Below are 47,996 nucleotides of genomic sequence, written 5' to 3' on the forward strand. Positions count from 1 at the left end.
CCCACAGCCCGATCCGCCCGCCGAAGCGTCTGCCCCGCGAGCCCCCGCGTGTTTAACTAATTATTGCTTTGGCAAAGGAGGAAATTCATTGGCACAGGATCAGACGAACACTTCAGCACGTAAATCATCTCGCGCAGCGAAGGGTCACACCTACTGGGTGATTCCCGATGGTTACATTCCACCGGATAGCTCGGGCTCACTGCAGAGTCATGAGAGCATCTGTGTATTAAATACAGGCACAGTGGATGCACAGCTGCAAATAGCGATCTACTTCGAAGACAGGGAACCGCTCGAAGACATCATGGCTGAGGTGCCTGCGCGGAGAACAAAGCATATCCGGACAGCGTCGCTGAAATCGGGTGAGCAACTTATCCCCCCGGGAGTACCCTATGCGATTACCGTCTCCAGCAATGTTCCAGTTATCATCCAGTACAGTCGCCTGGATACAACTCAGCCTGAACTGGCACTCATGAGTGTTATGGCGTTTCCACTGAGATAACTTATGAATTATAAAAAGCAAAGACGACCAGGAACCCGATGATGAACTACAGGCTGCTGATCGTCTTTTTGTGCTACTCATTGTATTTATACGTACTGGCATTAAGGATTTTCACATGAACTTCCACCTTTCCGAGTTTAAACCGTTCAAGTGGATTATCCCGTTTATATACCTCTTGTCTCCATAAGGGGAGTTCATGGCGATAGAGGTGTTCCACAAAACCGTAGGAATCAATCTTGCGTGATTTGTTTTTTTCAAACGTATCGCGGATTTCGGACTCAATCTGTTTCTCCGCCTCCTTTTCCATGGTATGGGGAGACTGGTGAGAGTCATGATCCTCGATGATGGCGCTTTTAACCGAGGTAACCAGATCAAAGATGACACCATTTCCTTCTTTCCTCGCCTTAATCTTGGTCTTTGGGTTATTAAGCCTAAGCGTCAGAGCCGGAGTTTTTTTCCCACTCCTGTATACGTATAACTGATATTGATAGACGTGGTCATAATTTACGAAACGTGTACCATCCGTGTCCTTGCCCGTCACCTTGCCTTGATTTTTACCGTTTGAAATGACATAAAACCCATCCATTCTAATCAGCGGGGGAGTTTTATCTCCGTTAAACCAGGTCCGATTCTGATTAGTAATGGAAGGCAGAAGAATAACTGAAGCAGGTTCCCGAAATCCGTCAATGAGTTGATGAAGCCGGATGGGTTCATAACTGGAATGCTGCTTATACAGCTTCATCGGTTCAAACAGCTCAATGGTCTGGGCGGATTGGTTCAGCAAGGCAGAGGGAGTAAGTACATCTGTAATTTTATGATCTGTACCGTAGAGCCATGGGGTATATCTCAGTTGGCCTGAATGCAACAGGGTATTGAAGACATCCTCCAGCCTTCCATTCAACACATTTTCGGATAAGACAATCGCTTTTACATGGGTCCACAGCGTTTGTTGCTGAGAAGTTTGATACAGGTCATCAATAGCCATACTCAGCGTTGTACCCTCACCCCGTCCGATCCAGATATCGCTTGCTTCCCTTGAAGTTGGTCCATCCTGCTTGGCAATACTGGAGAAGTCAATCAGTTGCGCGTAAGCAATGTAGTGGTTGTCCACATAGTCTATCCCTACAGCCGTGATAAAGTTAATGCTCTGAACCTCTTTCGAATCCCAGCACCCGGTCAGCAGGATGAAGCAGCTTATAACCAAGCTAACCTTAGCCGTCCATCTTGTCACGGGCGTTTCCTCCGGCGAGTGGAATCCTGTGTATGGAGTACGGCCGGACGATTGGTCCGTTTCATGGAAGGAGGCATGGATACGGCTTGGGTGAAGTCACCGGGAATATAAGGTGAGACGGGTGAGAGATACGAGACGCCATAACACTCCAAGGATACCAGGTGCACCAGCAGACCGAATAGTCCAAGCATGAAACCGAATAATCCAAGGGTTGAAGAAATGATAAGCATCCCAATTCGGACTTGAGCAGTAGCCCCGCTGAGCACGGTATTCACCAAAATATAGCTGGAGATAACCGAGATAGCTACCGTGACAATGATCGTGGGGGAAGTAATTCCTGCTCGAATAGCTGCATCTCCGATAATAAGCCCGCCCACCACGCTGACGGTCTGTCCCAAGGCACGTGGAAGTCGGCGGCCAGCTTCATTAAATAGCTCGAACATAAATATCATTAAAAATGCTTCCAGCGTTACTGGCATGGGTAGACCCATCCGGGTACCTGAAATGGTTGCGAGCAGAGGCAGGGGGATCTGTTCCACATTGAAACTGGTCAGGCCGATATAAAAGCCAGGAAAGAAGCAGGCAATCAGTAATCCAGAAATGCGCAAAATTCGCTCAAAAGTAACAATGAAAAAAGGAGTACTCTCGTCTTCCGGCGATTTCAACTGATTGAATAGAGTGGTTGGAGCGATAATAGCTACTGGTGAACCTTCAATTAGAACAGCAAAGCGCCCATTTAATAGGGAGTCCACGACATAATCGGGTCGCTCCGTGTTATCCGTGAGCGGGAAGATGCTGCGAATTCCCCCCATAATCGCACGTTCCATAATGGAGGTACCGAGAAGGCCATCAATTTCAATTTTGTCGAGATTTTGGCGTGCTTCTTTCAGAATATCCGGGTTAATAATGTCTTTGACATACAACAGACCAATAGTGGTCTGGGTACGACCGCCTTTAACGTATTTCTCATAACACATGGAAGAGGTTTTCATTCGTTTGCGAACGAGGCCGATATTCACGGACAGCTCCTCAGTGAACCCATCCCGGGGCCCTTTAATCGATGACTCGATCGACGATTCCTCAGGGTTTCTCCCAGGGATATTCGCAATATCCAGACTGCAGGACTGATCCCCATTTCCGAAAACAAGCAGTAATTGTCCGCTAAAAATCAACAGGTTTAAGTTTTCTACATCTGTGAGATCATCTACCGGATTCAATGTTAATCCCAACTCTTTGGGGTGTGCTTCTTCTATGAACAGAGAATGCCGTTCCAGCCGCGGGATAATAAACTGATTGATTTGTTTGCCGTCGACCAGACCGTCGCAATAGAGCATGATCACCGACATATCGGTTGTGTCTTTGGCGGGAAAGGTCTGAATAACAACATCTGCACAGGGACTGAACTGCTCTTCGAAAGAGGCGAGCAGTGTTTCATGGGACGTGGTATCAATCGTTTGGTGCTCCATGATGTTTCCTCCTCTGATGGCGTGAACTGATGTATGCAACTGCTGTTGCAACCACCGCTAGTCCGCTCAGATACATGAGATTGAACGGGAATATGTATTGGACAAGCAGCCTTTCGAATGTCATATCATCCAGAGGATACAGCATGGAAAGAATAAATAAGATGCCAAGAATGGCACAACATAGGATCCTTCTGGAGGCGCTCTTAATATTCCAAATTTCTATTACAATATACATGGCCAGACTAATACGGGTAAAAGAACCGGCAAGCCACTGGTAAATGGAAAAGAAATCAGTCTGGGCAATATATTTGCCCAAGGAGGCGATGCGCCATTCTTCAAAGGCGGGATATCGCATTTTGGCAGCTTCAAAAGGGTCGAATTCCACGATAGCTCCAATGAGTGGGCCAAGTGTCAGCCCAAGAATAATTAGCGCAAGCATGAGGTACTGCCATACACGTATCTGCTTGGAGAGGTGGGGCTGTATGTACCAGATGAACAGCAGCTCAAACATGCCTGAAAGGCTGTAGACTGTGCCGTGGAGCACGGGGCGCCAGCCTTGTTCAAGCACTGGCAGCAGACGGCTGTAATCCTTGTATTGTGTATTAACGATAGCGACATAGAAGCCAAGCAGCACAACCAAGGGCAGGACTAATCCTGCTGTAAATGCCAGAGAACGTAATCCTTTATACGCCGCATAGGCACAGAGAGACATAAGGGCAATGCTTGTAACCAATATTGGCGTCTCTGTCAGGTAATTGGTTTTGGCCCAAGTGGTGGTATCATGCAGAGTGAGGTAGATTACGGACAGAAAAAAGAGGCTGTTTACCACCCGAAACAGCAGCCCAAGAGGCTTGCCAAGATGGGAAGTCAGCCATTCATGCAGGGTTTGGTGCTGGAGAAAACGCGAGACATAGGCAAGCATTAAAGTAAATAAAAGATAAGGGCCTGCAGACAACAGAACGGATATCCATGCATCTCTTTTGGCCGTAGACAAAAGGGCAGGGATGATCAGGACGTGGCTGATCAGGCCGACAGATAACATTATTAACATCATGGCTTGTAAAAAAGAAGGCTGTGTTGGTTTCATGCTGAGGGGACCTCTTTTCCCAATGGACTGTTCTCAGCAGTGTTAACGTGATCAAGCCTTCTCATACCGTCAGTCGAAATAACGTATCCCCATCGCTTCACGAACCTCAAGCATCGTCTCACGGGCAGCCCGGCGGGCTTGACGTGTGCCTTCCACGAGGATCTCTTTCACTTCATGCCCGTATAAGTACATAAATAAAAAAGCTTCGTCCTTCATCCTGTTTCCCTGACGGGAACAGAATAGAAGGACGAAGCTCATGCTTCGCGGTGCCACCTTAATTGGCGGCTGGTTACGGCTCTCTGAAGCATCCTGTCCTGTGTACTTCTCTTCATCATTGTTGATAATGTCCGTTTACAATTTTTCACATTGTATCACGCTTGATCTGGTTTGACCAGCCCACGTTTTCTTCCGCTCATATTGGTTCCAAGTACACCGGCAATGATCAGCAGGGCTCCGATGAAGTGGTATCCATGAACTGGTTCATGCAATATCCAGGCTCCGCCAGCAATCGAAATGAGTGTGGACAAATTACTGAATACACTCATTTTGGAAGCTTCCAGATGAGTCAGGGCATAGCTCGCCAGAAGTGTGGAGAACATGGTGGAGAGGATGGCCAGATAAGCCAGTGCCCCCAAGTAAGAAGCATCTCCGAGTGGCTTCACATAATCCATCATGGTTCCCCCCCGACGCATGACGAATCAGGGAAGCCGTGTTAAAGACTACAAATCCAACCATAAGAGTGACCCAGGTTAATTCCATGGGTTTATATTTTTGGGCCAAGGGTCTTGCCACTACTCCATATCCTGCAAAACATACCGTGGAGAGCAGCAATAAAGCTATACCTTTGAAATTTCCTGCCGACATCCCGCTTCCTTTCATCAAAAATATAAAGACTACACCAGCCACGGACAGCAGCAGGTACAGTTTTTGCATGATTGTTGTACGTTCCTTCAGAAAGATAGAGGCCAGCACAAGTGTAAATACGGGGGCCATGGCCTGAATAATGCCTGCTTCCGATGAGTTGGACGAGACGAGCCCGAATGCCTGAAAGGCAAAGAACAAAACAGGAGAGAGCAGTCCTAACGGAATGATACGCCACAGATCACGAAGAGTTAGCTTGATCTTGATCCATCCGAAAATGACAGGGATGCTGACTACGAGTAAAGACAAAGCAAAACGATGTGCAAGTACATCGATCGGATGTGCAACACTCACCGTCATTTTGACAAACAAAAAGGATAAACCAATAATGGCTGCATATAAAACAGCTGCTACATATGCGTATGGTCTAGACTGGGTATTATTGTTCATGGGGTTTCCTCCAATAAAATACGAATTTCTTTCTTTTACAGCGGCGCATATGTTGCTGTGAACGCTGTCTGGCCTTATTCAATATACTGCCAGACCAAGAGTGGTACAATAGACAAAAACGTTTACTGTACCGGTACAATTAAGGTGAGACTGAAGTCGAAGGAGAGGCGGAATCCAATGAGGAAATACGAAATGATCGCCGAATCGCTAAAGAATTGGATACAGGATCAATTGCGGCAGCAAAATAGTGGACAATGGCAGGACAAAGGAATCAAGCTCCCAGCTGTACGTGTTCTGGCTGAGCAATATCAATGCAGTGTGAGTACAGCCATACGCGCATATGAGTGGCTGGAAGAGCGACATCTGGTCTACGCGGTGCCTCAGTCCGGGTATTATGCGGTACAGAATGGAGCCGAAGTGGAGGATGGGGAGTGGCAGGGACCGCTGGATTTTGCTTCCGCAGCTCCTGACCCGCGGGTATTTCCTTATTCCGATTTTCGCCATTGTGTGGACCAGGCGATGGAGAAGAAGCAGGCAGACTTGTTTTTGTACGGAACCGAAAGAGGTTTACCTACCTTGATTGAATTGTTGCAGAAGCAATTCGCCGATTACCAGGTATTTGCCCGGAAAGAGCAGTTCTTTATTATGTCAGGCGTGCAGCAGGCCCTCGCTGTGCTGGCGCTAATGCCTTTTCCGAATGGGAAAAAGAAGGTAATGCTGGAACTGCCGGGCTATCATAATATGCCTTCGCTTCTGAATGGGCTGAATGTGCCGATTGCAGGTGTCAGACGCTCTCTGGATGGCCTGGATTGGGAAGCGCTCGAACGACAGTTCCGTGAAGAAGATATCAAATTTTTTTATGTCATGCCGCGTTTTCACAACCCGATTGGCACTTCTTTGACGGCAGCAGAGAAGAAGAGATTGATCCGGCTGGCGCAGCGTTACGATGTCTATCTGGTAGAGGATGATTTTTTGGCTGATCTGGAAGAGAACACGAAGCAGGATCCGTTAATGTCGTACGATACGGAAGGGCGGGTCATTTATCTGAAAAGCTACTCCAAAATCCTGTTTCCCGGCCTGCGGATTGGCGTGGCTATTCTGCCTGCAAGTCTTACTGCATCGTTTAGTACATACAAAAAAATGCTCGACATTGACACTGCGGTACTGTCCCAGGCTGCACTTGAGGTCTACATCCGTAACGGGATGTTTGCTCACCATGGTAAAGTCATCCGCAGCCGCTATGCTGCCCGGATGAACAAATTGTATCAACAGCTTAATGTTTTCCCGGACTTTGCTCCATTTGCACAGGCGCCGCGTACAGGCGGGGAGCATACGGTTCTTCCACTGCCTAAGGATATGCCTCTCAGGGTCTTGCTGTCCCGTTTGGATCAACGGGGAGTTATTGCCGATACAACAGAACGATATTATCCGGAAGGTGCACAGGAGGTACTTCAGGATAAAATGCTGCGGTTAAACATATCCAATGTACCCAAGCAGCGGATCAAGGAAGGGATGCGGATTATCCGTGAGGAGATAGCAAAACTGCAAAAGGCGTCCACACAAGCGGAATAATCGCTTGTGGGACGCCTTATTTCATGTGATACATTTCTATGATGCTTGCAAAAGTGCTTGCTCTGGTACGATGTGAGAATGGTTAGATGACTGATTACTCCTGAGCCATAGCTTTGAAGGAAGCTTCAGCAGCTTCCAATGTTTCTTGAACATCCTTGTCCGTATGTGCAGTGGTCAGGAACCAGGCTTCATATTTCGAAGGAGCCAGATTAATGCCACGATTCAGCATATGACGGAAGAAAGAAGCGAACAGTTCACCATCGGTATCCTGGGCTTGATCGTAGTTCGTAACCGGATGGTCACAGAAGTGGGTGGAGAAGGCACCACGAATTCGGTTGATGGTTAAAGCAATGCCATACCGATCTGCAGAAGCCTGAAGGCCTGCTGTCAGGTCGATAGCTAGACGCTCCATCTCAGCATATACACCTTCGCCTTGCAGAACTTCAAGACAAGCGATACCGGCAGAGATAGACGCAGGGTTACCAGCCATCGTTCCGGCTTGATAGGCTGGGCCGAGTGGAGCAACCTGCTCCATAACCTGTTTGCGACCACCGTAAGCACCGATCGGCAGACCGCCGCCAATGATTTTGCCAAGTGCCGTCAGATCCGGTTCAATCTCGGCATGGTTGTCTAGTCCCGCGTACGTCTGTGTAGAGCCGTAGTGGAAACGGAAGGCTGTAATTACCTCGTCATAAATGACCAGAGAGCCGTTATCCCGAGTCATGGCACAGAGTCCTTCGAGGAAGCCTGGCTCCGGCATAACCATCCCGAAATTGCCCACAATCGGTTCAACCATGACCGCAGCGACATCATCGCCCCAGCGCTCGAGAGCCGCTTTTAGGCTATCCAGATCGTTGAAGGGTACCGTGATAACTTCTTGCGCGATGCTCGTGGGAATGCCGGCACTATCCGGAATACCCAGTGTGGAAGGCCCCGAACCTGCTGCCACAAGGACCAAGTCGGAGTGACCGTGGTAACATCCGGCAAATTTCACGATCTTGTTACGTTTGGTATAGGCACGTGCAACCCGGATCGTGGTCATGACCGCTTCTGTACCGGAGTTTACAAAACGAACCTTGTCCATGGAAGGAATAGCCTCTTTCAGCATTTTGGCAAGCTGGATCTCCAGCTCCGTTGGTGTACCGTACAGGACACCATTCGCTGCTGCTTCAGTAATGGCCTTGGTTATATGGGGGTGAGCATGTCCTGTAACAATCGGGCCGTATGCCGCGAGGTAATCGATATATCGGTTGTCATCGACATCCCAGAAGTGCGCGCCTTGCGCTTTTTTCATAAATACAGGTGCACCACCGCCTACAGCTTTGAACGAGCGGGAGGGACTGTTTACACCTCCTACAATATGTTGAAGTGCTTCTTCGTATAAAATTTCGGAACGGGTACGTGATGGATTCATTAGATAACTTCCTTTCGTATTAGATAAACAAAACACAGCGAGAGGGCAGCATATGGGCTGCCCTCTGCGTGTTACACTTCTTTACTGTGCGGGTTGCTTGGTATCTAGCTCGTCACCACTTGCCGTTTTGTCTTCGGCTCCGGTAGTGCTGCCTTCTTCTTGAGCAGGAGGATGAATGATATCTTGAATGTATTGCTTAAGTTTTTCTTCATTGGTTACCGACAGCACCTCAGCTCCGCCTGGTGTACGCTCTTCCTTGAGCATTTTCATTGGCGGAATTTGCTCGCTGCCGTTCATGCTGCTCTGATATCCGAGTCCGCCCAGCTTCCACATGTCGGAGAGGGTCAGATTGGTATCTACATAAGGATTGACTTCTTCCAGAATGGAAGGCAGCTTGGCAATTGTTGTCGTTGACTGCATTTTCGCTGCTACAGCTTTGAGGAATTCACGCTGCCGCTCGGAGCGGGCATAATCCGACATGGCATCATGACGGAAACGAACGTACATGAGAGCTGTATCGCCATCCAAATGCTGATAGCCTTTTTTTAGATCAATATCGTATTCATTATTGTCCGCTTTACTTGTATAATGCATGTCCTTCTCTACGTCAAAATCCACACCGCCAACAGCGTCCACCAATTTGATGAATCCCTGGAAATCGGTGTACACATAATACTGGATAGGGATACCCAGCAGGTCTCCTGCAGCTTTCATTGCCACGTTGGGGCCATGGGTGATGGCAGTATTGATTCGTTCCTTGCCGTACCCGTCAATATTGACGTATGTGTCGCGCAGAATGGAGAATAAATTGATTTTTTTGGTGAGTGGGTCAAGGGAAACGACCATCATGCTGTCAGAACGGGGAACTTCCCCCTTCTCCAGCCCGCGGGCATCGACACCCATAACGAGAATATTGACCGTTTCGGTGCCTTCCCATTTTGGAGGATCCGGTGTACTTACTTTTTCAACATTTTCGATACCGGCAAACGGCGATTTGTCGCCTTCCTTTTGCAAGCCATTCAACTGATTGAGAATAGAACCGAAATAAAATGCCGCAGCGCCCCCAACAATCAGCACGAAGGCGGCAAGAGAAATCCAAATGGTTCTCTTCGTCTTTCTGGTCATGCTAGCTCTCCTTTGTATTCAAAATAAATGAAGATGAGTCCGATTTGATCTAGCCCGGGCTTTCCGTACACGACATTTCTGTGAGATGCAACAGAGGACGCGGCCTCAGACTATTTTTTTAAAGCTTGCTGAATTTTGACTGATACTATTATAATTTCTTTTTGGGCTACAAGCAATTTCAACAAAATCCAAGTGAGGTATAATCATGCTGGCGATTGATGTCAAAGATTTGCGCAAGTCGTTTAGCGTCCAGAAAAGCCGAGGAGGGCTCAAGGGCGCATTCCAAGACCTGTTTGCACGTCAATACCAGGAGGTATTGGCTGTAAATGATATTTCATTTCAGATTCCGCAGGGCGAAATATGCGGATATATTGGGGAGAACGGTGCCGGTAAATCAACAACGATCAAGATGTTGACCGGCATTTTGGTGCCTACTTCAGGGCAGATATCGGTTGGTGGATATGTTCCGTATCAGGAACGTGAGAAGTTTGTACAGAATATTGGTGTCGTATTTGGTCAACGCAGCCAACTATGGTGGGATATCGGTGTCATTGAGTCCTTCCATCTGCTGCGCAAGGTGTATCGTGTAGGTGAGGTCGATTTTCGCAAACGTCTGGATGAACTGGTTGAGCGGTTACAGCTTCAGGATCTGCTGAATCGTCCGGTTCGCAAGCTCAGTCTTGGACAGCGTATGCGCTGTGAACTGGTCGCTGCACTGCTGCACAATCCGGATATTGTTTTCCTGGATGAGCCAACCATTGGTCTGGATATTGTCGTGAAATCGGAAATTCGTGAATTCCTGAAAGACATGAACAAGGAACACGGAACAACCATTTTGCTGACTACCCATGATCTGCAGGACATCGAAGCGTTATGCTCAAGAGTTATTATGCTCGATGCAGGCAATATCATTTATGATGGCGGTTTGGATCATCTGAAGTCCCAGTGGGGCAAGGAACGGGAAATCCGATTCAAGTTCGGCACGGGTCACACCATGGAGCAAATGCTGGAATGGACTGCTGCACTGCCTGTTCGCTGGACGGTGGAGAATGAACTGTCCGCATCGGTCTGGATTCCACTTGAACTCAATGTGTCGGATGTGCTTGGGCGTGTTGTTGGACAGGCAGATATTACCGATATTCAGATTATTGAGATTAACACGGATGAGATCGTGCGCAGTATTTACCAATCCGGTTCCGCTGAGCGTCCCGAGATTGTGGGAGCCGGGAACGGAACGGTGGGTGTATCCTAAGATGAATAGTGCATTTTTTGATTTTATGCGCATCCGGTTCCTGACGATGCTTGCATACCGGGTGAATTATTATTCCGGCATTTTGATATATACGCTGAATATCGGCGTGTATTACTTTACCTGGCAAGCCATTTACGGCAGTAGTGGTGAACTGGGCGGTTTTACGGCAGCTCAGATGACGACTTATGTGGCGGTATCGTGGATGGCGCGTGCGTTTTATTTTAACAACCTAGACCGGGAAATAGCCACAGACATTCGGGATGGCTCCATTGCCATTCAATTTATAAGACCGATCAATTATGTCATGGTCAAAATGATGCAGGGTCTGGGTGAAGGGATTTTCCGTTTCCTGCTGCTCATGATTCCGGGAATGCTCATTGCCATTCTGTTGTTCCCGGTTGAACTGCCCACGGCGCCGTCCGCGTGGATTGGTTTTCTGGTCATGCTGTTCTTCAGTTTCCTTATTAACTCCCAGATTAATGTCATTACGGGACTGGCCGCATTCTTTGTGGAAAACAATGAGGGCATGATGCGCATGAAACGCGTCGTGGTTGATCTGTTCTCCGGTCTGATTATCCCAATCAGCCTCTATCCGGGCTGGATGTCCGCAGTGATGAAAGTATTGCCTTTTCAGGCCATTACCTATCTGCCCGGCTCCGTCTTCACCGGAAGAGTGGAAGGCACTGGCATCTGGAGTGTACTCGGCATTCAGGTGTTCTGGTTTGTCATACTGCTCATTCCGATGATGCTGATCTGGCGTCAGGCGCGCAAGCGTCTGTTCGTGCAAGGAGGGTAACCAAGTGTACTATTTGGGTCTGATCTGGGAATATTTAAAAAATTACATGAAAACACGTCTCACGTACCGCGCCGACTTTTGGGTCGAGATCCTTTCGGATTTGCTGTTTCAGGCAACCAATCTGATCTTCATCTTTGTAGTTTTCCGACATACGGATAATTTGGGCGGCTGGAGTGAGAGTGAAGTCCTTTTTGTCTATGGATATTTTATGGTGCCTTACGGCATCTTCAGTTGCTTTATCAATCTGTGGGGGTTCAGTGAACGGTATATTGTCAAAGGTGAGATGGATCGCATATTGACTCGGCCTGCCCATAACCTGTTCCAGATTTTACTTGAAAATGTGGACCCGCCCGCTCTCGTTGGTTCGTTTATTGGCCTAATTATTATGGGCATTAGTGGTGCGGAGATGGGGCTTGCACTGGAGTGGTGGCATATTCCGGCCCTCATTATTCTTGCTCTGAGTTCCGTGTTAATCTATGCAGGAATCTATATCACCTTAACGTCGTTGTCTTTCTATTCGGACGCGCCTACAGGCATCCTGCCATTAATGTACAACATTCAGGGATATGGACGTTATCCGGTAACCATCTATAACCGTGCAATTCAGGTCCTGTTAACATGGGTCATTCCGTTTGCTTTTGTGGGCATTTATCCCGCAGCTCTGTTCCTGGAACGAACGGAAATGCATCGTATGGCGATGCTGACACCTGTGATGGGGTTAGTGTTTGGCTCTATGGGCCTTCTGCTCTGGAACTATGGCGTGAAGAAGTATCGCGGAGCAGGATCATAACTGAAGCCCTTTACGGAAGCATAGACGAAATAAAGGAGGAAATGAGATGACATTAACCGAAGGAAAGTTGGCACCAGACTTCGAACTTCCGTCCAGTACGGGAGAGACGGTAAAGCTCTCGGATTATCGCGGGCAGCGGGTGTTGATATATTTTTACCCAAAGGATATGACTTCGTCCTGCACCCAGCAGGCATGTGATTTCCGTGATCGTCATGAGGAATTCAAGGGGTTAAATACAGTTATTCTGGGGATTAGTGTTGATCCGATGAAGCAGCACGACAAATTCATTGCCAAATACGGCTTGCCATTCATCTTGTTGTCAGACGAAGAACATCAGGTTGCCGAGCAATACGGCGTATGGCAGCTCAAGAAGTTGTATGGCAAGGAATATATGGGGATGGTACGCTCCACGTTCCTTATTGATGAAGAGGGTGTCCTTCTGAAGTCGTGGTCGAAAGTGAGAGTCAAAGGACATATTGAAGCTGCGCTGGAAGCGGTAAGGGAGTTATAAAAAAATATTAAAGGCTGTGCTCGCGGATTCTGACGTGAACACAGCCTTTTTTATGTAGAAACACGATCAGAATTTGTCTGGTTGTTCTTGCCAGAACGGATCTTATGAACCAGTAGAAGGAGGAGCGGAATGATAAAACATACGGTTATATCCCAATCCACCCAGGCAGGCATAATGGTTTCAATATAAAAAATGACATTGGGAGAAATCAGGATGGACAATGAAAACATGAGCAGGGATGAAGGGAGAATGAGTGGTTTGTATGTTTTTAACCGAAACAGCTGAGCTAGTCCGATCACAAAAGCAAACATGTACAGCAGGCTTTTAAAATAGGTTGCAATTAACCAGGCAGTAGCCATGAAGGCTTCAATACGCTCAAAAAAGTTGCCGAGATTAATTTTTTGAGACAGGGTGTAGGAAATGAAAATGTTATGCTGGGTCAGAAAAGGTCCTACAACCATAAGGGAAAACAATAACAGCACACATAGTAGCAGACCTCCACAGAAAGTGGCAAGCAACAGATCTCGTTTAACGTGTGACCCTGACGTCACATAAGGAAGAATCATCGTAATTACGATCAGTTCCCCGAAGGAGGTAAATGCTCCGCGAATTACGGTTTCAACCAAATGGACCCAGCTGCTGCTCAGGAATGGTCGCAGATGTGAAGCGTCTATTTTGGGAAGCAGCCCCACGAACAGGAGAGCCATAAAGACAACAACAATAGGAGTCAATAGTTCACTCGTTGCCCCCATGGTTTGCAACCCTTTCATTAGGCCCCAGATTAGCGCACACAAGAGCATAATTAAAATAACACGGATGGGGGTTTCGAGGTAGATTTGAGTCGTCATGAAGTCTCCAACCTCACGGATACAGATGGCAGCGCCAATGGCGAAATAGAACAGGTAACCAGCAGACAAGATCGATCCAATCCATGGACCAAGCAATTTCTGGCAAATCTCAATTAAAGATTGTTCAGGGTAGGTTTGATGTAGTTTGTAAAAGATCCAAATGATAAATAGACCGATAGGCTGGCTGAGGAAAGAACATATCCATGCATCCTGTTTGCCCAAGGTTGTGACCAATGAAGGATAGATCAGAATCATATCCCCAACCATGACAAGAAAGGTAAGCAGGGCAAATTGCCGAATGGTTATTTTATCTTTAATAATCATGGTCTCTATCCTCCTTTCTAATCGACAGCTAACAGAGGCATCGATATTATGCTATCCGGAAGACTTTGTTTTCCATCCTTTTTTGAACGTATGCACCAACAATAATAATCCAGGAAAAATAATACATAATGTGGTGTCCCAATCTACCCAGTATGGAACGACGGTAATGACAATGAAAGTCAAATTGGGCGAGACCAAATTGGCAAGGGCAAATACTAACAAGGATGTTGGCAAGATAAGCATGCGATACTGCTTGAGCCTGAATAATTCGGCACACCCAACAATAAATGCATACAAATACACTATTGCTTTGACATACGTGGAGATTAGCCAGGAAGAAGCCATAATGGCTTCGATCCGTTCAAAGAAGCCACCTATATTAATCTTCTGAGATAAAACAAAGGAAGCATAAATATTATGCTGTGTAAGGAAAGCGCCTAGAACGAGCAAGGAGATGGTAACCAGGATCGCAAGCAATAGGTTTCCAGCTCCTGCTGACAAAAGTACGTCCCGGGTCTGGTGCGCCTGTTTTATTGTGTAAGGAAGAACCATCATAATGGGAATCAGTTCACCTACCGGATATATGATACTCACGAGAGTTCCCTGAAGGATGGGAACGACGCTAGTGTCCTTCAAAGGTTTCAAATTGCTGGGATCAATCTGGGGCAGCAGAGAGAGTGCAAGTACAAAAATAAATACGATTAGGATAGGCATCAGTAATTCACTGCTGCGTCCTATTGTCTCTAAGCCATGATACAGGCCCCAGCCCAAGGTGATGACAAACATCAGAATGATAACTCGAATTGGAGTATATTGAAAAATTTGAGACGTGATGAAGTCTCCGACTTCTCTGGTATGGGCTGAAGCCCCTATGGCAAAAAAGAAAAGGTAAAATACGGAAATTAAAGAACCTGGCCAAAATCCCAGGATACTGCGCAGAATCTGTATCAGATTTTTCTCTGGATACAAGCTGCATAACTTTAAGTACATTAGCATGAGCAGCATTCCGAGTGGAACGCCGATAAGAGCACATATCCAGGAATCCTGTTTGGCATAGGAAGTGATAACCGAAGGATAGATCAGCATCATATCCCCGACCACCATCATGAATATAAGGGTGGACAATTGTCTTATTCCGATGCGGCCCTGTTCAAGCATAATGTCCACCTCCTTTTTTTCCTAAGTTCCAGTCAAGTGTGCTAAAAATTGATTTACCGGTTCATAGATCCAGATGATGAGATAAAGCGGACTGGGGAATTCCCACAAATTGACCGCAAATACACTGAGGAAGGTAGCCAAGAGCAGCAAGGCACTGTACACAATAGTTTCTTTCCATTCCTTACGACGGATGAGTCCAGGCAGATCGAACCACCCAATGAGCCCTGCAGTCACAATGACACTAAGTGTAAGTAGCACCCTGTCTCACTCCCTAATTTGATCTTTGAACGAATCATCCAGTGTGCCTACACGTTTGATTTGCACATTGATATCGTAATGAACATCCAGATTTTCGAGATATTCGTCCCAATCCTTTTCCACCTTTTTAAAAAACTTGGGATCCGAGTGATAGACCTCTTGCCCAAACCCGAATATATCGACATGAAATTTGCGCTGTACCGATTTAATGGATTCTTGCATCAGATCTTTAAGTCGTTCCTCACTGTCTCGTTCCAGTTCCTTGAGGACTTTCATTGAACCAATTTTAATTCCGCATTCCACGGCACCAATAGATGATACATTTTTTATCTTAATGTCGATTACAGGGTGTCCCGCAACGACTTTTGCTTTGCGTTTGGTTGTTGTTCGAAGTGTTTTAAAGGTCACATAACCATCCTTTCGACAAGGAAGATGACCGATCGTGGATACCACATTGTTTCGAATATAGTTATATCCCTTGGATTCATCCTCTGTTAGCCAACCAACCAATTTGTCTCCCTTGAATACGGACAATCCGGTTGAATTTAAGCTTGCGGGAGACTTGATTGTCGCAATATTAGCTTGACTGCCACTTTTGTCCGCTTCACCAACAACCTCAACCCCTGTGATTACCGGCTGTATTCCGGGAGAAAGGATATATTCCATTAATTGATCCCCGGTTACGGTTGTAGTGGGTGACCAGGTCTTGGTGGATACATCCAGTGAATTAAACATCTTTTCTGCAGGTAAGTTCTCAAGTGGTGTTAGCACGTCAAGTACTTTGGAGGCTGTTGTGTTACGTGCAACCATGACGTAATAATCAGGACGGACGGTAGGTTCACGCATTAATGCTTCAGTAATGTCGTAAATCCCGACTTTCCGTGCATACTCTTCACCAATGACCATCACACGGATATGCGCCATGAAAATGCGGCGTGGGCTTGATTGTGTTAACTTTTGAATGGCTTCAAACAGTGTAGGGGCAGAAGCCTGATACTGAGTCACTGGCGTTCCTTTACCACCCCCTGACTTGGAGGATACTTCATTTGGAACAACAACCTGGGCACTCACCTTGATCATGTCTCCATCCTTGTCCACACCAAGACCCAGCATGATGCCAAGTTCATTGAGTTCCTGTCGATCCCAGCATCCGGTAAGGAGAGGGAGCAGAACGGCAAAAGATAGAATCAATTGTAGACATTTGTTCATACACGTTCTCCTTACCGATTATCGCTTCGTTTTTTTGTTTGCCTGTCTGGTTACGTTCGGAGTTCCGGTAGAGATCGGACGGGTTTTCATCCGGGACCAAGGCACGCGGAAAATGGTATCTTTGAGGTCTTTCCCGATATAAGGTGCAAACGGGGACATATAAGACACACCAAAGGATCTTAAACTGCATAGATGGGTTACCGTAATCAGCAGAACCATCAGAATCCCGTAGAAACCAAAGGCCGCAGCTAGAATCATCAGGACAAAACGCAGAATCCGTACAGAGATGGAAAGTCCATTTTCCGGAATAACATAACTGGATATCGCTGTAATGGATACGATAATAACCATGGCAGCCGATACAACGCCTGCATCTACTGCGGCCTGACCAATAACAAGGGTACCCACAATGGAAACGGCCTGACCGACAGTCTTCGGAATCCGGATGCCGGCTTCACGCAAAATTTCATAGGTTAGCTCCATTAAGATGGCTTCAATGAATGCCGGGAATGGAACACCTTCACGCTGAGCTGCCAGACTAATAAGCAGGTTGGTAGGCAGCATTTCCTGGTGAAAGGTAGTAATAGCAATATAAAAGGATGGAGCGAGCAGTGCGATAAAGAAAGCCAGATAACGGATTAGTCGAATTAATGAACTGATGTCGGCACGTTGGTAGTAATCTTCGGGAGACTGAAAGAAATGAACAAACAGGGCAGGGACAAGCAGTACGAAAGGAGTTCCGTCTATAATGATCGCTACCCGACCTTCAAGCAGTGCAGCACATACGCTGTCTGGTCGCTCACTGTTATAAACCGTAGGGAAGATCGTACCTGTTTTGTCCTGTATGAGTTCCTCGATATATCCGCTTTCCAGAATAGCGTCAATATCAATCTCATCCAGTCTGCGCCGCAGTTCTTTTACAACCTCTTGATCAACGATATCCTCCAGATATACCACTGCTACCCTGGTGTTCGTGACTCGACCAAGCTCCCTTTCCTCAATCCAGAGATGGGGGTCTCGAATTCGTTTGCGAATTAAGCCTGTATTTGTACGTAAGTTTTCATTGAAGCCTTCCATAGGCCCTCGAACAACGGTCTGGGAGATCGGTTCACCGACGGGACGGTCTTCCCAGCCTGCTGCTGCAATTTTCAGGCCCTGAGTGGAACCTTCTAGGAGCACAACGGCAAAGCCCGCCAGAAGGGCATCAAGAATGTCTTTCATCTCATCAATTAATAACACGTTACTGGCCGCTAGCACGTCATTCTGGAGATAGACCAGATGCTCATTATCCTCCGAAAACTCAGGTATCTCCCGGGTCTGTAACAAGGATTCCAGGATGGAACGATTGATAATCTGCACATCCACCATTCCATCGATGTACAACATGACAGAAGGCCATTTTTGCAAACATTGCAGTGGGCGAACCATCAAGTCTTTGCTATTCCCCATCACTTGGTTGCAGTAATCTATATTATCCGTAAGATTCGGAGATATCGTCTGATCCTGACTGCTCTGCGATGCTGTACTCATTCCTTCACCCCTTATACACCCTATATTTGCAAATTAGTATGACCTGGATGAATCAGGATTATCACAAATGTGTTATTGATTATCCCGCAGAAAAAAAAGAACATTGTCAATCCTTTCTTATTAGCATAATATCTAATTAGATTTATATCTAATTTTGAGAAGAGGGTTTTTCATGTTGTTCAGATCTTCCATATTACTTCTGCTACAAAAAGAATCGGAGTACCGCAAGTTCTTTGTCGCGGGATTAGTGAACGGCATAGGTGACCGTTTCTGTCAGGTCGCCATGCTTTCGCTAATTCTCAGTACAACAGGATCTGGACTTGCCATAGGACTAGCCCTTGGTCTGCGTGTGCTTCCATTTCTGCTGCTCGCCCCGGCAGGAGGCATGTTAACCATACGCTTCTCACGGCGAAAGATTATGCTGCTTACTAATCTGATAAGGGTGCCTCTTGCTCTGAGTTATTTGCTTGTGAACAGTGCAGATGATATGTGGATTCTATACACAGCGAGTACTTTACTAGCGTGTGGTGAGGCTATCTATGCGCCTGTCCGAAAATCAGGAATACCATTGCTTGTTCAACCGGAGAATTTGCTCAAAATTAACGGACTTGAACAGGTAATGAACGGTACCGTGCTGATAGTAGGTGCCTTTCTTGGGGGAATCACATCTTCCGTGATTGGTCCACAGGCTGCATTTATTACGAATGCCTTATGCTTTCTAATAGCAGCAGGTTTAATACGCAACGTATCTTTTCCGCCTATGGTTGAGACTGAACCAAGTGAGAGTACTTTTGGAAGGGGAGATGGTTCTGGAGGTGCTGTTTCTGCAAATTCTGTGATCGCTCGTAACTCCGTTGCAGCGCCTATTTTCTTGGTTATATGGCGGTTGGTTCGGTCCTCTGTAGCATTACAGATCATCATCCTGTTCGAGTTGTGGGTACCGGTCATAAATGGGATCGACAATGTATTGATTAGCGTATATGCCATTGAAGTGTTTGGCCTTGGGGATTGGGGTGTAGGTCTGTTCTATGCGGCGCTAGGTATAGGGCTGGTATTAAGCAACTGGTGCGCTCGTTATTTTCAGCAATGGTTACTCCCGGGAGTAGTCATGTGTCTACTCGTAGAAGGGGGATTACTTATGCTGCTTAGTATGGCGACTCTGCCTGTGATCGCAGTTCTGATCTATATTCTGCTAGCCCTTATGTCGGGGGTAGGCAATGCTTGTCTGGATACATTGTTGATGGGAGAAACACCTGAGAAATACCGAGGACTCATCTATGGTTTGGTGACGGCGTGCAGTAGTAGCATGCTGGGGTTATCCATGTTTGGTGCGGGTTTATTATTGGAAGTGGTTGAGCCCCGTAAGCTTGGTTTCGCAGGAGGTTTGGGTTTCGCAGCAATTGCTTTTTTGCTTACCGCTTATGGATGGCTAAGGGCACGTAAAGCTTTTAAGATTAGACGCACAACCAAAAGAACATGAAAAATAGGAGCCGCGCATGCAGCTCCTTGCTAATAACAGAGAGTTAACCCGGAGGTTTGGCACCCTCACCGTTTACTTTTGTCTTTGCCGAACAGCAGCAGGCTTGCGCAGCGATCGGCTTGCCCACGCTTTTCGATAACGGTACAGTACGGCTGCAATTAACAGCAGTCCAATACCTGCGACAATGTAAGCTGTATATTGATGGGCAAGGTGGAACACCGCGTTCCATTGGGGACCGAATAATTTACCTATTCCCAGAAACAGCAACACCCAGAACAATGCGCCTGAATAGGCGTAGAGAGCGAATTTGCGAAAGGGAACAGCGGCTATACCCGCGAAATATCCGGTGAAATGTCGCACTCCCGGAATGAAATAACCGATGAAGATCAGGGCATTGCCGTACTTGGCAAACCACTTTTGCGTTTTATCCAGCTTGTCCGGTTTCATTAGAAACCATTTTCCATAACGCGTAATGAACGGCAGACCTGCTTTGGCACCAATAAAATAAGTGATCGTCATGCCAATCGTCGTTCCCAGGAAAGCGAGAATTGCAAGTATTCCAAAGTCCAGATGACCCTTGTAGGACAGAAACCCTGCATAAGCCATGGTCGTTTCTCCCGGGAAGGGAAGGGCAATGAATTCAAGCAATAAGCCAAAAAATAAAACGCTGTATCCGTAGGATCCAAACAGATGCTGGACCTTCTCAAGTATTTCCAATAGACTTCACTCTCCTGCAGACAGGGTGGGAGGAGATACTTACTCTCCAAGGAGTTTTGTTCATGATCCTACCTGTCCATTATGCTACCTAATCCGAAGCGAAGAATCAATCACGAGCCATCCCGAATTGTGAAAAATTATAAAACAAAATCGCGTCTTTTTTCAGGGCGTCCTCCATATAATTCTAACAAATCTGCTGAAGTCTATCAGCAAATTCACTAGAGACGTTGGAGGTTGATTCGTTCATGGTAACACCAATACATACATTTTTATCTGGAAAATGGTCTGTGCTTGTTCTTCGCATTGTGGTACTGCTAAGTGTATTTGCTGCATATGCAGGCACAACTTACGCATCTTCTGCTTCGGGCTCTGCTGCGCCCGCCTCCAAAGAAGAGCATTCCCAAGACAAAGTAGTCTATTTGAGTTTTGACGATGGACCGGGTAACCATACCCGTGAAGTATTGGATATTTTACGCAAGGAGCAGGTTCTGGCTACATTCTTTGTGCTTGGTGAGCAGGCAGAACGTTATCCTGAGATGATCCGTGCGGTTGTGGAAGATGGACATGCGTTGGGCAATCATACGTTTAATCATAATTATGAACAGCTGTACAGTGATTTCAAAGTGTTCTGGAAGCAGATCAAACAAACAGAGGAAGTCGTAAATCGAATTACCGGATTTCGTCCGAATCTGGTACGTGCACCAGGCGGTACCTATGGACATTTTGACCAGAGTTATTTTGATCTGATGAAATTGGGCGGGTACACCGTTATGGACTGGAACGTTGACAGTGGTGATTCCAAACGCAAGGGTGTTCCCGCTAAAGAAATTTTGCGCAATGCTACCAAGTTGCCTGCCGGGGCACGTTCGGTCATTGTGTTGATGCATGATGGAGGCGCTCATGCTGAGACGGTAAAAGCACTTCCTGGCATTATCAAGTACTACCGCGATCAAGGTTTTCGTTTTGACACGATGAAAGCCTCGGATCAGCCTGTTCAATTCCGCATCAATTCCAATGGGAAATACAAGTCACGCAAGGCTCCGGGTACGGAGTGGATTGCAGAACATGTACAGGAGAACAGCAATCTGTGGTTGGCAGGCAAGGAACTGAAGGTAGAGATTGGTTTCACAGCGGCCACATTGAAGCAAGGAGAGTTTCGTGTGGAAAATCAGCGGATCATGGTGCCTTTGCGGACCTTTATGAAAAAGTTCGGCGGCAGCGCTCGCTGGAATGCAGACACCCGGACAGCTACAGCCATATGGAAAGACCGAATCATCCATGCAGACAGCATCAGCGGAGAACTGACAACGAAAAGCGCAAAATTGATCCATGATAGGACAACAGAGGCAGTTGTGCAGAGCCAGGGAGGAACAACCTGGGTTCCGCTACGGGATTTAATGGAGCATATGGGAACAGATATTGATTCACTGAAGGCCAATGAAAAGGAATGGATTGTTAAAGCCAGCGTGCCTCTGGCATCGGCCACCAGCATGTATATGGATAAATTGATCTGAATAAAGTCGCTCGTGCAGGACTATTCTCTCTACTTCCGGGCAACACTGAATCATAGATTAGTATGTTTCAGGAATGCCGATGGATGGAAGGAGATCAGGAGAAATGTCTTATATCCGAATGGAACATGAGCATGCCGTTGAATTGCTGAACAGAGTTATGAAGCGAGTGGAAAGTGTGATAATTGGCAAGAAACAAGAAATTCGATATGTGCTGACTGCAATGCTTAGTGGAGGGCATGTACTTCTGGAAGATGTACCGGGTACAGGCAAAACGATGCTGGTTCGCGCTGTCGCTTCTGCACTGGATTGCTCTATGGGACGAATTCAGTTCACGTCGGACGTGATGCCGGCGGATGTGACAGGTACGTCGATGTATCATCCACATACGGGAGAATTCAAATTTCGCCCAGGACCCGTCATGTCCAATATTGTTCTGGCGGATGAAATCAATCGGGCTTCCCCCCGCACCCAGTCTGCACTACTGGAAGCGATGGAGGAACGACGCATTACGGTGGATGGCACAACCTATGCTTTGCCACGCCCGTTCTTTTTGCTGGCGACACAGAATCCGTTGCAGTTTGAGGGCACCTATCGTCTGCCTGAAGCGCAGCTGGATCGATTTATCATGAAGATTGGACTGGGATACCCTGAGCCCGAGCAGGAAGTCGAACTGTTAACTAGGATGCAAAGCAGAGAACTGCTTGATGAACTTCGTCCTGTCATGCTTGCTGAAGAAGTCGTAGCCATGCAGCGTGAAGTGAAGCATGTACATGTTGACCCTGTGGTCAAACAGTATCTGGTTGCTGTCGCCGTAGCCTCCAGAAGTCATCCGGCGGTAAGACTGGGCATTAGCCCGCGCGGAACATTGGCCTGGATGGCTGCTGCACAATCGTTTGCTTATCTCCAAGGTCGCAGCTATGTCATTCCCGATGATGTGAAAGAGATGGCTGTCCCGGTCCTTTCCCACCGTGTTCAGTTAAAGGCCCAGAACAGAGCGGAAGTCTGGGGGCAGGCGCAGGTGATTCAGGAAGTCCTTGCAGCGGTCCCTGTACCTGTACAGATGGCGGCACAGGGAAGGGGACGGCGTCAATGAGTGCGCTGGGTCAACGAATGTTGGGTGCTGTCTTGGTGGTGGCTTTTGCCTCTTTCTATGTATGGCATGGCGGCAAAGCCGCGCTTTTTCTGTCCATGATCGCGACCTTGATGCTAGTAAGCGCACTGAGTATCCATTTTTTCGGTCCGCGCAATATTAACATTCGGCGGCAAATGCATGCGAATCGGGTTGTGGCAGGTGAAAGAACGACGGTAGCGGTGGAACTAAAATTCGACTGTCCGATTCCACTGTTATGGATCATTCTGTGTGAGAATACACCTGCTGGCGTACACCGTAAATTACTATTCCCGGGAACCCGTCGCCAGTTTACGTATCATTATGAATTATCGGGTTTGCGCAGAGGTGTGTACAGATGGGAATCAGGGAAATTGTATTGGGGTGATATTTTCGGATGGAACACGGCCTCTGCAGAGACGGTGAATCATACCCCGCTAATTGTTGTACCTCAAGCAATGGAATGGGGCGAGAGTGCTCCCGGAGAATGCTCAGCCATAGGTGAAGATGCGCTGTCTGAACGAAGAAGCAGTCAGGGAAATCGAAGTCCTGAGTTCCGGGAATACCAGCAAGGAGATCCTCTGGGGCGTGTTCATTGGAAAAGCACAGCCAAAACGGGTCGGCTTCAGACTTTTTTGCCTGAATCCTCAGATTCTGCCTCGCTGGGTATCCTTGTGTATGAAGGTGCATCAGGTTATGAAGTAAAGCAGTCAGAAAAGAAAGATACGCCTGCTTTTGAACATGCGGTCCGTGCAGCTGCTCGTTGGATTTATACCGCTGAACGGGATAACATACCTTATCAGCTGTGGACAGAAGGCGGTGGGTCAGGATCTGCCCACCAGGAGAAATGGCAACAAGAACTCTTGTATTCACCTGAAAGCCATGAACTGGACAAACTGGCACAGGCACGAATTTCAACGACTCTATCTATAACTCCGTCGCTTCGTACAGAGGTGTTGGATACAATGGCGATCGGGTCACGAATTGTGGTTCTCACCGGAAGAATGGATGACGCTCTGGTGGACTGGGTAATGTGTGCAACCGGGTTGGGGTACAGGGTAGATGTTCAACTGACCGATCAAACCAATCGTGACGTGGGCAATGAAAGTCTGGAACAGCTTCGTCAAAGAGGAGTACAGATCCATTGGATCACAGACGGCTCATTACCTTCAATGAGAAAGGCGGAGGTAACGGATGTGGGAGCATAATGGAAACCTTCAAGCGAGTTCCACTGTAGCTGAAAAGGGGCATACCGCCAGTTTGGGATTAGAGTCTGTGCAATCCATATATAAAGCTGAAACGAGGACATCTGGAGTAGATCTGAGGAGTAATGGTCAAAGCTCGGAGCCTCTCCTTTACAGAATTGGTATTTCTGCCATTTTGCTTATATTGTCCCTGGAGTGGATCTATCCTATAACGTCAACGGGTCAGCAGGGCAGTGAACGATTCTTGTCCGTAATGGCAGGATTAACAGGGGTCTTGCTGCTCGTGGGGTTGCTTCGTACGGGCTGGATCACGGGAATACTAATCAGGCTCTGCATTGCGCTAGTCGCATTATGCTGCATGTATGGAGGTAATGACCCTGCCGGATGGGCAACGACATACCCGGCCACTTTTTCGGCAGATATGGGCAGTTTCTTGAGTACTTGGCGTTTTCACTCGATTAGTGTGGAAACAAGAGGTCTGCTCATGATGTGCGGCTGGAGCATGCTAATGGCATCTGTGCAGTCGCTTGTACTGCTGCGACGAAGTGTGATGCTGTTCGGCAGTGCAACATTGGTCTATTTGCTGCTGCTTGAATCCTTTGCCGGGCTGGATGTATATGCTTCGGTAGTACGTTCTGTGCTGTGGATTCTACTCATTCAGGCCATGCTGCAGCTGCTTCGTCTTAATGGCGGGGTCACTACCCCGATCTTTAGGAACAGTCCTTACGGCCGTTGGTGTACAGTAACACTTACGGTGTCGGCAGGTATGGTACTTTGCTCAGCGATTCCTGGTCAGCTTGCTTCCATTCCTCCGCCGGAACGGATATCCCTTGAGCAGATGGGTGAGCGGCTGGCCCGCTGGGCAGGATATACACAGCACGGAAGTATTCCTGCCGCAACCGCCGTCACAGGATACAGTACAGCGGATGCACCAATGGGGGCACCTTTGGTACAGGGAGACACGATTTTTTTTACGGCGAAAAGCCCGGAAGCTACGTATTGGCGGGGCGAGACCCGTTCATATTATAACGGAAGCACCTGGAGCGATCCGGTGCAAAGCTTTGCGACGGCAAGTCCATCCGGATTGGTGCGTACCGATGGTTGGGAGTATCCAGCCTATTGGCAGCGTATTCGTCAAACGGTGACGATGAAGCGAGAATGGCGAGGACCAAATCCCCTTTTTACAGGCGGAACGCCGCTCAATCTTTCGTTCCAGGATAAGAACAGTGATCTTCAGAAGAACAAACGTTTACTTCTGTCGAATGAGGATTCTGCAACGTTATGGCTCGCGGGTACCTATGACGATCAGCCGGTCAAAAGTTATACAGCAGATGTGATGATTTCTGTGGCAACACCTGAACAACTACGCCTTCTGGAGAAGATGACCACAATGAAGGATCCAGCTGCTGTTCGCAGAACGTATCTGCAACTGCCGACTTCGCTTCCCGGGCGTGTACAGGCTCTTGCCAAGGAAATCATTCGGGGCAGCGAAACCCGTTATGATGCTGTACAATCCGTGAAGAATTACTTAGCCGAACACGCCGAATATACGCTGGATACCCGTATGCCACCGCGAGGTACTGATTTTGTGGACGATTTTCTGTTCGTCACACGGCAGGGATATTGCAATCATTTCTCAACAGCCATGATTGTACTGCTGCGTGCAGAGGGCATCCCGGCACGCTGGGTTAAGGGTTTTGGACCGGGAGAAGCAGACCCGGACGACTCCGGGCAATACATCGTTACCCAGGGAGATGCACACTCCTGGGTTGAAGTGTATTTCCCCGGCGCGGGCTGGATGCCCTTCGAGGCTACGCCTGGCTTCACCATGACTCAGGGTGAAGGCCAAGACGCTGCTGCGCTTAGCGGGCAGCAGCCCGCTGCCGTAACCCCGCCGCAGACAGACGGCGGGGTGGCTCACGCGGGCGCATGGCTGCTCGCCCGCGCACGGACCATTGCCGCGCACCCATGGCCCGCGGCAGCCCTTGCGGCAGCGGCGTTGCTGTGCGCCGCCGGGGCCGTGCGCGTGCGGCGGCTTCGCCCCGCGCTGCGCCTAAGGCTGCTGCTGGCGTGGTCGCGCAGTAGCTTTCCAGACAATGAGCGGCTGCTCAGCGCCGCCGCTCCGGTCTGGGCCGCGCTCGCGCGCCGCTACGGCCCGCGGCCGCCGGGAATGACGCTGCGTGAATATGCAGCGTCACCCCCTGTGGCCGCAGGCACGGATGGCGCGGACATCGCGCGGTTTGCAGCCGACTGGGAACGGCTGCTGTACGGGCCGGACCGTCCGCTTCGCGCGGACAGTCTGGATTTCCTGCGCCGGGCGCTTCATCTGGCCCGGCGTATGCAGGCGCTGTAACATGAAGTACAGCGCTATACATAGACGCCTTTCTCGCCCAATAAGCGAACGAGGCGTCTTTCCGCGAGCAAACACCGCGAGCTTCATGCGGAAGATCTCTTTTTATGATGGTAAAAGTGCATAAAGCCTTTTCATATATCTCCCATCGGGAATGAATGGAATCAAAGCAAAAATATTCGACCCAATACCGTAATTTCAGACGTTGGATTTACCATGTTTTGAGATGTCGAAAAAAGGAGTTTCGCCTTTCCTTGACGGTATGTTTTGTCGTTGCGTATAATTAGTTTCATTAATTGAGGGAGGCACGGTAATGAATAAGCAAAATGAAATAGTGGTTGTCCTTGACTTTGGGGGACAATACAACCAGTTAATCGCCAGAAGAATCCGGGATCTCGGCGTATACAGCGAGCTTTTGCCGTATAACACACCAGCGGAGAAAATCGCAGAATTATCACCAAAGGGTATCGTGTTCTCGGGTGGACCATCTAGCGTTTACGCAGAAAATGCTCCACACGTAGATCCGGCCATTTATGATTTGGGCTTGCCAATCTTCGGAATTTGTTACGGTATGCAGCTCATGGCACAACAGCTTGACGGTAAAGTGGAGCGTTCTGAGAAGCGCGAGTACGGTAAAGCGGATATCGAGTTTGCGCCAGGTGCTGCTCTTGCACAAGGTATCGAAGGTGAACATACGGTATGGATGAGTCATGGTGACCACGTGGTTGCTCTTCCTGCTGGATTCAAACTGGATGCAGGCACGGAAAGTGCGCCAATCGCTGCGATGAGCAATGACGAGCGCAAATTGTATGCTGTTCAGTTCCATCCAGAAGTGCGCCACTCTGTTCGCGGTAATGAAATGATCAAAAACTTCCTGTACGAAATCTGTGGTTGCGAAGGCAACTGGAGCATGGAGACGTTCATCGAAGATACGATCAAGGATATCCGTGAAAAAGTGGGCGACGGTAAAGTATTGTGCGCACTTAGCGGCGGTGTGGATTCCTCCGTTGTGGCTGCATTGCTTCACAAAGCCATCGGTGACCAACTGACATGTATGTTTATCGACCATGGTCTGCTGCGCAAAGGCGAAGCGGAGAGCGTAATGGAGACGTTCGTCGGCAAATTCGACATGAAAGTTGTCAAAATTGATGCACAAGAGCGTTTCCTGTCCAAACTGGCAGGCGTGGATGATCCGGAACAAAAACGTAAAATCATCGGTAACGAGTTTATTTACGTATTTGACGAAGAGTCCAAGCAATTTGATGATTTTGCATTCCTGGCGCAAGGTACACTGTACACGGATATCGTGGAAAGTGGCACAGCGACAGCTCAAACGATCAAATCCCACCACAATGTGGGCGGATTGCCTGAGGACATGAACTTCAAGCTGATCGAACCACTGAGCGCTTTGTTCAAAGACGAAGTGCGTAAAGTCGGCGAAGAATGCGGTTTGCCAGAAGCGATCGTATGGCGTCAGCCGTTCCCAGGTCCGGGTCTGGCTATCCGTGTACTGGGCGAAGTGACTGAGGACAAGCTCAAAATCGTTCGTGATTCGGACTACATCCTGCGTGAAGAAATTATCAAAGCCGGACTTGACCGCGAAATCTGGCAATACTTCACAGCCCTGCCTAACATGAAGAGTGTTGGGGTAATGGGTGACGCGCGTACGTATTCCTACACCGTAGGTATCCGTGCTGTAACGTCCATCGATGGTATGACTGCCGACTGGGCACGTATCCCATGGGACGTACTGGAGAAAATTTCCGTGCGGATCGTTAACGAAGTGGACAACGTAAACCGTATCGTGTATGACGTAACTTCTAAACCGCCAGCAACGATTGAGTGGGAGTAATTTGGGTATTTTTCAATTGATTAACGACTGAGAAGCCTTGCTGTATAGGGGTTCTTGGACAACGATTGAAAATCTTATTTCATTCACCTGCAACTATTGGTCTTCAAAAATTACTCTCTTTTATTTGTGTTATTCAAACAAATAGAGGGGAGTTTTTTTGTGTCAAAAATCAATGAATTAATTGATGACTTTAAACTGAATCAAGAAATCCAAGGAAGAAAAAAGGAATATATTACGGGTTGTATGTATCGCTTGCATCGTTGGATGGAGTTCTCTAAGGAACAACTAGAAATTGAGGAAGCGGAAGACGTAACTTCATTGCATATTAAGAAATACATTCAGCATTGTCAGAATAGAGGTAAAGAAGCCAATATTACAATCAATGGTCATATCGCTACAATTAAAGTTTTCTTCCAGACTCTTGTTGATGAGGAATATATAGATGAGAAGGATAATCCTATGCGAAGAATTAAGAACTTAAAGGAAGATAAGAGGGTAATCATCACATTCAATGATGAAGAAGTAAAGCGTATCATCAATGATGTCGATGAAGTAACCTACTCTAATCTAAGGGATAAGCTAATTCTTATTATGCTATTTGATACTGGGATACGTGTTTCAGAACTGTGTAACATCAAGGATGATGATGTATCAAGAGCGCACATTCTAATCCATGGTAAAGGCTCTAAGGAGCGTCTAATCTACATTAGCAAGATAATGAGAAAGTATATGCGGAAGTATGAGGAAGCGAAGCAGGAACGCTTTAAGCACAGACTAGCTGACGAGATAGAGGATTATTATTTCCTAGACCAATCTGCTGAGCGTTTATCACGTTCGCGTATTAATAAGATACTGAAAGAGCATTGTAAAAAAGCAGGAGTAAGAAAGGAGGTACGGTGTTCACCACATGATTGTCGTCATTATTTTGCTCAGAAGCAATTGAAGAATGGAATAGATGTATATAGTCTGAGTAGACTAATGGGACATTTTGATACTCAGATCACTTCCAAGTATCTAAGAGGACTAGAGCAACATGATATATTGGAAATAGGGAAAATGTATAGTCCATTGAATAAGGTGAGGATATAAGCAATAAAACTTATGAAAAGCTCAGAACTGAAAATTGTGTATAATTGAATGCGCTCTACTTGGAATTAACAATAATGTGAGTCGCTTAACTGGTTTAATAAAACTGAGGTAGCGCTAAATTGGCTATATAGAGTATTGGCACGATGAAAGAAGCTATTAACATTGGCGAGGCTTAAAATGCTGTGTGGTAAGGAGCACTGTCGAGATATATGGAAAAAGCTATATGTAGCTGACTTTGATATAAAGCAGCTCATTTTAATTACAAAAATAGAAGGAATACTAAAAAGGACATTAATCGCTATTGTTAACGATTGATGTCCTTTTATTTATCCGTTTCTGCTCAAACACGATCCGTCTTCCAATACCAAAACTTTGATCCTTGAGAAAGGATAAACCGCTCTAGCCATGTCTCGAAGTTACTGTAAAAACATCCTGTATGTTCTGTTGAATAGAGGCTCTCACAAAGCAACATATATTGTTCATCCTGAGAACGCCAACGTTCTAAATCGATGAGGATTCGATCATCAAGGATATTGGCTATCACAATTTTACTGTCTGATGCTTCATTGTAATGTATGAGATCTTGGACTGAGTATAAGAAATTTACACCGCCATATTCAGGGTCTTCAAACAAGGACGCCCCATTGCATAATCGTAAAAAGCTTATGTAGTCTGGAGGTAGCGGAGTAGAAAAATAATCGGAAAGCTCTTTAATTTTATCTTCAGAAGCACTTGGTTTGAATTTATTAACAGCAGTCGTTTTCCCAGCAGGAGTAAGTATTTTAATGCGACCCTCATTTTTGTCAGACCACTCTTTAAAGTCCTTGAATACATTCATTTACATAGCTCCTTATTAAAAAACTTGTAAAGATACGTGTAATTAAGCCTCAATCAACATTCCTCTGTTTTAAATATTCTTCATTTGTCCCGTCACAAATCCCTAAGTCAAGCTCAAGGTGGAATAGGAATTCCGTAATGGCTTGGTGTTGATCGTCTGTCAGCGCACTATCCTGGGTTTGATACCAATTGAGTAGAGACACTAGACAGAAATCTTTGGGAAGGAAAACTCCGGCATCATCTTTAACCACTCCAAGTTCAATAAGTGTTTTGTCTGAGATCATAATTCTTCCTCCTTTTGAGACTCGAACTGCATCAGTACACTAATGTCACTGATGTTGAGTGCATGAGCAATTTTTTCTAGCATTAACAGATTTACTTCTTGTCGTTCTTCTCCACACAATTTTGAAATTCTTGCTTGGGCAATACCAGTTAACTTGGATAGTTGAACTTGGGTAAGTTTGTTTTCCTTTAATACTTCCTTCAATTTGATTTTAATTTTCAACATGAGTTAGTCATCCTCCAATTTTCCCATTGACAAAATATGACCATAAGAGTATATTTAATTATGACCACAAGCGTATATTTTTTGTTTATAATATCATTAGCATTGAGGGAAGTCTACATTTTTTTTGTTGAACCTATAAGTATATAACATAATTCCCAAACCAAAGGAGTAATAATCTATGATCTTAACAGCTAATTCATACAACAAAGAACGTAAAGAAGCCCTGCAACGTGTACCTTACCATTTGATACTCGCTAACCTTGGCAACTCAAAAGAGTCGTGGATTGACTTTCTGGTGTGGAACGACTTTAGCGTTATCTGGATTGATAAGTTTGAGTTTCTTATACAGTCAGAGAATGATCTAGTAGAGTGGAGCTGCTATTGGAATGGTGATCTGGATGAGCTTGTATCCTTCATCAGTGACTTCAAGCAATATAAAATAGATCAACTTCATGCTAGCCTTAAATTGTCAGAGTTTGAAGAGATGTGTGTTAGCGGAAAAAAGAGTGCACTGGAAAAGCTCTTCATGGAACCATTGCATGATGAAACCATGGAGAGAATTGAGGGATTGGGTTATTCAAATGAGGACATCTTTGAGCTTGCACTGAATAAGATAGTCGATAATGCTCACGGCTTGCTATCGTATGCAGCGTAATAATGCTCTGTATATCCATGTTGAGAGGGGCTTGGACGCATTCACATAAGCTGTGCGCTCTTTAAATGCTGTGTGGATGCAATTTCACCATCTGGCTTGGAGAAGGGCTTACAACGAAGCTGGCGAAGAGTAATGGGAATACACATATTTGTTCCCCGACAGGGGAAAGGGGCGAAGCCCTCATAAGCGTAAGCGCCTCAAGGCTTTAGCCGTTCTGATTTGGCAAATCCCTTTGCCAAGAGATGTAAAAGATTTATTAAAGATTTAAAAGAATTATTACATCGGGGTTCTGGGGCAAAATATCACGCGACGAAGACCGTAACAGAGCCGTTTTGGATCAAAATATCACGATCCAGATTTCCCGAAATTAACCTTAATCCCTTGCCTCATAAGGTCTACTTTAACTTTGACCAGTGTATCCGATTTTAGGGGTATCGAATCAAGTTTTGGGCGTCTCATTGGGGCGATTTTTGGACAAAAAATCAAGGGTATCAAGAGGCTATAAAAACCTCAAGAAACCCTTTGTTGTTTACCAATTTATCTAGCTTTCTAAGTGAAGTGGAAGGTAGACATTTCTGTATGTAAGGTAACGAATAGGAGCCATAATAGTAGGTTGAAAAATCGTTGTTAGCCGATTAAAATAACAAACGCAAAAATATCCCTTTACAGGAACTAATAGATAGTATAATCTACTCGTATAATGTAGAAAGGATTATGATATGTTTGATAAAATTAGTATAAGATAAGCTAGGGGTATTGTCAATACCTTTCCGAAGAAAGGAAATGGTGATTTTTGTACGGGCAACAAATGAGTTTCAACGCATCTGCGAAGCATATTATCGTAAAATTAGATGTTCCGTGGTATACCTATCGAGAGTTACAGGACTATTCATTTGTATTTTCTATATATCCTGAAAAGAAGCCTAATAAAGATTGTTCTTTTGTGGATATAAAAGTAGTTCATGATTCCAAATTGAGAGCAATGAATAAAGATGTTTTTAAGCTGGACAAATATATGCTCAGAGATGAAAGTTTGGTTATCAATGAAGTTATTGAAATTGTAAAAGAAGAGACTAAATTTCAAACTCAATATGTAGCAATTTTGAGGAATCAGGTCACTCTTCTTGATTGTAAATGGATAGGGACTAGGAACGTTCTTTTGTTGATTAATCATCTTGATGGCGAGCGTTTAAGTGCTAAGTATTCCACCTATTACGCTAAGGAATTCGAGGCGAGTATTGTATGGCAAGAAGCTGAGATGGATTATTATCGTTACTTGGAAGTTTACACTTCTATTCTAGATTCACCTGTGGGAGAAGAATTTAAAAAAATAGTGGATGAGAAGCGGCTTAAGATGAAAGCGAAGTGGGGACTGTATCTAGATGCCGTGAAGAGGTGAATATTTGGAGTTTTGATCATCTCTGCAAAAGCAATTGGATGGAGAAGTAAGATAAATCAACGGTGGAGGGTTCCATATGGAGAATTTCATTCCTAATACATGTTTTCAGTGTGGGTGTCACAACCTATTGAAAGTCAATTGGTTCTATCGTGACAATGACGGTACACTGATATCTGATAAAATTCCAGCATATGAATGCCAGAATTGTGGCGAACATACTTTCACAAGGGAAAGTCATGTTGCATCAGAAGCGGCGTATAAAGCCTATAAAGAAAAAAACAGCAACAGAGATAGTGTGTCAGATAACAATTGAATCTAGTTGACTTCTATAGATCATGTAGTTTAACTACAACGACTGCATGGTCTATGAGTTGATGTTTAAAAATTGTGACAAAATAACCTAGTTTTTTTGTGGAAAGCCACTGTGGATGTTGGGTTTAGTTGAATATCGAGGTGACAAGTGGCTTGGTATTTAGATTTGGAAGCCTGTATATCTGCCAACTCTCCATCAAACTAGGATGTCATTAATGGAAGGACGATGCCGATACGTTCCGATTTTGGGACACACTTAGCCTAGCTCTTTTTTCGGAAAATCTCTTATTTTCCATTGGCGTTTCACCTTGATGAACTAAATTTGAAGGTGTCAAACAACCTTATTTTTATTTAGGTGAATGTCTTCTTGTTTGCCCAAGTGGTCCGATACAGGGATATATTAAACATTATTAATAAGTATCTTTAATAAATATTTTAATATCTCTTGGTGGAGTACATCCACCAATTAAGCGGCTAAAGCCGTTAAAACGCTGCGCTTTCCCCCTACGGGGGTGCCCTGCGGGGCAGAATAAATTAAAACGAAAGGTCTAATTATTATGGAGAGAATTTTTGGGAGTGTTAAGATCAAGTCTGCATGGTTCGACCATACAAATGAAAAAAGAAAATTCTTGAAGATTGGTTATGAAGGTTTGTATGTGTATTTAGCTCTTACGAAGAATAGGCTTCACAGAGTTAATGAGAACAGACTTTTTACATTTCAAGTGAGTATCGATACTCTAAGGAAAGAAACTGGCTACTCCGCTAAGAAAGTCATTGAACTGCTTAAAGTGCTAAAAAGCAATAAGATAATAAAGATGGAAAAACCATCGAGATGGGATAGGCTTAACGATGAGGATGGTATTGCGAACGTTTATCAGATGATGATTATATCTGCTATTGATGTTCCTCACACGGATTGGGACAAAGTGAAGAAAAAAGATATACCAGTTGATGGCGAAAACTTTTTTGTATCTGTTAATTTGGACATGCTTGAGTTATACAAGAAGAAGGGACTTAAAGAACGCTATATTCCATTATATTGCCTCTTTAGAAAGCTTTCTAATGGTACAGAAGGGAAAGCGTTTATGCGAATTGAGAAAATGGCAAAAACACTAGGATTCAGCAAAGATACAATTCATAAGTATATCAAAAGGCTTAATGCAGAATACCTACTATATACACGTAAAATTCCGAATGGCAAAGGTGGCTATAAATTCGAACACTATTTATGTTCGTCTGTAGGGGACTATGATGAATTTTTACGTGCCCATAAAGATTCGATAGATAAAAATATCAGCAGATGGAAAATGAACGACTACCTTTTGGAAGATGAGAGCGATGAGACAGAAGTAGGAGGATATAGCGAGGGGGAAAAGGAAATAGAGGATGACAACCCCTTCATTCAAGAGAATGACGAACAAATGCTAGTTGTTCATTGAGTTATTGTTCTTGAGAAGATAGAGATCGTGGAAGTCGTAAAAAGGATGGGTTAGGATCGTTGCATTGCGGGATTCTAAATCTGTCCTAAGGTACGAGGTCTGTTACATCTACGATGGTGCATTACCCAAAGTATCTTGAAGAAATAGATACTTTTATCGTGGATAGCAATTCAAGCTCAGTAATAAATGCTATTAAAAAAATGAAAAACATAACTGACAGTTAGCGCCTTCATTCGTGTGCTATCCTGTAACCTCTGGTGTGGCTCTTGCTGCAATGATAAGCTCATTTAGCTGCGTGTGTGTCGATCTGCGATGGTGCGTCTACGCATGTTTGACGCTAGGGAAATTCACGAGAAGCCTTTTGCAATGTAAAACTACCATAGTGATCAGCGATAGAAGCACATTGTTTTGATATAAAATGAAAGCGAGAGTGGTAAACTGTGAAAGAGAACACGAAAGAATACGAAAACATGTGAATTGGTAAACACGATGAAGGAATACAAGGAGAATGTGGACAATCGCTTTGAACGACTAGAAGCCAAACTCACTCAATTAATTGAACTGGTTGATCCTTCAAATAAGAAGGAAGTGTCAGATTACGAACAAAGGTTGCAAAAGCTAGAGTCTGATATCAGAATGATAAAGAATGACGTTCCAAGAATGGTACGGCGGATAAACGACATTGACAATGAGGTAATAAGTTTAAGTTCTGTGTAGAGACAGTTACATTGAAGAGCCTAGGTAGAGGCTCTTTTTTTTATTGTAATCAACGTTGTTCCTTGAGGAAGCCTGGGTGTGTTGTGGCTGCGTGACTTGATGCTCTCTGAGGTGTGAAAGGATACGAATCGAAGCGCAGAATCGTTTAATGCGGCATTGGTGGAGTAGGGTAATGTCGTGATATAGGTTTGGACAAAGTTGTATACAGCAGGGTGTCTAAAGATGGAGATAGTTCGTCTGGTGCGGGTGTCTGGAGTGAACTGGAGATGAATAGACACAACATGAGAAGCATCAAAGCCCCGACTTGATAGCAAGAATCTATGTGATTGAACAGATATGAGGAGTATAACTGCATAATTATACATAAATCGAAGCATGTGAGATAAGCCATGTGCCTTTATCCCATTTTTTAGTGTTTTTATGATGGAAAACGTTACCTAAGCCATATTAGGTAACACTTTTGGCAAGGGGGAGGGGGTGGGTTTAGATCAAAATGATATTTAATATGGTATTTTTTACAAGTGACTGTTCTACCGCGACGGGCTACTTGTTTAGAGAAAACATCTCTTAGTGATTACGAATTTCTATAAGTATGCATCCAGACAGTAAGTTTTAAAGTTAGAAGCATTATTTTGTATTTTGGGAGAGGGGATGCTTTGGGTGTAACTAGGTTTAATCTTAAATAGAATTAACCCTTGTGAATTGTTTTCTAGCAACGCATCTGGTAGAATTAATTAAGCATGGGATGGTGAGCAATCTCCTTTTGAAACAAGGAGGAAATTAATCTATGCAATATTACAAGAAAGTATTGTTTTTTGTGAGGAAGATTATGGGGATTAGTTTGAAGAATGTATTAAGGATCAAGACAACAAAAACAGTGAAGACAACAAGAACAACGGAAACAGTGACAACAACAAGAACAACAACAAGAAGGTTGAGATTGTAGTCACAGTTCTCTTAGCCTAAAACAACAAAAAAATCAATTGGTCATTGCTCACCTGTAATTCCCTTTTCAAAGGGGCTACAGGTGAGTAATATAATAAAATAATACAATACAATGAGAAGACCGCTGATGTTACAAATGGCGGTCTTTTTGTCATTTAAAAGGAGTGCAAAGTGATATGAAAGAATGATTGTAATACAATGATAAACATTAATGTTGACAAATGGATATAAGATGTGATATGATAAGAGTAGGAAAAGGGATATCTACGCCTTATAATGAAAGCGCTTACAATTAAAAATTATAGTATATAGAAGAGGAGATAACGTATTGAAATGTAACAACAAGAAACATTTTAGGAGTAAAGATGTAAAGCTCAAGAAGGTGAAGGGATCAAACTGGACGAAGAGAAACGAGATCTTCTGTGAAGAGGTGCTAGAATCAATCCAGCTTCAACAAGACAAGCTTGCCTTAACATCTAATGATTTGATGATGACGTTAGTGTTGCTTTTGAATTCATGCAGGAATTCAATATCCAGAGTAAAGGACAAGAGCAAAAAAACGTATTTTGGGAAGGAGCATGGATTCAATAACTCCAGAGAAATGGCTGTAGCTTTAATAGAAAAGGAAAATTTACTACAAGAATGGTTTAGATGTTGTGAGTTGTACATTGCAAATGACTATAAGCTAGAACATAGACCTACTCTAGGTAGAATAGATCATGATCTTGGCTATACGCTAGAAAATCTTGAGGTGCAAGGGTATTCGCATAATACATCGTCGAGAACGAGACAGCGCTTTTCTAAAGAGTGTGTAGCTATTGTGGTGTTGAAGGAGTCTGAGAAACTGATTCTATTGAAATGTACTAGTGGTAAGAGTGCGATTCAAAGGATCGATGAAGTTGCTGGCTTACGAATAACAAAAAGCATGTTAAAAGGTAACCTCACCAGTGGGCTACGGCGTTCAAACAAAGAGTATTCTGTCTTGATCATAGGGAAAGAAAGCTTAATGGGTACACCAGAAATCATGGATCTTTCGTTTCCAGTTAGCGCGATCCACGATGAGAAACATAATAGTCTTATTGCTCGCCCAAATGATAACGCTACCAAAGTAGATATCTACATAGATGAAAAAGATGCTGTGCGTCTCGACTGGATAGATGAACAACAGACAATCAATTATGTGAATATAATATAATAGAAGGAGAAGGAAAAGACACATGGCAATAGTAAGCATCAACGCGAATAGCGCGAGTTACAATAGCATCTCAGTTTCAGCCAGCTTTACAAGTGGTGGAGGACTAGCGAAATACTACAGGTTTTTCAAGAATGGAGTGGGAGATTCAGGACTTGAGGCGCTTAGTAGCCCAGTGACATCGACGACCAAGTACTGGACGTACAATGGGCTGTCAGAGAGCACGTACTACAGTCTGAGCGTCACGTTCTACGACTCGAATAGGAACGTTCTTGGAAGCGCATCCACAGGTCAGAGGACGACTGTAGCGCCTGACACAACGCCACCATCAATCAATAGCTGGTACATGAATGGTGGTGCTTCGAGGAATTCCATTCCCATGTATGCATCGGCATCAGATAATAGGGGAGTCAGTGGTTTCTATTTCTACCGTGATGGTGTATATGATGGCTCTATGTATGGTTCAAGTGGTGGATATACATTTACAGGATTAAGCCCTGGCACCCGTTATTCTCTTGGGGTAAAGGCGTTTGACACTAGTGGGAATACATCGATTATGACACAGTTCGGAGCCACTACAGCGTATGATTTTGCTCCTAGCGTCCTGTCTTGGTCTGTATCAAACACGGGCGTAAACACTGTTCAGATGTATTACTCAGCGTCAGATGACTATGGTGTAGGCTATGTACAATTTTATGTCAATGGTGTTCAAACAGGGATTAGTTATAGTTCGAGTGGGTATTACACCTTCGCTGTATTACAAGCAGATACGAATTACACGCTTGGGATCAAAGCTGTGGATTCAGCAGGACAGAGTTCTACAATGAGGACGCTGGCTGTAAAGACAAAGAAGGCAAGACCAGCCAACTTTGAATGGGATACTCCAAAAAATGCTGGAGCAGACTTCAACATCACTGCTGCGGAGTGGAATAGACTAACAGCGAAAGTGAATGAATTTAGAGCCTATAGAGGCATATCGAGTTACACGTTCACAAGAGCGGTATCAGGGACGGATTTTAAGGCAATATACTATAATGACGTAATCAACATCATTGGTTCAATGAGTCCGACAACAGCAATACCAAGCAGCAAAGTGGCTGGTGACAGCATTCTAGCAAGTGATATCAATCGAATACGAAATTCACTAAATTCGATAAACTGAGTTTGTATGTTGGGTGAAGTTTGCAACGTTCTTACTTGCGGTTCTAACGCATGTAGATAAGAAGAAATAACCACTCTGAGGTTCGCGACAAAAGTGTGGTAGTTGCGTTCCCACCCAACAACAAACTCACGTGGAGACGATGTGGCGTCATCGTTAGCGCTCTCCATATAGATATTATATACCTAAAATGGAGCATTCATATGTCTCGTTTAAAATTTATTTACTATAAAAGGAGTTTCTGAGACAATGTCCTTTATGAAATATACTGTCTTTTGATGCCCATTTATAAACGTAGATTGTGTATAGAGGAGATGGAGTATGAGTAGCTACATAATCAATTCATTGAAGTTGAATAATGAAAGATACAAGCGTAGTGGGACTGGTTCTACACTTAAATGGCTAGAGGAATTATCAAAGATCAATATTTTTGTTGGTTCAAATAACTCTGGAAAAAGCCAGATGCTAAGGAATTTTTTTAAAACTCCTACACTTGAATTTGTACCTAATGATTTAGAGTTAGTACAGTTAAACGCTCTACAAAAAGAATTAGTAGGAGAAGTTGAAGCGGTAATCTTAAGAAATAATGCTACAGATTACGGTGACATCATGGAAACAGCCAAAACGCTAATTGATGTACAATCATTAGTTGAAGATTGTGATGTTTTGGAGAAAATTAGTTTAATATTGGAAAAGTTAGTTAACGTCACAAATAACGAGGTTACTACAAATCTCAGATTTGGGGGGAGTGGAATCAACTATGATGAAGCCTTTAAACAACCTCTACAGGAAATTGGTAAAAGATACATGCAAAGATTGCAATTGATTGTTGGGGATGAAACAGAAAGAAAGTATCGTTTTAATAAAGTATACATTCCCACTTTGAGAGGTTTACGTCCATACAACGAGGGTAGTTCCGATTTTTATATTCAAAGGACAATAAAGGATTATTTTCCAGAAGCACCTAACGGTAGTATATTTTCTGGATTAGGCTTGTATGTACAACTAAGGGATATGCTCTTAGGTAATTTAGAAGAAAGAGAGAAAATAGCTAGGTATCAGGAATTTTTAGGTGATACATTTTTTAATGGAGAGCGCGTTGTCTTAATTCCTAGCAAAAACTCAGATGTAGTTGTTGTAAAAATTGGCGATGAGGAAGAATTGCCAATATATAATCTAGGTGACGGGATACAATCAATCATCATTCTGACATTTCCCCTCTATACGCATTTAGGGGGGAATTTACTTATGTTTATTGAAGAACCAGAGTTATATCTCCATCCAGGGTTACAACGGAAGCTGATAGAAACGTTTCTTAAAGATGAGTTTTCAGGTTATCAGTTTTTTTTAACTACTCATTCAAATCATTTTTTAGATATAACATTAGATGTAAGCCGGATTTCGATCTATTCATTCAAAAAAGAGCTTGCAAATTCAGAAGAGAAGGAGAAACAAGCTTCATTTTTAGTGGAAAATGTAAGCAATGAAGATAATAGCTTGCTTGAGATGCTTGGAGTGAAGAACTCATCTGTATATCTGTCCAACTGTACTGTTTGGGTGGAAGGGATAACTGACAGATTCTATATTCGTAGATATTTAAAGCTATATCAAGATTATCTTAAAATCCCAGAAAAAGATCGTTACAAAGAAGATTATCATTATTCATTTGTTGAGTATAGCGGCAACAATATAACCCACTGGTCTTTTTTAGATGATAACAGCGATGAAGCATTTAAAAATATGAACGTAGAGAGATTATGCTCTCGTTTGTTTCTTATTACAGACAAAGATAGCGAGAAGAAGTTGAGTAGGCAAGAAAAGTTAAAAGCTAGACTTGGGGAGCGATTCTATTGTCTTGATTCTAAGGAGATAGAGAACACTTTGACAGCAGATATAGTGAAAAAAGTTATAGCTGATTACGAGAAGTGTGATGTGGATTCTCTAAGCTTTAATCAGAATGTTGAAACGAATACCTACCAGAATAGATACCTAGGCAAATTCATTGATAGTGTTCTGACAGACAGCAAACGAAAAGGTGGCTATGCATCAGAATCTGGAACTATTAAAGATAAGGTTAAATTCAGCGAGAGAGCCATAAGGCATCTGAAACAGTATTCAGACTTAAGTGAAGATGCGAAGAAGCTTTGCGAGCGTCTCTTTCAATTTATACAACGGAATAATGAAAGCTTGTTATAAGCTAGAAACTTGGCGAGTTGAGATGTTCCCAAAAAGGGAGCATGGTGAGCGAATACGAAGGCAGTGGTGCTGTGTAGCAACTGTCATAGGATGATTATAGGATAAAAGATATGAAAGAAGAGAGAATGTATGAACTAATTGAAGCCTTTGTAGTAATCCTGCTCCCAATAAGAAGAAGAAATAACCCACTCACAGGTTGATCGCCAAGTGGGTTGTTTTTGTCTAAGGCATTGTTGGAGATGGTTAGCCCTACTCAAACCTCATATAAATATATATCCTATCAGATAATATTGTACTATTGTTGTTCAGTCTGGCATACCATCAGTGATCCACTTATTAAAATCAGTCATAACTATATTAGCGTGATAATACACGCCGTAATTGTCATCTTTTGCCTTAGTCCACCATTGTGCCTGTTCTTTGTTAGCATCAATATCAATATAGTTATCATAAAACACTTTGGACATTACAACGGCTTTGGTACTGTCCTTATTGCCAAGATCTGATAATTTAGATGCTTTAGCTACAGCCTCACCAATCCAAACAAGGTTATGAATTCCTGACGACTTTCGTCCAGCTTTTACAGCTAACGTTTTTTCGACGGCTAAGCCAATGCCCGCTTTTATTGTGGGTAAACTTCTTTCCTTTAAAAGTTCATTTAACATCTTCATGTAAGTGTTTATGTAAAACGCACGATTAGCTACTTCATCAATATCTGCTTTTAGCGGGGTAGAATAAACGGCAAATACACAATCTCCTCGAATTCCAATTTCCTTCAATTCATTGCCTTCAACATTTTTCCTCAAAATTTCTATTACCTCTGATGTAAAACCCCGAATCACTTTAGCTATTTCGACATCATCTTGGTTTGTAAAAAGAGTAGTAGAGTCCCTCAAGTCCACAAAAATAGCGCTAGCAAACGCTTTGTAGCCATTAGAGTATGTGAAGTCTTCGTCTCTTGGAAAAGAATCCACCTCATTAACTTTATCAGTATTATCCAATATTTCTTCCACTTTACTTTTGCGATCTTTGTATTTGTAGTCAACAGATTTCATCAATTGAATCCTCCCACTTTGATAAGTACGATACCAATTATGTAAAGAACAAGAATCCCTGTGATTCCAATAAAAGTGAACTTAATACCTCTACCGTAATATGCATATTTTATAGTGCAGATTTTGGCATTGATGTACGTTTGTGATAGCAAGTCGATCAGTTGTTCGTCATTGCTTCTGCTGAAAACCTTATCTTTGTAATCGTTAAATGAATTTTTGGCAATTGACTCAAAGAAATACAGAGAATCTCTTTCAGTGCCTTCGAAGCTAAGGGCATCTTTGCTTAATCTTGGTGTAAGGACTCTGATCAAACAGTACGCCCCATAAACAAAAAAACTCAGAAAAAAGGAAAGTCCCAATAGGTACAGCACGTTCGAAAAATTAATGTTTTGAATTGACTTACTCACGATATCATTCAGCATGTTGATGGAATGCTCAGCCGTGAAAACTGTGAGGAAAATTCCAATTACCGCTAGAACAATTGATGATTTCGTATCACAACTTTTTATCCAATCTAACTGTCTGTCGAATTGTTGTGTTAGAGAAGTCATGTCTTGTTGTGGATGACCATGCACACAGCGCAGCCCCTTTCTATAATTGATAATGTCAATTATAGAGGAATTATGGAAGAATGTTTGTCGAATTTTGCGTGATTGAATCTTAAATTGTCATTGAGGGAATTCGATATCGAGGCTAAAAAGCAAAAAAAGCACTTAGTCAAACGACTATGTGCTTTTAACTGTTCTTCTTGAATGTTTGGATGATATCGTTCAGTACACGATACGCCATGTCGACCTCTGCATCATTACATAGTTCTAACTGGTTGCTGATCACCTTTATCGTATCCTGTTTGTGGGCTTCTTCATCAAGCACCAACGTATCAGCGAAGTTTAAGATTTGCATTGGATTGATTTCAAAAGCTTCAATAATCTTTCCTAAGCTTTCTAAGGACATGTTTCGTCCCCCACGTTCCAACGATGAAAGATAACTGTAATGTAGGTTTGCTTTCTCTCGTAGGCTTCAATGCTGCGACTGGCGAGTGGGTTAACATGATCGAAGCAGGTATCGTTGACCCTTCAAAAGTAACACGTTATGCATTGCAAAACGCTGCTTCCGTAGCAGCAATGTTCCTGACTACTGAAGTAGATGTTGAATATTAGTTTAAACTCCTAGTACACTTATTTTATTTTTAAGTGTACTGGGAGTTTTTTGCAAATTTCAGCTTGTTTTTATCCTGTTCACCCGCTACAATTGATCTATAAAATAACACAATAATAGACATGTAATGACCTAACATGAAGAGTGTTGGGGTAATGGGTGACGCGCGTACGTATTCCTACACCGTAGGTATCCGTGCTGTAACGTCCATCGATGGTATGACTGCCGACTGGGCACGTATCCCTTGGGACGTACTGGAGAAAATCTCCGTGCGGATCGTTAACGAAGTGGACAACGTAAACCGTATTGTGTATGACGTAACTTCCAAACCACCAGCAACGATTGAGTGGGAATAGAAGTTTATCTACACAGATGAAATAACAAGAGATCGGAGATTCCGTCAAAGGAGCTTCGGTCTCTTTTTTTTCTTTCATTTGGTGTTAGAGCCAGACGTTATTTATACTTTGGTTTACGATAATCAATGGACCATCCAATAGATATTACGAAGAAGAACACTCTGTAAGGAGGAACTATAGCGGATGAAGGAAAGAATCGAACTCAACCCCGGGTGGACTCGGGAAGAGGTTGTTGCACTTACGGCTAATTCTAATCTAAAGATTATTCAATACAGTGAGCACAATGTCCCGAATGTGAATTTGATGCAGATATTGAATGAGGAACTGTTTGCCAACAGACCGGACGTTACTTTTCGTATATATGGATTTCATTTGCAATCTGGCGACCTGTCTGTTCTGAAATATATGAATCAGGTAGAAAAGCTAGTAATTGATTGCAACAGTAGCGTTCGCGGGATTGAGGCCATAAGCACATTGCCGAGGCTGAGAGAGTTTGCTTTTGACGTATTTGAAGCGGACTCCCTTGATATATTAGCCCTTGTACCTACCACTTTACAGCAGCTCCGCATCGGCAAAACCAAAACGAAGAAAACAGATTTGTCCGTACTTAGCCGTTTCAACGAGCTTAAAACGCTGATTGTGAACGGGCATTCAAGGAACATCGAAACGATCGGAACATTGCTATCACTCCGTTCCCTCTATATTTCGGGGATACCCTTAAAGGAATTGGGATACTTAAAAGATTTAACTGATTTGCGTGAACTTCATCTCAGTTTTGGTGGAGCAGAGAATCTGGATAGCCTTGCAGGCATGGAATCCTTGCAATTGTTGAAGCTCCTAAGAGTAAAAGGTTTATCCGACCTATCGGTGTTGTCTGAGCTGAAGGGGTTGCGCTTAATAGGGATAGAGGATCAGCCGCATTTAACGAATTTGCCGACCCTTGAACATCTGACTGAATTACGGCGTGTTTGCCTGAACAATGTGAATATGGAGAATATCGCGTGGGCGAAAACCTCAGAAAGCCTGAAAGAGCTCGCTCTCCTGCAAATGAAACAGATTACCCCTGAGGATATCGAATCCCTGATTCATCATAAATCCTTGGAAAGAATGATGGTTCATTTGAAAAATGCCAAACAGCAAAAAGTTGCGAAGCAGGCGATTATGGCAGCAGGTATATGGGATGAGAGTGGATGGTGGTATAGCGAGGAATCTCTGAATATTTAATTCCTTTTTTAGGTTCGTTTCAGCTTGTTTTCATGTGGGGCTTGTACACTGAGTACATAATACGGCTACATGGCTACTGAAAGGAGAATTGAATATATGCGTAAAACCGACAATATGAGCAAATGGAAGATGGGCATTGGAAGTGCGTTTCTGATGGTGATGCTGGCAGGATGCGGCTCGGGTATGCAGGACTTGGCTCTCGGTGCGGGGGATTCTTCATTTGTAAATGTAGAGGCAGCAGATTCGTCCTCTGATCAGACCCGGAATCAGGAGTTGTATGAAGGAACAACCGGTACTAATGATCCGGAACAACAGCAGGTACAGGACGTTCAAACAGAGATTTAGAATATATGACCCATCATGTGAAAAAAAATGAAAGTAACGGAGCAGTCCGCTCTCTATACCTAATCTTTCGAATACCCTAACCTACATTATCCTCATCACATAATTATTCTATCAATAACCTATTAAGCTACCATGGATCAACGTGTGCATGCCACCTTTGACTCCGGTAGCTTTTTGATATATTGCAAATGAAAGAAATGAGCCTTTGGCAAGATCAACATATACTTGAAAAATTCACCGGAAACCTCATTTAAATTTGGGTTGTAAACCGCTGAACTGGTTCATTTTGTTAAATAATACGAACGATTTAGTTAATGAGTGCGAATAACATTCGTTTTTCTCATTGACAACTAGATACAACCCTCCTAAAATAGTGATGGGAAACACACAAATAGCGCATAACTACTTCGTATAATCCTGGGGATTGGCCCGGGAGTCTCTACGAGATCACCCTAATGATCTGGCTACGAAGAGGAGAAGGCTGAGCACATGAATTCTACATGATTGCGTCGGGCATGACACCACGCACATTAGAATTTTTTTTGTTCTCCGTATTGGCATCGTGCCACTCCTCATCAGCTAAAACCCTGGGTGATGCTTTCATCTTAGGGTTATTTGTCGTTTTTCAATATGGCTTCAACATCTCTAAGGAGGAATTGGTGAATTATGGATCGTTTCTTTAAATTAAAAGAAAACGGAACGAACGTTAGAACGGAGATTGTTGCGGGTCTCACTACCTTTATGACAATGGCGTACATTCTTTTTGTCAACACGCTGTTCTTGGGATCAGCTGGAGCCGGAATGTCGGATAATGCCGTATTTTTTGCAACAGCCGTAGGTGCTGGTTTGATGACTATTATCATGGGATTGTTCGTTAACATTCCGATCGCCCTTGCACCAGGCATGGGGTTGAATGCTTATTTCATGACCGTGGTTTTGAGTTCAAATGGTGCGATTTCCTGGCAGGCTGCTCTTGGAGCCGTATTTATCTCTGGTATCGTATTTATTATTTTGACTGTGACCAAGATCCGTCAGATGCTGCTCGTTGCAGTTCCGGATTCATTAAAAATGGCAATCACAGTTGGTATTGGTCTTTTTATTACCATTGTCGGTTTCAAACTGGCTAATCTGGTCGCGGTAACAGTCAATGTTGCACCAGATGCGGATCTGAGCCAGCCGATTCCGGGCAGCAGCTTCAATCTGTCTTTGGGTAATTTTATAACGCATCACGATGCATTACTGGCCTTGATCGGACTACTCATAATTGCTGTACTGATGGTTATGCGCGTCAAAGGAGCACTGCTAATCGGTATTATTGCCACAACGTTAATCGGTATTCCAATGGGCGTTACGAATCTTAGTGGCTTGTCCGGTGCAAGCTGGTTGCCTAACTTCAGCGATCTGGCGGTTGGTCAACTGGATCTAAAAGGTGCAATTAGTCTTGGATTGTTTGAAATCATCTTCATCTTCACCTTTGTAGAGTTGTTTGACACATTCGGAACGATGGTGGGTACAGCAACGCGAATGGGGATTATGAAGGACAAGAAGAAAGGCGAGAAAACGATTGGTAAAGCAATGCTCGTCGATGCTGTGGGTGTAAGTGCGGGTGCTGCCCTGGGTACGAGTACCATTACTGCTTTCGTTGAAAGTGCCTCTGGTGTCGAAGCTGGTGGACGTACAGGTCTGACTTCTGTAACGACAGGTATCCTGTTCATTCTGGCCTTGTTTATTGCTCCGCTGGCACTGGTTGTTCCGTCCGCTGCAACAGCTCCGGCATTGATTATCGTCGGTGTCCTGATGATGAGTCAGGTTCGCAGCATTGAGTGGGATGACTTCCTGCAGGCTTTCCCAGCCTTCCTTACAATCGTATTGATGCCTTTCACTGGAGGAATTGCGAACGGGATTTCCGCAGGGATTGTATCCTATGTCATTCTGGCTGTATTCAGTAACCTGGTTACGGAGCGCAAAGTGAAGATACATTGGCTTATGTGGATATTGGCTATCATTGTTATATGCCGGTACGTATTCATCGGTGGAGAATAACAAGTTTAACGGATTTAAATAGGTTAAACTTGTCATGGGTTCGTTATGATACAAATGAAGAAACGGAAGCCCCGGTACGATATTGAGGCTTACGTTTTTTTGTTTTCTTCTATATAAAGGAGAAACAACATGAGTTACGATTTGATGGTTTTTGATTCAGTTCTGGCTCCAGCTGATAAAACATTGTTCATGAGCTGGTATGGCGAACAGAAAAAGTGGTCTAGTTAACGGCAAGCCGGATATAAGCTGTTTGAAAGAATTCTACTATATATAATAGATAGTGGGGGAATCTAAGAGAGTTGTTAATCTCTGAGGTTGGAATGATAGGTGCTGTGCTACGGGACGAACTACACTATTGAATTTAAGTTCGATCTCAGGTTTGGTCCATGACTTGTGGTACTAGGGATGTATCGGGGAAATAGGGGGAGATAGTATGTAGGAAACGGGTTAATAAAATATGAAAATAAAGCTTGCGTTCCGATTCTGTACATGGTATATTCTAATTCCGGCCAAGAAAACACGAGAAACACGGTGCGGCAAGCGAAACGAATAAGCTTCGAAAGAAACTTAAAAAAAATAGCTTGCAAAGTTGGTTCGGATGTGATAAGATATAAAAGTTGCTGAGTTGAACGAAACTTAGTAGTGAAACAAGTTTGATCTTTGAAAACTGAACAACGAGTGAGTAACGATCTTGCTTGCAAGATCGACGCTGAGAAATCGGTACACGTCTTCGGACCGTATGATTTCGAAGCATAAATGA

The 47,996-nt window shown here is 44.2% G+C and carries 41 protein-coding genes, 3 pseudogenes and 1 riboswitch; of the genes and pseudogenes, 25 read left to right on the forward strand and 19 right to left on the reverse strand.

Going from position 1 to position 47,996, the window contains the following annotated elements:
* The first annotated feature begins 88 nt into the window (after positions 1 to 88).
* Positions 89 to 499, forward strand: coding sequence for a sensory rhodopsin transducer (locus P364_RS0114105; RefSeq protein ID WP_024630755.1), 411 nt, complete (start codon positions 89 to 91; stop codon positions 497 to 499).
* Between the two features lie 73 nt (positions 500 to 572).
* Here P364_RS0114105 and P364_RS0114110 read toward each other — a convergent pair whose 3' ends face one another.
* From P364_RS0114110 to P364_RS35325, 5 genes and pseudogenes are all read right to left on the reverse strand, one after another.
* On the reverse strand, positions 573 to 1,730 hold the full coding sequence (locus tag P364_RS0114110) for a Ger(x)C family spore germination protein (RefSeq protein ID WP_024630756.1): 1,158 nt from the start codon (positions 1,728 to 1,730) through the stop codon (positions 573 to 575).
* On the reverse strand, positions 1,727 to 3,196 hold the full coding sequence (locus tag P364_RS0114115; protein WP_024630757.1) for a spore germination protein: 1,470 nt from the start codon (positions 3,194 to 3,196) through the stop codon (positions 1,727 to 1,729). The genes P364_RS0114110 and P364_RS0114115 overlap by 4 nt, the downstream gene beginning before the upstream one ends.
* Positions 3,177 to 4,283, reverse strand: a complete 1,107-nt coding sequence (locus P364_RS0114120; protein WP_024630758.1) for a GerAB/ArcD/ProY family transporter — start codon at positions 4,281 to 4,283, stop codon at positions 3,177 to 3,179. Before P364_RS0114120 ends, P364_RS0114115 begins: the two co-directional genes overlap by 20 nt.
* Positions 4,284 to 4,352: 69 nt before the next feature.
* The gene (locus tag P364_RS37810; RefSeq protein ID WP_029880990.1) at positions 4,353 to 4,541 is read right to left on the reverse strand and encodes a hypothetical protein; all 189 of its coding nucleotides are present in this window, start codon (positions 4,539 to 4,541) and stop codon (positions 4,353 to 4,355) included.
* A gap of 113 nt (positions 4,542 to 4,654) precedes the next feature.
* Positions 4,655 to 5,594 (reverse strand): annotated as a pseudogene (locus tag P364_RS35325) (DMT family transporter).
* Positions 5,595 to 5,771: 177 nt separating this feature from the next.
* On the opposite strand from P364_RS35325, the gene P364_RS0114135 reads away from it, so the two are divergent.
* Positions 5,772 to 7,166: an aminotransferase-like domain-containing protein gene (locus tag P364_RS0114135; RefSeq protein ID WP_024630759.1), complete on the forward strand. Its 1,395-nt coding sequence runs from the start codon at positions 5,772 to 5,774 to the stop codon at positions 7,164 to 7,166.
* Between the two features lie 94 nt (positions 7,167 to 7,260).
* Here P364_RS0114135 and P364_RS0114140 read toward each other — a convergent pair whose 3' ends face one another.
* Both P364_RS0114140 and P364_RS0114145 read right to left on the reverse strand, forming a co-directional pair.
* On the reverse strand, positions 7,261 to 8,580 hold the full coding sequence (locus P364_RS0114140) for a glutamate-1-semialdehyde 2,1-aminomutase (protein ID WP_024630760.1): 1,320 nt from the start codon (positions 8,578 to 8,580) through the stop codon (positions 7,261 to 7,263).
* 81 nt (positions 8,581 to 8,661) lie between these two features.
* The gene (locus P364_RS0114145) at positions 8,662 to 9,705 is read right to left on the reverse strand and encodes an LCP family protein (protein WP_024630761.1); all 1,044 of its coding nucleotides are present in this window, start codon (positions 9,703 to 9,705) and stop codon (positions 8,662 to 8,664) included.
* Positions 9,706 to 9,910: 205 nt separating this feature from the next.
* Between P364_RS0114145 and P364_RS0114150 the strand changes: the two genes are divergently transcribed.
* From P364_RS0114150 to bcp, 4 genes are read left to right on the forward strand one after another with little or no spacing between them, the layout of a single operon-like run.
* The gene (locus P364_RS0114150) at positions 9,911 to 10,957 is read left to right on the forward strand and encodes an ABC transporter ATP-binding protein (RefSeq protein WP_024630762.1); all 1,047 of its coding nucleotides are present in this window, start codon (positions 9,911 to 9,913) and stop codon (positions 10,955 to 10,957) included.
* 1 nt (position 10,958) lies between these two features.
* Positions 10,959 to 11,753 (forward strand): ABC transporter permease, encoded by a 795-nt coding sequence (locus P364_RS0114155; protein WP_024630763.1) that lies wholly within the window; start codon positions 10,959 to 10,961, stop codon positions 11,751 to 11,753.
* Positions 11,754 to 11,799: 46 nt separating this feature from the next.
* The gene (locus P364_RS0114160) at positions 11,800 to 12,543 is read left to right on the forward strand and encodes an ABC transporter permease (RefSeq protein ID WP_173405224.1); all 744 of its coding nucleotides are present in this window, start codon (positions 11,800 to 11,802) and stop codon (positions 12,541 to 12,543) included.
* Between the two features lie 46 nt (positions 12,544 to 12,589).
* The gene (gene bcp / locus P364_RS0114165; protein ID WP_024630765.1) at positions 12,590 to 13,054 is read left to right on the forward strand and encodes a thioredoxin-dependent thiol peroxidase; all 465 of its coding nucleotides are present in this window, start codon (positions 12,590 to 12,592) and stop codon (positions 13,052 to 13,054) included.
* A 50-nt stretch (positions 13,055 to 13,104) separates the two neighbouring features.
* On the opposite strand, the gene P364_RS0114170 is transcribed toward bcp, so the two are convergent.
* The 5 genes from P364_RS0114170 to P364_RS0114190 are packed head-to-tail and all read right to left on the reverse strand — an operon-like array spanning position 13,105 to position 18,381.
* A complete protein-coding gene (locus P364_RS0114170) occupies positions 13,105 to 14,226 on the reverse strand; it encodes a GerAB/ArcD/ProY family transporter (RefSeq protein WP_024630766.1) in 1,122 nt (373 codons plus the stop codon).
* A gap of 51 nt (positions 14,227 to 14,277) precedes the next feature.
* Positions 14,278 to 15,384, reverse strand: coding sequence for a GerAB/ArcD/ProY family transporter (locus tag P364_RS0114175; RefSeq protein ID WP_024630767.1), 1,107 nt, complete (start codon positions 15,382 to 15,384; stop codon positions 14,278 to 14,280).
* 21 nt (positions 15,385 to 15,405) lie between these two features.
* Positions 15,406 to 15,642, reverse strand: a complete 237-nt coding sequence (locus tag P364_RS0114180; protein ID WP_024630768.1) for a hypothetical protein — start codon at positions 15,640 to 15,642, stop codon at positions 15,406 to 15,408.
* A 6-nt stretch (positions 15,643 to 15,648) separates the two neighbouring features.
* A complete protein-coding gene (locus P364_RS0114185) occupies positions 15,649 to 16,851 on the reverse strand; it encodes a Ger(x)C family spore germination protein (RefSeq protein ID WP_024630769.1) in 1,203 nt (400 codons plus the stop codon).
* Positions 16,852 to 16,869: 18 nt separating this feature from the next.
* Positions 16,870 to 18,381 (reverse strand): spore germination protein, encoded by a 1,512-nt coding sequence (locus P364_RS0114190; protein ID WP_024630770.1) that lies wholly within the window; start codon positions 18,379 to 18,381, stop codon positions 16,870 to 16,872.
* Between the two features lie 172 nt (positions 18,382 to 18,553).
* Between P364_RS0114190 and P364_RS0114195 the strand changes: the two genes are divergently transcribed.
* Positions 18,554 to 19,861 carry an MFS transporter gene (locus P364_RS0114195; RefSeq protein WP_024630771.1) on the forward strand — a complete coding sequence of 436 codons (1,308 nt, stop codon included), beginning with the start codon at positions 18,554 to 18,556 and terminating at the stop codon, positions 19,859 to 19,861.
* Between the two features lie 72 nt (positions 19,862 to 19,933).
* Here P364_RS0114195 and P364_RS0114200 read toward each other — a convergent pair whose 3' ends face one another.
* Positions 19,934 to 20,578, reverse strand: a complete 645-nt coding sequence (locus P364_RS0114200) for a DedA family protein (RefSeq protein ID WP_024630772.1) — start codon at positions 20,576 to 20,578, stop codon at positions 19,934 to 19,936.
* Positions 20,579 to 20,823: 245 nt separating this feature from the next.
* On the opposite strand from P364_RS0114200, the gene P364_RS0114205 reads away from it, so the two are divergent.
* From P364_RS0114205 to P364_RS0114230, 6 genes are all read left to right on the forward strand, one after another.
* Positions 20,824 to 22,092, forward strand: a complete 1,269-nt coding sequence (locus tag P364_RS0114205) for a polysaccharide deacetylase (protein ID WP_024630773.1) — start codon at positions 20,824 to 20,826, stop codon at positions 22,090 to 22,092.
* Positions 22,093 to 22,195: 103 nt separating this feature from the next.
* The gene (locus P364_RS0114210) at positions 22,196 to 23,185 is read left to right on the forward strand and encodes an AAA family ATPase (RefSeq protein WP_029880993.1); all 990 of its coding nucleotides are present in this window, start codon (positions 22,196 to 22,198) and stop codon (positions 23,183 to 23,185) included.
* A complete protein-coding gene (locus P364_RS0114215; protein WP_024630775.1) occupies positions 23,182 to 24,408 on the forward strand; it encodes a DUF58 domain-containing protein in 1,227 nt (408 codons plus the stop codon). Before P364_RS0114210 ends, P364_RS0114215 begins: the two co-directional genes overlap by 4 nt.
* Positions 24,395 to 26,758, forward strand: coding sequence for a DUF4129 domain-containing transglutaminase family protein (locus tag P364_RS0114220; RefSeq protein ID WP_024630776.1), 2,364 nt, complete (start codon positions 24,395 to 24,397; stop codon positions 26,756 to 26,758). The genes P364_RS0114215 and P364_RS0114220 overlap by 14 nt, the downstream gene beginning before the upstream one ends.
* 310 nt (positions 26,759 to 27,068) lie before the next feature.
* Positions 27,069 to 28,607 carry a glutamine-hydrolyzing GMP synthase gene (gene guaA / locus P364_RS0114225; RefSeq protein ID WP_024630777.1) on the forward strand — a complete coding sequence of 513 codons (1,539 nt, stop codon included), beginning with the start codon at positions 27,069 to 27,071 and terminating at the stop codon, positions 28,605 to 28,607.
* A 159-nt stretch (positions 28,608 to 28,766) separates the two neighbouring features.
* Entirely contained in the window at positions 28,767 to 29,696 is a 930-nt protein-coding gene (locus P364_RS0114230) for a tyrosine-type recombinase/integrase (RefSeq protein ID WP_024630778.1), read from the forward strand.
* A gap of 340 nt (positions 29,697 to 30,036) precedes the next feature.
* On the opposite strand, the gene P364_RS0114240 is transcribed toward P364_RS0114230, so the two are convergent.
* The 3 genes from P364_RS0114240 to P364_RS0114250 are packed head-to-tail and all read right to left on the reverse strand — an operon-like array spanning position 30,037 to position 31,041.
* On the reverse strand, positions 30,037 to 30,534 hold the full coding sequence (locus P364_RS0114240; RefSeq protein ID WP_024630779.1) for an SMI1/KNR4 family protein: 498 nt from the start codon (positions 30,532 to 30,534) through the stop codon (positions 30,037 to 30,039).
* 49 nt (positions 30,535 to 30,583) lie between these two features.
* Positions 30,584 to 30,817 carry a hypothetical protein gene (locus tag P364_RS0114245; protein WP_024630780.1) on the reverse strand — a complete coding sequence of 78 codons (234 nt, stop codon included), beginning with the start codon at positions 30,815 to 30,817 and terminating at the stop codon, positions 30,584 to 30,586.
* Positions 30,814 to 31,041, reverse strand: coding sequence for a helix-turn-helix domain-containing protein (locus P364_RS0114250; RefSeq protein ID WP_024630781.1), 228 nt, complete (start codon positions 31,039 to 31,041; stop codon positions 30,814 to 30,816). Before P364_RS0114250 ends, P364_RS0114245 begins: the two co-directional genes overlap by 4 nt.
* 178 nt (positions 31,042 to 31,219) lie before the next feature.
* Here P364_RS0114250 and P364_RS0114255 point away from each other — a divergent pair, with 178 nt between their 5' ends.
* From P364_RS0114255 to P364_RS0114295, 7 genes are all read left to right on the forward strand, one after another.
* Positions 31,220 to 31,696 (forward strand): hypothetical protein, encoded by a 477-nt coding sequence (locus P364_RS0114255; protein ID WP_024630782.1) that lies wholly within the window; start codon positions 31,220 to 31,222, stop codon positions 31,694 to 31,696.
* Between the two features lie 793 nt (positions 31,697 to 32,489).
* Positions 32,490 to 33,095, forward strand: coding sequence for a hypothetical protein (locus tag P364_RS0114260; protein ID WP_024630783.1), 606 nt, complete (start codon positions 32,490 to 32,492; stop codon positions 33,093 to 33,095).
* Positions 33,096 to 33,171: 76 nt separating this feature from the next.
* Positions 33,172 to 33,408, forward strand: a complete 237-nt coding sequence (locus P364_RS0114265; protein ID WP_024630784.1) for a YgiT-type zinc finger protein — start codon at positions 33,172 to 33,174, stop codon at positions 33,406 to 33,408.
* Between the two features lie 556 nt (positions 33,409 to 33,964).
* The gene (locus tag P364_RS0114270; RefSeq protein WP_024630785.1) at positions 33,965 to 34,846 is read left to right on the forward strand and encodes a helix-turn-helix domain-containing protein; all 882 of its coding nucleotides are present in this window, start codon (positions 33,965 to 33,967) and stop codon (positions 34,844 to 34,846) included.
* A gap of 1,990 nt (positions 34,847 to 36,836) precedes the next feature.
* Positions 36,837 to 37,703 carry a hypothetical protein gene (locus tag P364_RS0114285; protein WP_024630787.1) on the forward strand — a complete coding sequence of 289 codons (867 nt, stop codon included), beginning with the start codon at positions 36,837 to 36,839 and terminating at the stop codon, positions 37,701 to 37,703.
* A gap of 172 nt (positions 37,704 to 37,875) precedes the next feature.
* A complete protein-coding gene (locus P364_RS0114290; RefSeq protein ID WP_152532706.1) occupies positions 37,876 to 38,862 on the forward strand; it encodes a hypothetical protein in 987 nt (328 codons plus the stop codon).
* Positions 38,863 to 39,180: 318 nt separating this feature from the next.
* On the forward strand, positions 39,181 to 41,055 hold the full coding sequence (locus P364_RS0114295; RefSeq protein WP_024630789.1) for an AAA family ATPase: 1,875 nt from the start codon (positions 39,181 to 39,183) through the stop codon (positions 41,053 to 41,055).
* Between the two features lie 305 nt (positions 41,056 to 41,360).
* Here the strand turns inward: P364_RS0114295 and P364_RS0114300 are convergent, their stop codons facing one another.
* The 3 genes from P364_RS0114300 to P364_RS0114310 form a co-directional block, all read right to left on the reverse strand.
* Positions 41,361 to 42,110, reverse strand: coding sequence for an adenylate/guanylate cyclase domain-containing protein (locus P364_RS0114300; protein ID WP_024630790.1), 750 nt, complete (start codon positions 42,108 to 42,110; stop codon positions 41,361 to 41,363).
* On the reverse strand, positions 42,110 to 42,685 hold the full coding sequence (locus tag P364_RS38220; protein WP_024630791.1) for a Pycsar system effector family protein: 576 nt from the start codon (positions 42,683 to 42,685) through the stop codon (positions 42,110 to 42,112). Before P364_RS38220 ends, P364_RS0114300 begins: the two co-directional genes overlap by 1 nt.
* 160 nt (positions 42,686 to 42,845) lie before the next feature.
* Positions 42,846 to 43,064, reverse strand: coding sequence for a hypothetical protein (locus tag P364_RS0114310; RefSeq protein ID WP_024630792.1), 219 nt, complete (start codon positions 43,062 to 43,064; stop codon positions 42,846 to 42,848).
* A gap of 59 nt (positions 43,065 to 43,123) precedes the next feature.
* On the opposite strand from P364_RS0114310, the pseudogene P364_RS36880 reads away from it, so the two are divergent.
* The 5 genes and pseudogenes from P364_RS36880 to P364_RS0114335 all read left to right on the forward strand — a co-directional run.
* Positions 43,124 to 43,270, forward strand: a pseudogene (locus P364_RS36880) (hypothetical protein); the annotation flags it as partial.
* Positions 43,271 to 43,399: 129 nt separating this feature from the next.
* A pseudogene (locus P364_RS0114320) lies at positions 43,400 to 43,624 on the forward strand (GMP synthase (glutamine-hydrolyzing)); the annotation flags it as partial.
* Positions 43,625 to 43,807: 183 nt separating this feature from the next.
* Positions 43,808 to 44,848 (forward strand): hypothetical protein, encoded by a 1,041-nt coding sequence (locus tag P364_RS0114325; protein WP_024630794.1) that lies wholly within the window; start codon positions 43,808 to 43,810, stop codon positions 44,846 to 44,848.
* A gap of 96 nt (positions 44,849 to 44,944) precedes the next feature.
* The gene (locus P364_RS0114330; protein WP_024630795.1) at positions 44,945 to 45,193 is read left to right on the forward strand and encodes a hypothetical protein; all 249 of its coding nucleotides are present in this window, start codon (positions 44,945 to 44,947) and stop codon (positions 45,191 to 45,193) included.
* Between the two features lie 387 nt (positions 45,194 to 45,580).
* Positions 45,581 to 45,680: riboswitch (purine riboswitch) on the forward strand.
* 179 nt (positions 45,681 to 45,859) lie between these two features.
* Entirely contained in the window at positions 45,860 to 47,236 is a 1,377-nt protein-coding gene (locus P364_RS0114335; protein ID WP_024630796.1) for an NCS2 family permease, read from the forward strand.
* Positions 47,237 to 47,996: the final 760 nt, after the last annotated feature.

This window comes from Paenibacillus sp. MAEPY2 (genome assembly GCF_000499205.1).
Taxonomy (GTDB): domain Bacteria; phylum Bacillota; class Bacilli; order Paenibacillales; family Paenibacillaceae; genus Paenibacillus; species Paenibacillus vandeheii.

What these genes read in the sequence shown, in the direction of transcription:
- P364_RS0114150 (WP_024630762.1), top strand. Translation starts at nt 9,911, where the DNA reads ATGCTGGCGATTGATGTCAAAGATTTGCGCAAGTCGTTTAGCGTCCAG.
- P364_RS0114255 (WP_024630782.1), top strand. Translation starts at nt 31,220, where the DNA reads ATGATCTTAACAGCTAATTCATACAACAAAGAACGTAAAGAAGCCCTG.
- P364_RS0114325 (WP_024630794.1), top strand. Translation starts at nt 43,808, where the DNA reads ATGAAGGAAAGAATCGAACTCAACCCCGGGTGGACTCGGGAAGAGGTT.
- P364_RS0114185 (WP_024630769.1), bottom strand. Translation starts at nt 16,851, where the DNA reads ATGAACAAATGTCTACAATTGATTCTATCTTTTGCCGTTCTGCTCCCT.
- P364_RS0114295 (WP_024630789.1), top strand. Translation starts at nt 39,181, where the DNA reads ATGAGTAGCTACATAATCAATTCATTGAAGTTGAATAATGAAAGATAC.
- P364_RS0114155 (WP_024630763.1), top strand. Translation starts at nt 10,959, where the DNA reads ATGAATAGTGCATTTTTTGATTTTATGCGCATCCGGTTCCTGACGATG.
- P364_RS0114120 (WP_024630758.1), bottom strand. Translation starts at nt 4,283, where the DNA reads ATGAAACCAACACAGCCTTCTTTTTTACAAGCCATGATGTTAATAATG.
- P364_RS0114240 (WP_024630779.1), bottom strand. Translation starts at nt 30,534, where the DNA reads ATGAATGTATTCAAGGACTTTAAAGAGTGGTCTGACAAAAATGAGGGT.
- P364_RS0114300 (WP_024630790.1), bottom strand. Translation starts at nt 42,110, where the DNA reads ATGAAATCTGTTGACTACAAATACAAAGATCGCAAAAGTAAAGTGGAA.
- guaA (WP_024630777.1), top strand. Translation starts at nt 27,069, where the DNA reads ATGAATAAGCAAAATGAAATAGTGGTTGTCCTTGACTTTGGGGGACAA.
- P364_RS0114115 (WP_024630757.1), bottom strand. Translation starts at nt 3,196, where the DNA reads ATGGAGCACCAAACGATTGATACCACGTCCCATGAAACACTGCTCGCC.
- P364_RS0114135 (WP_024630759.1), top strand. Translation starts at nt 5,772, where the DNA reads ATGAGGAAATACGAAATGATCGCCGAATCGCTAAAGAATTGGATACAG.
- P364_RS0114195 (WP_024630771.1), top strand. Translation starts at nt 18,554, where the DNA reads ATGTTGTTCAGATCTTCCATATTACTTCTGCTACAAAAAGAATCGGAG.
- P364_RS0114335 (WP_024630796.1), top strand. Translation starts at nt 45,860, where the DNA reads ATGGATCGTTTCTTTAAATTAAAAGAAAACGGAACGAACGTTAGAACG.
- P364_RS0114245 (WP_024630780.1), bottom strand. Translation starts at nt 30,817, where the DNA reads ATGATCTCAGACAAAACACTTATTGAACTTGGAGTGGTTAAAGATGAT.
- P364_RS0114215 (WP_024630775.1), top strand. Translation starts at nt 23,182, where the DNA reads ATGAGTGCGCTGGGTCAACGAATGTTGGGTGCTGTCTTGGTGGTGGCT.
- P364_RS0114170 (WP_024630766.1), bottom strand. Translation starts at nt 14,226, where the DNA reads ATGATTATTAAAGATAAAATAACCATTCGGCAATTTGCCCTGCTTACC.
- P364_RS0114205 (WP_024630773.1), top strand. Translation starts at nt 20,824, where the DNA reads ATGGTAACACCAATACATACATTTTTATCTGGAAAATGGTCTGTGCTT.
- P364_RS0114250 (WP_024630781.1), bottom strand. Translation starts at nt 31,041, where the DNA reads ATGTTGAAAATTAAAATCAAATTGAAGGAAGTATTAAAGGAAAACAAA.
- P364_RS0114175 (WP_024630767.1), bottom strand. Translation starts at nt 15,384, where the DNA reads ATGCTTGAACAGGGCCGCATCGGAATAAGACAATTGTCCACCCTTATA.
- P364_RS0114145 (WP_024630761.1), bottom strand. Translation starts at nt 9,705, where the DNA reads ATGACCAGAAAGACGAAGAGAACCATTTGGATTTCTCTTGCCGCCTTC.
- P364_RS0114140 (WP_024630760.1), bottom strand. Translation starts at nt 8,580, where the DNA reads ATGAATCCATCACGTACCCGTTCCGAAATTTTATACGAAGAAGCACTT.
- P364_RS0114220 (WP_024630776.1), top strand. Translation starts at nt 24,395, where the DNA reads ATGTGGGAGCATAATGGAAACCTTCAAGCGAGTTCCACTGTAGCTGAA.
- P364_RS0114210 (WP_029880993.1), top strand. Translation starts at nt 22,196, where the DNA reads ATGTCTTATATCCGAATGGAACATGAGCATGCCGTTGAATTGCTGAAC.
- P364_RS0114160 (WP_173405224.1), top strand. Translation starts at nt 11,800, where the DNA reads ATGAAAACACGTCTCACGTACCGCGCCGACTTTTGGGTCGAGATCCTT.
- P364_RS0114270 (WP_024630785.1), top strand. Translation starts at nt 33,965, where the DNA reads ATGGAGAGAATTTTTGGGAGTGTTAAGATCAAGTCTGCATGGTTCGAC.
- P364_RS0114190 (WP_024630770.1), bottom strand. Translation starts at nt 18,381, where the DNA reads ATGAGTACAGCATCGCAGAGCAGTCAGGATCAGACGATATCTCCGAAT.
- P364_RS0114310 (WP_024630792.1), bottom strand. Translation starts at nt 43,064, where the DNA reads ATGTCCTTAGAAAGCTTAGGAAAGATTATTGAAGCTTTTGAAATCAAT.
- P364_RS0114330 (WP_024630795.1), top strand. Translation starts at nt 44,945, where the DNA reads ATGCGTAAAACCGACAATATGAGCAAATGGAAGATGGGCATTGGAAGT.
- P364_RS37810 (WP_029880990.1), bottom strand. Translation starts at nt 4,541, where the DNA reads ATGAGCTTCGTCCTTCTATTCTGTTCCCGTCAGGGAAACAGGATGAAG.
- bcp (WP_024630765.1), top strand. Translation starts at nt 12,590, where the DNA reads ATGACATTAACCGAAGGAAAGTTGGCACCAGACTTCGAACTTCCGTCC.
- P364_RS0114265 (WP_024630784.1), top strand. Translation starts at nt 33,172, where the DNA reads ATGGAGAATTTCATTCCTAATACATGTTTTCAGTGTGGGTGTCACAAC.